Here is a 57,671-nt window from a genome sequence, read left to right as displayed (position 1 = left end):
TTCTGGAACGAGGTTGCGTGGTGCGCGGCTGTTTGTCGGGCGGAGATGGTCCTGCGTATAAAACGTCAGCCGTCGTGTGCTGCTAGTTGCAACTATACATACCGTCGGTCGGTATGTATAGTTACGCGTGTTGCTGCCGCCTTCGTGGCTGCTGCGTGGCCATTCCTGCGGTTCGTTCGGCGCTTGCGGCACAATGGGGGGCATGAGTTCCAAAGGAAAACCGTCGCCACGCTCGGCCGTGAGACCACTGAGCAACGAGCAGGTGCGCAAACTCGATGAACGACATCATCTGGTCGATCCGACGCATGAGCCGCCCATCCCGGGGCATGCGCCCAACACCGCCGAAATCGAGGCGCAGCACCCGAAAGGTACGCGGCGCCTGCTCGCCGGAGTGTCGGTCGTGATGCAGATGCATAGCAAGGTGCGGGCCTGGGGCTTGGAGAACATCCCCGAAACCGGCGTGTTCATCACAGCGGCGTCGCATGTGACGATGTACGACGTGTTCGTGCCGATGATGACGCTGTTTCATATGGGCAGACGGCCGCGGTTCATGGCGAAAGCGGAGCTGGGCGGCTGGCCGGTGATCGGCAAATGGTTCCAGCTGGTTGGCATGCAGCCGGTGCCGCGGCGCAGCGGCAAGGCGCGCGTCATCGAAGAGGAGTCCGTCAGGATTCTCACGTCCGGGCGCCCGCTGACGATCTGGCCGGAGGGCACGCTGACCCGCGACCCGCTCAAATGGCCGATGAGCATGAAGAACGGCGTCGGCATCATCGCGCTTGAGGCCTCGCGCCGATTGGGCCATCAGGTGCCGCTGTTCTGCGCGGTCACTTGGGGCGCGGCGAGCATCAATCACTGGTGGCCGTGGCCGCGCAAGAACGTCGTCATGTGCTACGACGCACAGCTCGACTATTCCGATTTGCTTGGCGACATGGCTCAATGGGGCGAGGAGCCGCCGGCAGCGCTGGCCGATGAGCTGGCCGGGCGGGTGCGCGAGCGCATGGAAACCGTGATGACTGAGATTCGCGGCGAGCAGCCGCCCGCCGAAGGGTACTGGGACTTCCGCACGATGAGCCGCAAGCCGCGCTGAATGGCTGAATGGCTGAGCTGCTGAGCCGTGAATAGACAGTCCTGTGGACTGTCTGTAGGCGAAGCTGAGCGGCCGCCAAGGCCGCGAAGTTAACGAGTTACAAGAGGAAGAACATAGACTTCGCTGGGCATGCTGATGAGGTGTCCGGCTGACATCGTCGACGGTAAGCGAAATGAGGCACCGGACAGAAGCCTAAAGACGGTGCCGTCGTTCCTCGGCCTCTTAGCGTGTCCTCGCCTCGTTTGCGGATGGCGCACCGCGTTATCCACTTAACGGCTCGGCAAAGTCAAGGCGGGCGGTAGCATAACAAGGCATAGATACGTCCATGGGCGCGAAGGAGCGAAGTATGAAGATCACGGTGTTGGGCGCGGGAGCTTGGGGCACGGCCTTCGGCCAGCTGCTCGCGGATGCTGGCAATGACGTGATGATGTGGGCTCGCGAACCCGAGATCGTACAGGGCATCCGCGATCATCGTCATAATGCGGTCCGTCTGCCCAGCGTCGAGCGTCTCCCGGAGAACATGTCCGCGACCGGTGATCAGGCCGAGGCGGTGCGCGGCGCACAGATCGTCGTGGTGGCGATCGCCGCCCAGTTCGCCCGGATAGCGCTCGAATCGTTCAAGGATCTGATTCCCGAGAACGCCATCGTCGTCTCGCTGATGAAGGGTATCGAACGCAATACCGGCAAGCGCATGGATGAGGTGGTGCGTGAGGCGCTTGCGTTGCCAGCCGAGCGTTTCGCCGCCATATCCGGTCCGAACTTGAGCAAGGAAATCGCCGACCGCCAGCCTTCGGCCACCGTCGTGGCCTGCGAGGATATCGACGTGGCGCATACAGTCGCCACATCCTGCACTACGGGATATTTCAAGACTTTCGTCACTACTGATGTCATTGGGCTGGAAATGTGCGGATCGCTCAAGAACGTCGTGGCGCTCGCGGTCGGCATGGCCCGAGGAGCCGGATACGGTGAGAACACCGCGGCCATGATCGAGACGCGCGGACTTGCCGAATTGACGGCGCTTGGCGAGGCCGCCGGGGCAAGCCCGCGAACCTTCGCAGGTCTGGCCGGCGTCGGCGATCTGATCGCCACCTGCGGTTCGCCGCTGAGCCGCAATTACACTTTCGGCTCCAATCTGGGCAAAGGCATGAGCGTCGCGGAGGCGACCGCCGCCAGCAGCGGCGTGGCCGAAGGTGTGCCCACGACCGATGCCGTCGTGGCGCTTGGTCGCAAGCTCGGCGTGCCCACTCCCTTGGCGTACGCGATGAGCAGGGTGCTGGACGAGGGCATCCCATGCTCTCAGATGCTTGGCGAGCTGTTCAGCGCAGATATCGGCGAGGAGTAGGCGCTGTCTCACGAGACGGGAGGCTCTCCGATATATATTCGTGGGGCCGGGCAGACTGTATGCGGGCGCGGCCGACTTCGAGCCTTCGCCGCCCGCGCAGCGGGATTCCTGTTCTCTTTATCTGAATGGCGTAGCTGCAGATGTCGGCTTTAGCCATTGCCGTCAACTTTGGTCGCTGTATTTGCTGTTGCTGTTGCTGTTACTGTTGCCGTAAGTACCGGTCGGTATCCGCTAGTTGGTTTTTCTGTGCAGACGACGCTGTCTGCACGGATGGCATGTTCAAATCGCTAGGCGGATTGGCTGTGTCATACGTATTCTCAAAGTTTTACGCAGATGCAGGGCGATGTCTTTCCCCATTTTCAGTAGCGCATTTTCATCCGCGCATCCTCCAATAGCGGCAATGAAATCAACGGGCAACATTCGTAAATCCGTAACAGCATCGAAATACGAGCTTTACTCTTGAGTTTCACAGTCTCTTTATGATTGGTCCTACCAATTTGAATTGGTGATTGCAGCACATACAAAAGGAAAAATCATGAGAGTAAAAAATGTAAACAGATACATCGCGCAATCTCTCGCTTTGGTCACAAGTGTCATTCTTCTTGCCTCGGGCTGTGGATCATCAGCCAGTTCTTCGGCGAGCACCTCTAATGCACTGAGTGTTGGCTATGCGAGCTGCGCACATTGCATCCCTATGAGCCTGATTCCCGACCAGGCAAAGGGCGTCAAACTGGATATGCACCAATTCCAAAACGGCAATGATTCTCTGATGGCGCTCATGAGCAAGAAGGTGGATGTCGCCCAGGTCACCTACGGCCATCTTGTCACGGCGCTGAATCAAGGGTCTCCGGTAGTTGCTATTTCTGGCCAGATCAATGGCGGCAGCGATATTATTCTTTCCAATGATATGAAGGATAAGGTTAGCCCGGGCAACTGGAAAGAGCTCTCCTCCTATATCAAACAAAAAGCGTCTGATGGCGCAAAACTGAAGATCGGCGCCAATCGCGGGAGTTCGCAGGATCTTCAGATGCGCGCGCAGTTCAGCGCCGAAGGCATCGACGTCAACAAGGAATTGGATTTCGTGAACATCTCGAATCCTGCCGATTTCAAGAACAATCTCGTGAACAAGCAGATTGACCTGGTGTCCGCCGTCGAGCCATTTGCCTCCGGCATCATCCTGTCGAATTCCGGCTATCACTTCGCTTATCCGTATGATCAGCCGATGAGCAATCTCACCAATATCATCCTGACCCGGGATGATGTGATCAAATCAAAGAGCGACGCGCTTCAGCAGTTCGTCGATGCGAATGTCGAGGTCGTCAAGAGTCTGAAAGATGACACGAAGCCATGGGTGGATGCGATTGTCGCCAAGACGAGTCTCGATAAAGCTACCGCACAGCGTGCGGTCAAGAACGCGACGCCTGACTACACCATCAAGTTGAAGAGCGCCGAGCAGGTAGCCAAGACGCTTAAGGATTTGGGATATGTGCAGAAGGACGTCTCCGGAGAAGTCTCCTCGCATGTAGATTACAGCTTCTTGGCCAAGGCGACCAAGCAATCTGAAACCCAGCTTGGTAAGTAGTGATGAGCATGACTGGTTCCAAGAATCCTGCAACGTGGAGTGGGATGGTTCTTTCCAAGCTCGGCCACGGGATTCAGAAGCTCGTTTTCCCGATTCTGGTCATTGGAATATGGGAAGCATCCTCATTCAGCTCAGGATATAGTGCGGTTTTTCCAACCCCCAGCAAGATTCTCCACGCGCTGGGAGACTGGATCTTCGGGTTCGACGGCAGTACGCAGAGCGTCAGCGGCCAGTGGCTTACGGCCGCGACCAGCAGCTTGACGCGTGTGCTTTCCGGTTATGTTCTTGCTATCGTGCTGGGCGTCATCGCAGGCATCGTATGCTCGTGGTGGGAGGTCACCAAGCGTCTTTTGGAACCGACGGTGCAGATGCTGCGTTTCATTCCGCCAGTCTCCTGGATACCATTAAGCATCATATGGTTCGGCATAGGCGATGGTCCTGCGGTGTTCCTCGTGTTCCTGGCATCGTTCTTCCATATTTTCATCAATACGACGCACGGCATTATCAGCACGCCTGAGAATCTGCTTCGTGCCACGGAGATGATGAGTGCAAGCTCGCTACAAAAGCTGATATACGTGGCATTGCCCCATGCGGTGCCCTCCATTTTCACGGGTTTGCGCACAGGGCTTGGCGCCGCCTGGATGACGGTGGTGACGTCCGAAATGATAGCGGTGAAAAGCGGCTTGGGCTATTCCCTGTGGGATTCGTACAATTTCATGCGCTTGGATCTGGTCGTTGCCGCCATGCTGAGCATCGGGGTTATCGGCTACCTGTCCGACTTTATTCTGCGGCTCATCTACCGCCGCGTCATGTTCTGGAAGGAGCCCTGACATGGCCTATCGCTATCTCAATATTGAAAATGTGGGCAAGAGGTATCAGACGCCGAACGGCGCGCTTGATGTGCTTGAGAGTCTTGATCTGCGCATTGAGAATCATGAATTCGTCTGCATCGTTGGCCCGAGCGGGTGCGGGAAAACCACGATTCTCAATCTCATCGCGGGATTCGAATCACCTACTTCCGGTCGGCTGACGCTTCTGGACGAGCCGATTGAAGGGCCAGGCAGCGATCGGGCGGTCGTCTTCCAAGAGGCGAGCCTGATGCCTTGGATGAATGTACAGTCCAATATTGGATTGCCGCTCAAGGTGAAGCATGTTTCCAAAGAGGAGCGTGCCGCGAAGGTCGAACCGCTTATCGACACAGTGGGCTTAAAGGGCTTCGAGCGACATTTCCCTTGGCAGCTTTCCGGGGGCATGCAGCAGCGAGTGGGTATCGCGCGAGCGTTGGCCATGGATCCTCAGATTATTTTGATGGATGAGCCTTTCGGCGCATTGGATGCGCAGACACGTGAATCCATGCAGGAAAGTCTGGTTGACATCTGGTCGAAATCCAAGAAAACCGTGGTGTTCATAACGCATAGCATCGATGAGGCGCTCGTGCTCGGCGATCGCGTCATCGTCATGGGATCGCGAGGAACCGGGGTTAAGGATGACATTCATGTGGATTTGGACCGCCCGCGTGACTCGACCACGGTTCCGTTCAACGAATTGAAGAAGCACATTCGAGAGCTTCTCGTCAACTGATGAGCGCAGAACGCGCAGAAAGAGACATCCTATGAAACGCATTGGCATGCTGACCCCGTCATCAAACACCATTTTGGAGCCTGAAACCTTCGCCATGCTGTCGGCGCTGCCCGATGTCAGCGTCCATTTCGGCAGGTTTTCGGTTACAGAGATCACGCTTTCCGATAAAGGCGTGGGGCAGTTCGATATCGAACCCATGCTGACGGCGGCCAGGCTGCTGGCGGAAGCAAAAGTCGACTGCATTATATGGAATGGTACTTCGGCAGGATGGCTCGGAGAGGACAGCGACGCGCAGCTGTGTGCCAGCATCAGCCAAGAAACAGGCATTCCATGCTCATCTGTCGTGCTGGGGCAGCGCGAGTTGTTCCGTCGGCTCGGAGTGCATGCCATCAATCTGGTGGACCCGTACACCGAGGATGTGAATGTGGCGATCCAGCGCACGTTTGGAGCGATGGGCACGACTGTTGCCGGATGGTCGTCGTTCAATGAGCATGTGAACTGGAATTTTTCGCAGTTCACCCGCTCTCAGATCAAGGCAAAAGTCCAGGAGCTGATGCAGCAGCACCCGGACGCCGATGGCATCTACGCGTTCTGCACCAATATGAAGGCTGCGGATCTAGCCATTTGGGCGGAGGGCCGCTACGGCATACCGTTCATCGATTCCACGGCTCTGGCTGTCTGGGAGGCGCTGCGCGTCATTGAATACCCGAATGCCGACAGGCTTGCCCAGCAGTGGGGAACGATGTTCAATGCATGATGCATCGCGAACCTTGGGCAATGAATACTGGTTGGTGAACGTCGCAGCCGTCATCGAGCATGACGGCAAATTCGAGGTGCGCCACCATACCAGCATCCATGTGGTGGGAAACGCCATCGCTTGGATAGGAGATTCCGAGCGCTCTTCGCTGACGTCGGATGCCAAGGTGCGTGTCATCGACGCGCATGATGCCTATGCGCTGCCCGGGTTCATCAACACCCATGTTCATTCCGCCCTGCTATCGAATCATGGCCGGGGAGACGACTACGCGGGGGCGCCGATTTATCAGCACCGCGTAGCGCAAGGCATCATGTTCTCTCCTGACGAACTTGCGGTTCTCGCCGGTTTCGGAGCGGTGCAGGCTGCGCTGATGGGATCGACCACCATAGTCGACAACTATGAGCATGAGGATGCCTCCGCCGGCTACCTGGAGCATGTTGGTATTCGTTGCTATGTCAGCGAACGCGTGCATGACGCCGATCTCGCCGTGCTGGCATACAGCGGCCGGTACGAATATCAGCACGCTATTCGCGAACAAACGCTGTCCAGACAGCACAATCTCGAAGACCGCTACGCAGCCAACGGCGATGACGATCTGATGCGCGTGATGATCGGACCGCATGGCCCGGATACGTGCTCGCGCGAATTGCTCGCGGAATGTTCGCGGCTTGCCAAGGCTCGACAGCAACTGGTGGCGATCCACCTGTCGCAGGGAGCGCATGAGCGCGATCAGGTTTCGTCCCGCGATGGTATGGATTCGGTGGAATTGCTGGATTCCTGCGGTTTGTTGGGTCCATGGCTGTTGGCTGGCCACTGCCTATCGCTGCCGCGGTCGCGCATCGCTCGGCTAGCGCAGGCGAAGACACACGTGATTCAGATGGTGGGCGCAAATCTCAAATCCGGCTGCCGTCTGCAGAGCGACGAATTCGCCCAAGCCGGTGCTAATGTGTGCGTCGCCACGGACAACATGATGCCCGACATGCTCGATTGCCTGCGGCTGTATGTGCTGGTGAACCGTCTCGACTCACCGCATCCCGATAACTATGACGCGTCTCGGGCGCTTGCATCCGCGACGATCAATCCCGCGCTCGCCATCGGCCGTTCGCATGATCTCGGGCGTCTGGCAAAGGGATACAAGGCCGACATCGTGCTCATCGAGCCCAACCCTGTGGTGTCGGTCCCTGCCAGCGGAGAGCTGCAGCATATCGTCTATAACTACCGGCGTGACGATATTCGCGATGTTATCGTGAACGGCGAATTCGTGGTGAAGGACCACGCGCCGGTCAATGCCGACCTCATGCAGCTGCGGCAGGAGGCCCTTCGGATATTTGCGGTGCATGATCATGACTGAGCAGGCTGCGAAACGTGCGCTTCTTGACGAGCGATTCCACACCAGCGTGACCGTGCTGGGATCTGAGCTGGGCGGACGAGGGGATGGCGAAGGCCCGGTCTTCGGCGTGAAGGATCTTATCGCGGTGCAAGGAGTGCCGCGCTATCTCGGTTTCGACCACCGTGATGGGCGAAAGCAATCTGAATCATCCGAGTCTGCGAACTGCGTTTCGCTGCTACGCAATCACGGCTACAGGCTGTATGCCACGCAGAAGACCCCGCCGTTGGGATTGGGATTGACGGATGTCGATACGGTGTATCCTGCGATGCCAGGTGCATATCCAGGAGGTTCCAGCACCGGCGGCGCGGTCGCGGTCAGCACGGGCATCACTGATGTGGCCTTGGGAACTGACTCTATGGGATCGGTGCGCAAACCGGCTGCACTCAACGATATTTGGGGATTCAAGCCTGTTCATGGCAGTTACCCCTCTGATCATATTTACGACACGTCGCCCGGTTTTACTGATGTTGGAACGCTTGCACGCAATCTGGAGGGGCTGGAGGCACTCGATCGCATACTGAACTTGAGCAGTGCAGGCCACGATTCTGCCGAGAGGGGGGCGGAATTCGATGTTGCTCCCGTCAATGTTGTGCCCATCGACGATGCACTGATGGACCCTGCTGTCAATGCGCAATACCAGCGTGCTCGCGTGATGCTGAGCGAGGATAACGACATTCGTCTCGAATCGTCCGCTATTGATTGGGAGCAGCTAGCCTACCCAGCTGATATCGCCGCCACTGTCGGCAATTATGAGCTGATGCGAGCAGTCCGGCAGGACGAAACCTCGGGACCATGGCTGCGCCGCGAAATCAACGGCTACGTCAGCCGGTACGTGAGCAATCCGACAGTGCTCGGCAGCGACTATCGGCAGGCTCTGCAGAAGAAACGGAACTACGTACAGCACATGGGGCAGCGCTTCCCTGACGTTGTCGTGATCACGCCCGCCCTGCCGCAGCGGCCGCCCAGCCTTCCCTGGAGCAACCGATCGGATATGCTGCGCCGGCTTACGAGATACACATCGCTGGCCAATGTGCTGGGCACGGCTAGCATTTGCATTCCGACGCGCCGCAGCAGATCGTCGTTTCCCTATGATTTCGGGCTGCTGCTCACGTCGCTTACCTCAACAATCACGCACCGTCAGCTCTTTGAAACCGCTCGCATGATACGCGATGCGGTTTCGGCTGCATGACAGATGCATAATAGAAAGGAAATCACCATGAATACCGCTCGAAGAGTGCTGATAACAGGAGGCGCCTCCGGCATCGGCGCTGCAACGGTAGGTCTGCTGCGTTCGCAAGGCTGGCAGGTGGCCGTGCTGGACATACAGCATGCCGACAACAGTGCCTTGTCGTTTATCTGCGATTTGCGCGATCCCGCGCAGGTGGAGCATGCAGTGCATGAGGCCACCGAGACAATGGGCGGACTTGATTGCCTGATCAATGCAGCTGGCGTGGAATCCGTTCACAGTGTGGCTGAGCTCGATGTGGAAGAATGGGATCGCGTGATCAACACCAATCTTCGCGCTCAGTTCCTGACGATCAAGGCAGGCGTCGAGGCTCTGAAAGCGGGGGATTCGGCATCCATCGTGAACGTGTCTTCACAGCTCGCCTCGGTCGGCGCGGATCGTTTCAGCGCGTATACCGCATCCAAAGCCGGCATACTTGGGCTTACGCGGTCTCTAGCTATTGAGCTCGCCAAAGACGGCATCCGCGTCAACGCGGTCTCTCCCGGCGCGGTGGAGACGCCGCTGCTGGCGCGGCAATTCGAAGGAGGTAAGCGCGGACCGCAGGGAACGATCGACGATCTTATCGCCCAGCATCCGATCGGCCGTCTGGGCAAACCGGACGAGATCGCGCAGGTCATAGCGTTTCTGGCATCTCCGGCATCGTCGTTCGTGACCGGGGCCAATTACGTTGTCGACGGCGGCTATACGGCTATCTGATCGAGGGGCAGGCAATCATGTTTGATGTAGTGCTGAACAATGTTCGTCTCACGCCTGTAAAGGATGGTCCGACGACGGATATCGGAATCAAAGACGGCCGGATCGCCGCTGTGGAAACAGGCTTGCAAGGGGCTGTCAGCGTTGATGAGGGAGGGCGCTTCGCAAACGGCGGCTTCATGGAAAGCCACCTGCATTTGGAGAAAGCCTTCCTCTTGGACAGCATGCCCCGCGATGCGCATACATTGGCAGACGCGATTGACATCACCGGCGAGATGAAACGCGGCTTCACCTGCGAAGACATGGCCAAACGCGCTTGCAAAGTGCTTGACCGTGAGATCGCATTCGGAACCACGGCTGTGCGAGCGCACGTCGAGGTCGATGACACGCTGCAGCTCAAAGCCATGCAAACCGTGCTGCGGCTGCGCGAGGAATATCGTGACCGGCTGCGGTTCCAAGTCGCTGTTTTCCCGCAAGAAGGCATCTTCAGACAGAGCAATGTCAAGCAGTTCATGCACGCGTCGCTGGAAATGGGAGCAGACGTCGTAGGAGGCATCCCGTACAACGATCCCGATCCCGCCGAGCACCTCGATTTCGTATTCGCGCTCGCCGAGGAATTTCACAAGCCAGTGGATGTTCACATTGATTTGTCCGACAATCCGGAGCAGCTCGATATTCTTTCGCTGGCCGATCACGCGATTGCACACGGCATGCAGGGGAGCGTCAGCGCCGGGCACATGACTTCGCTTGGTTCCGTGCCTTTGGACAAGGCGGCGCGTATCGCAGACCGCATCGCCGAAGCGGGCATCTCCGTCGTCTGTTTGCCGATGACCGACGTGTATCTCAACGGACGCGATGACCTTCAAGCTCCCCGGCGTGGCATCACGCCCGTCAGGCTTTTGCAGCAGCATGGCGTGAACGTCGTCGTCGCCACGAACAACATACAGAACGCGTTCACTCCTTTCGGCAATGGCGATCCGCTCAACGCGGCGAACATGCTTGCCGAAATGGCGCACTTCGGATCGGCGGAGCAGCAGCATGACGTGATGGACATGCTCACAGTCAACGCCGCCAAGGCGAACCACATGGGAAGCGGTGCAATAGAAAAAGGTCAGAGCGCGAACATCGTGGTGTTCGACACCCGCAATGAGCGCGACGTGCTGTTGGAGCATGCGCCGGTATGGATGTCGTTCTATGAGGGGAAGCGGGTGAACTGAACGCTGGTGGGGCGCGGGCTCATTGATGCGTTGATTGCTCGATGCGCCTGCGTACCTCGACCATGTGCTTGCGCATGGTCTCTTCGGCGAGATCGGGATCATGCAGGCCGATCGCCTCGGCGATGGCGTTGTGCTCCTCGACCGAGAGCCGCTGCCACTCGTCGTTGGAGTGGGTGAGCACGCGCTCTTCGCGAGTCCATTCCGCGGTCATCGTCACGATGGCAGCCATAATCGGGTTGTGCGAGGCTTGGGCAAGCAAGGCATGGAAGGTGATGTCAGTATCCGTGGCGTCTTCCTGATTCGATGCCGTCTCGGTTTTGGCCACGGCCTCTTTGATCTGCAGCAGGTCGGCCGCAGTGGCGCGCAGAGCGGCGAGCCTGGCGATGGTAGGTTCAATGGTATAGCGCAATTCGGCCACATATTCGGGATTGCTTTTTGCCGTCATCGCACGCAGATCCCATTCGTCGCGAGGCGGTTCCAAAACGATGGTTCCGTTGCCTTGCACCCGTCTGATGAGATTCTTGTTCTCCAGCTCCAGCAGGGCATCGCGCAAGGTGGAACGAGATACCTGGTATCGTTTCGCGAACGCCCGTTCCGGCGGCAGCTTGGTGCCCGGCTGCAGCGTGCCGGTGATGATGCGCCGTTCCAAGTCTGCTGCGATTTGCGTCGCTGCCGGTGTCTGTGTCGCCTGGGAGCCGTAGACGGTGGAAGTCATCAGGTGGTGCCTCTTAAAACTAGCTGGTATGACCAATCAATCATACAATCAGTGAATCTTTGGTGCGAGTCGCAGCTGCGAATCACCCCCCCCCCCATTCCCCGCAGCAGAGGCAATTTCGGGAAAACATGTTTCCCAAAGGTAACAGAACGTTTCTTTCGCGCAACATCCCACATCCTATAATTGGTCCTACCAATTAAGCGGATCGTTACCGGTAAGGAGCAAAGCATGACGCGTTCATCGATCTCAGTGTCCCTTTGTCAAATTTCGCCAGCGAATTCAATTCACCGAGCATCACCTATTGGGATCATTATGACTTTGCGCATCGCACCGCGAAGACGTGGGGCCTCGATCCCGCCGACTTTCCCGAGCCATATGTGGGGAGTGCGGGAGAGGAGCTTTCTCTTTCCTCTCATGCCGGCACACATATTGACGCTCCCTGGCATTTTGGGCCCACCACGGCCGGAGAACCTGCAAAAACCGTCGACCAGATTCCTCTTGAATGGTGCTACGGCAACGGAGTCGTGCTTGACTTCAGTACGACGAAGAAAACCGCGGAACCCATCGACGAAAACGATATCAAGGCTGCGCTTGATCGACTGCATTACACGCTGCAGCCCAGCGACATCGTGATGATCCGAACAGGAGCCGAGGATTATTGGGATACGCCGACCTATAACGAGATGGGCACCGGGCTTACGGCATCCGCTGTCGTCTGGCTGGTGGAGCACGGCGTGCACATGATAACAACGGATGCGTATTCGCTTGATATTCCCTTGAAGTACATGGCCGAAAAGCTTAAGGATGGCGACAAGGACGGCTTTTTCCCTGCGCATAGGATTGGGCGCGAAGTCGAGTATGTCCATGCCGAAAAGGTGATCAATCTTCGGCTGCTCCCTGCCACTGGCTTCAAAGTCTCGCTCTTCCCGATCAAAATTCGCAAGGGAAGCGGCTCCTGGTGCCGGGCCGTTGCGATTTTGGATGATTAAGGATAAGGAACGGCACCGTGAACAATCTCTTGTCGATGCCCGCCAGCGAATTGGTTCAACGACTTTGCAGCCATGAATGCAGAGTTACCGAAGTCGTTCAGGAATCATTGGATTCAATCCATCGGTTGGATCCGGCTCTCGGGGCCTTCATCAGCGTCGATAGCGATGGAGCGCTCAGCCGCGCGAAACAGCTTGACGGCCATACAGGGGAATGCGGCCCTCTCCATGGTCTGCCCTTTGCCATCAAAGACGTCACCGACGTCAAAGGTTTGACGACTACGTTCGGCTCCAGGCTTTCGGCGAAAGGGCCTGCGCAGTCAGACGCCTTGTCCGTGGCCCGTCTGAAAGCCGCCGGTGCGGTCATCGTCGGCAAAACGAACACGCCCGAATATGCATTCGGCGCGGTATGCACGAATCTCATCAGGGGGACGACGTGCAATCCGTGGGATACCGCGCTGACCTCTGCGGGATCCAGCGGAGGCTCAGCTGTAGCCGTGACGAGCGGCATGGTATCGCTGGCGCAGGGCACCGATCTGGGAGGAAGCGTCAGAACTCCGGCCGCATTTACCGGCTGCGTCGGCTTTCGCCCGACGCTGGGTCGTATACCAGAACCGCAAAGCCTGCTGGGATGGGAGAGAATCGCCACGCAGGGGGTGCTTGCACGTTCCATTGCGGATGCACGGCTTATGGCAACCGTCATGTCCGGGAATGATGCCCGTGATCCGCTTGCCTTCGGGGATCGCGAACATGAATGCGAATCCTTGCCGAAACGATTCCATGCAGCGGCGAGTCTCACGCTCGGCGGCGAATATGACGTTGACGGTGAAGTGGCCCAGCGTTTTTCCCGGGCGATAGACAAGGCGTCGGAGATTATGGATGTCGACGAGGATCATCCACAGGCAGGCGGAGCTTCACAGGCTTTCTGCACACTCAGCTATGCCCAGACGTGGTACGAGTTTCGTCACCTGCTCGAAGCGCATCCGGAATTGGCCACCGAGCCATTCAAATGGAATGTCGCGCAAGGCGAAGGCGTTTCTCTTGAGTCCTATCTGAGTGCGCAAGAGGAACGCACGCGTTTTTATCGTGAGCTGCAACACTTCTTCGAGCGGTATGACCTGCTTATGGTTCCCAGCGCAAGCGTGATGCCGTTCCGGAATGATAGCGGCGAGGTCGCCACGGTAGGAGGGCGTCCGACACGCAGGATAACCGATTATCTGGAATGCACATATCTCTTTTCTCTTGCCGGCTTTCCTTCGGTGTCGCTTCCTGCTCCGAAAATGCCCGACGAGCTGCCCTTCGGCATCCAGCTCATCGCCAGACCATGTCATGAGGATCTTCTATTCAGCGCTTGTGCGCTGCTCGAAAGCGAAGCGGGCTTCGTCCATCAATGGCCGCCGATGTGCTTGGACTAAGCGCTTGGACTAAGTGGATCTGGTGCTGCCGTTGACGTTGCGAAAGTAGGTGTGGATGGGACGCAGCCTTGACAATGCATGCCTGACACGGGTCCGATGGCGCATTGCAATTGCCTGACTTGCCGCGAAATGGCATTTCAGCGGCGCAGCCAACTTAGCGAGAAACCCCAAACGACAGTGGGCTGAGTATTCTGGCTAGCAGAGGCAAACCCCGCATGGGGAGGTTGGCTGTCGCGGATGCGGCGGCTGTTACGGATTCGTGAGGATTGACATGGTCAGGAAACGCATAGCAGTGCTGTATGGCGGCAAGGCCGATGAGCATTCCATCTCCTGCATTTCGGCCGCCGGAGTGCTGGCTGCGATGGATGACGAGCGCTTCGAGGCGGTTCTGATCGGCATCACGAAACAAGGAGAGTGGCTGACCGGCTGCACGGATCCGCGCGATTTCGATTTCGAGCAGCAGGCGCTTCCCGTCGTAAGCGCCGGGCCGGGCACGAGCCATGTCGTGCTGGATATGGCGTTGGGGGCCGACGGCTTCTTCGCGCGTGATGAGCATAGCGGCGCGGAAGGGCAGAGCGCGCTGACTTCGTTGGGCCATATCGATGCCGTGCTGCCGATATTGCATGGGCCTTACGGCGAGGACGGCACCGTGCAGGGGCTGCTCGAAATGCTGGGGGTGCCGTATGTGGGCTGCGGCGTATTCGCCTCATCGGCGTGCATGGACAAGCACTTCACGAAAATTCTGCTTAAATCCGCCGGCATACCGGTTGCGCCCGGCATCACTCTCGATGCGCGTCCTTATGCGGCCGCTGATACCTTTGCCGCGAACGGCGACGACTTCATCACCAAGGTGCGTGCAGCCGGATTGCACTATCCGTTGTTCGTCAAGCCTTCGCGTGCGGGTTCGAGCTTCGGCGTGACCAAGGTTGAGCGCGAGGGCGATGCCGCTGAACTTGCCGCCGCAGTGCGTGAGGCGTCCCGGCATGATTGGAAGGTGCTGGTCGAGCAGGGCGTCGATGCCCGGGAGATCGAATGCGCGGTGCTTGCCCCGCGCGCCGACCGGGATATTCTGGCCAGCTGGCCTGGCGAAATCGTGTTGGACCGGCGCGAATCCGGCAATGACCAGTTCTACGATTTCGACAGCAAATACATGGATTCAGATGCCTCGCATGTGCAGGTGCCGGCCGATCTGCCCGGCGAGATGCTTGATCGGGTGCGCGAAACGGCGATCAAGGCCTTCAAGGCGGTCGATGGCACCGGCATGAGCCGCGTGGACACCTTCGTGGGCGCGGATGGCAGCATCGTCGTCAACGAGATCAATACGATACCTGGCTTCACGCCGATTTCGATGTATCCCAAGGCTTGGGAGGCGACCGGCATCAGCTATGGCGAACTTATCACGGCGCTGATCGACGGCGTGCTTGAGTCCGCATAGCCTAGGCGCGCCCATAACCTGGGCGGCAACCTCGGCTGCAGATGTTACCGTGATGGTAACCGTTATCGTGACTGTGCCCATATGCATGCGAGCGCAGGTTCGGATTCGAGGCCGGGCGCGAACAGGTCCGAACGCGAATGCAGAACGTGAACACAGAATGCGAAGGCAAGCCGCAATGACGGGGCACGAAACCCAAGGAGAACCGTGATGAACCACAAAGGCCGCCCCGAAACCCGATCCGTTCCCGGCTATGACCCTAGGCTTGGCTCGCCTTGGTGGAAGCATGCCCGCAGCCGGTTTTCCGTCGTGGGATTCGCACTCAGCGTGATGCTGGTCATATGGATTGCGCTGGCCATTGCAGTCTCCTTCGGCGTCGATGCCGCGCTGCCCGCGTTTGGCATCGACGCAAAGAAGGTCCCGATCTGGGTGAATCTGCTGGCCTCCAACGGGCCGTTGTACGTGATTGCGATGCCTGCCGCAGTGCTGATGCTTCGCGCGATCCCGAAGCTGCCGACAAGACGTTTTCCGCTGGGCGGCAGTCGTTTCTTCGCGTTGCTGATCATGTGCGTGCCGATTATGTACGCCGGCAGCATCATCGGCATCGTGCTTTCATCGCTGCTGTCGGGCGGCACCGCAGTCAGCGGCATCGGCGAGCTCGCCTCCTCGCTCGACCCGCTGATGGCATTCGTGTTCATGGTGCTTGTGGCGCCGGTGTTCGAGGAATGGATATTTCGCAAGCAGATCATCGACAGGCTGCGGCGCTACGGCGAGAAAACAGCCATCGTGGTTTCGGCGCTCGCCTTCGGGCTCTTCCACCAGAACCTATTCCAGTTCTTCTACGCATTCGGCATCGGACTGGTGTTCGCATACGTCTACATGCGCACCTCGCGCTTGCGCTATTCGATTGCGATGCACATGATCATCAACTGCAACGGCGGCGTGGTAGCGCCGTGGGTCGCGCGCCAGATCGACCCCAAGGCGCTCGAATCGCTGCAATCCGCGGGCGCTCAGATGCAAAGCCAGTCGGATTCGCTGAAGCTGCTGCAATCCATTGATCAGGGTTCGCTCGCAGGTCTCGCCTGGGTCATGCTGTATGGATCGGCGATGCTGGCGTTGATTGTGGCGGGCATCGTGCTGCTGATCGTGTGGCGCAAACGCTTCGAGTTCTACATCACCCCGGAGGAGCTGCTGCGCGGAACCCGTTTCCGCACCGCGGCGGTCAACCCCGGCATGATTGTCTACGGCGTGCTATGCGTGGCGATGGCGGCCTGGAATCTGTTCTTCCACGGATGAATTTGTGGATGAGGTCGATGATTCCCGCCTCTTGCAATGCGATTGGAGCGCGGCGTCGGCTCATTGCCCGATGGCGGCACGCTGCTCGATGAATTCGGCATCGGCCAGCGCACGCACGGCTTCATCGCGCACGGTGCCGAGCATCACGCCGGGCTTGGCGAAAAGCAGCACCTGCCCCTCGATGCCGTAGGGGGTGAATCCGGTGAAGTTCACTCCTGCCGGAATATCAGGGTTCGTGTCATCCGCAGTCACGCGCTCGACTGCTGCAGTGATGCGCCTGCTGATGTCGGTCAGGTCGCTTCCCGCCTTGGCGGTGAAAGGAATGATCACGCAGCTTTCGGCTGCTGGCGTGAGGCGTTCGAGCAGCGAGGTGTTGAGCACGGAATTGGGAATGACGAGATCATTGCCGCCCCGCTCGCCCACGACGGTCTGACGCCACGTGATGTCCTTGACTGTGCCGGTCACGCCTGAAACGGTGATGACATCGCCGGGGGTGATGACCTTTCCGAGCATCAGCCCGAAGCCGCCGATCACATTGGCGATCGTGTCCTTGAGCCCGAGCGAAATCGCAAGGCCGCCGACGCCGAGCGCTGTGATCAGCGTGGTCGGATTAACGCCGAACACAGGCCGCAGCACGATGGTGGCCGCGAACAGCCAGATCGTCAGCCGAGTCAGATTGATGAAGATCGAAGCGTTGGGCACCTGCGAGCGTTCCAGAAGCTTGCGCAGCAGACGGCTGATGATATTGCTCAGCACCGCTGCCGCCAACGCCACCGACGCGAGCAATATGATTCTGTCGGCGTTCGTTTGCAACCACTCCAAGATCGTGTGCATGCGCCTGTCCTCGCCTCCGGTCGTTATGGTTTCCTGATCTTATGTGCCAAGTCTAGCCGCCGCGTCGGAGCTGGGCTGAGCTATTCGAGTATCCGTTGTCCGGCGGTGCCTCCGCGGTGTTCCATGCGATTTTTGCGCAATGCCTCCGCGCCGCTGCGTTTTCGTCCAACGGCCTTCGCTCAAGCTGCCTTCATGCGGTTTTCGCGCCGCGTTTTACGCAATGCCCTTGGTGACGGCGTTCCGCCACTCGGCGAGCTGACCGAGCAGCTGGCGCTTGCGTTCCTCAGCTGCGAAGGAGTGCTTGATCGAGTTCTCGGCGAAGCCCGCAAGCTCGTCGGCACCGAAGCCGATATCGGCGAGCGCCTGGTAATTGGCGCCGATGTAGCCGCCAAAGTATGCCGGGTCATCGCTGTTCACGGTCACGGCGACGCCCTGATCGAGGAAACGCCGTATCGGCAGCTCGCGCAGATCGTCGACTACCTGCAGACGCCGATTCGACAGCGGGCACACGGTAAGTGCTATGCCTTCGCGTGCCAGCCGGGCAGTGACCTCGGGGCTGTCAATGGCGTGGATGCCGTGGTCGATTCGTTCTGCATGCAGCAGATCGAGGGCCTGCGTCACGTAATCGGCCGGGCCCTCTTCGCCCGCATGGGCCACGCAATGCAGTCCCATCGCCCGGGCGTGCGCGAAGCACTCCTCGAACAAGGATGGCGGGTAGCCTACTTCCGCGGAATCCAAGCCGACGCCGATCAGGTCTCCGGCCCTGTGCTCGGCCAGATCGATCATGCTCCGCGCGGATTCGACGGGCTTGTCGCGCACGATGGACAGGATCAGCCCGCCGGAGATGCCATAGCGCTCTTCGCCGATCGCGAGGCCTTCGAGCAGACCGGCCATCACCATGTCAAAGTCAAGGCCGTTGTCCAGATGCACCTGCGGGTCGAAAAAGATCTCCGCGTGGCGCACGCCGTCCGCGTGGGCACGTTCAAGATAGGCCAGCATGAGGTCGCGGAAATCGTCGGCGGTGCGCAGCACGGCCATCAGCTGGTAGTAGAGGTTCAGGAATGACTGCAGATTCTCGAAACGGTATTGCGCGCGCAATTCGTCCAAACCGTTCCAAGGCAGCTGCACGCCGTTGCGTCGCGCCAAATCGAGCGCCAGTTCCGGCTCCAGCGTGCCCTCGATATGCAGGTGCAGCTCCGCCTTGGGCATGGCGAGCAGAGTGGATTCGGGAGCGGCGTCTTGCCTGCTGGGGCTGGTCGATGCGTTCGTTGGTGTGGATGTGCTCAATGTGATATCCCTTCCGAGTGCGCGGTGGCGCGGCCGTCGGCGATTGTGCGACGGCCACAGGGCGATGCGATCTTCCGACCAGTGTAGGCGCGCTGTGTGAATGTGACGCTGTGTGAATATTGCACTGTGCGAATATGACGCTGTGTGAATATGACACCGGGGTCGCGGCGCTGCGGAATCGTGGTTGTGATTGGTTGGGTAAAGGCGTTTGCGCAAGTACAGGAAGCCGCGCAGAGACGGTGGATATGGTTGCGTACAAGAAGTCTTGTAAACGCAATTGCGTGAGGGGATGCACGGGGGAAACGTCTTATCGCGTCGCATCCTTTCCGCCGGAGTCCCGTGCGCCGCCTCCGCGCTGAGTGCGCCGACGATAGGCCCATGTCGATCTGATCAGCAGATTGACGGCGAATCTGATGTTGCGCCGGTCCTCGTCCGAGAGTCCGGCGAAGGACCCGATCATCTCGGGCAGCGCCTTGGGCAGGGAACCCAGCACGCCGGAAAAGTGGTCGGTGCCGCTTGCGGCGAGAATCGAGAAGAGGGCGTCGACGGAGCGTTGGCGCTGCTCGTACGACAGGCTGCGCAGCCACTCGTTGAGCGAGGTGTTGAAATACTGCGAGCTGGGCGCGATGGCGGGGAGCACTTCGAAAGCGCCGTCCTGCACCTGCCATGAGAACGCCATATGCTGCATGATGCCCTTCTGGTCGGATCGCACCACGACGCAGGGCTCCGGGGTTTCCAGGATCATGCCGACAATGGACGAGTCGGGCACGATCTTCTCGACCTTCGGCACGACGGCCTGGTAGATCGGGCTGGTCACCACCTCGTAGGGAAAGCCCGGACCGTCGAGCGAGAAGACGCGCGTGATGCGCTCCTGGATTTCGGCGGGGGCGTTCATGGCGGCGTACACGGCGAGATTGCCGCCTTTCGAGTGGCCGAGCAAAAGAATAGGCCCGGGCCACACCGCCGCCACCGTCTGCAGATAATCGTTGGCGGATTCCTGCGCGGGCACCGGGTATTGGAAGGCCATGTTGAAGTCTTCCTTCCATCCCACGAAGGAGTCATCGGTGCCTTGGAACGCGATGATCAGCGTGCCGTCGGGCAGCCGCATCGTTTCGGCGGCGAACTGCGTCTGACGCTGCGCGCTGAAGCGCTGGTCATAGGCCGAGACCCGTATCGCACTGAATCGCGAGGAGCCGGCAACCGCGGCGTACAGCTCATTGGTAAGCTGCGGGTCGGCGAATCCGGTGACATCCGCCTGGCTGGAGGTGGCGTGAATGGCATGCTGCCGCACGAGACTGGCATTCGCTTTGGCAAGCGTCGGACCGTCGAATGGAGCCTCGCGCAGCATGCGCAGCGAAGCGATCGGGTGATGTGGATCGAACAGCCGCGCCCGGGCTGAAAACGTGCCGTACTTCGTCGTGATGTCGGACAGGCGTGGCACGTCGTCGGGCATGATGCGGTACGCGAGCGAGGCAAGCACCAAGGCGTCGACCGCGCCGAAGGGGCGCTCGGCGAAGCCGCGCGTCTCCTCGCGCACATAGTCGATGATATTGCCCATGGCAGCCTCCTGCATCATTTGCGATGATAATCGCTGCGCGTAACCGCGCGTAGCGAACCAGCGCAGAGCATAGCCGCTGATTGCGCTTGCGGATGCAGACGATGACGGCGAGACGATGACGGCGGCGTAGACGCGCGGGCCTACGATGAGCATATGGATATTCTCGTTGGCGGATTCGGGCCTCTCAATGGCCAGACATGCAAAGGCGTCGAGCGTTTCGAGCTCGCGCTTGGCGCCCAGAACGCTGCTGCTGTCGAAATCGGAGCTGCGGGCAAAGGCAAGAGCGTGGGAAACGGGCGCGCCGTCCAAGTGCTGCGGCGCGATATGCTGGCCGAGCTGCCCTCGCCCACATGGCTTGAGCGCGACGGCGACATGCTGTACGCGGTGCTGGAGAACACCGGCGAAATCGCCTCACTGCGCATCCAGCATGATGGCGAGGGGCTCCATGTGCGAGCGCTGTCCCGAGTGCCGGTGCAGGGAGACGGGCCGACCCATGCCGCAGTGGCCATCGACGATGAAGGCCGCCGACGTCTTGTCGTTGCGAACTACGGCGACGGAAGCATCGCCGTGCACCCGATCGGCGACGATGGGTGCGCGATGCAGGGAACGCAGTTGCTGCGCGGCGAGGGACATGGGCCGATGCCGGCGCAGGCTGGGCCACACGCCCACTGGGCGCTGCCGTTGCCGGACGGGCGCGTGCTCGCCACTGATCTGGGGGCCGATCGGATCTACGTGCACCAGTGGAATCATGGTGTGCTGCGTCGCATCGGCGCGGTGACGCTTGCACCGGGCACCGGACCGCGCGACATGCATCTCATACCTGCGAATGACGGCGGCTGGCGCGTCGCGGCGGTCGGCGAGTGGGGGAACTCGGTCACGCTGCTGGCGTGCGAGGATGCCTCGGAAGACCCTTCTGAGCGCGAACACGCTGCGGGCGGCGATGACTTCCGCATCGTGCAAACCATTGACCTTGGCGGCGATCCCGGCGATCAGGCCGCGTCGCTGGCCTATGTGCCGTCGTCTTCCGCATGCGCCGCCCGTTCCGCTCGCCCTGCTCGCGCGAAAGAGACCACGCCGGCCTCTGCGGGCTTCGCCTATATCGGCTTGCGCGGGTCGGAGCGCATCATCACGCTGGCCTGGGATGGCGAGCGATTCGCGCGGCTCGCCGAGCCTGCAACGCCCGGCTGGCGCGGTCGCGGCGTGCCGTGCGGCGGCAGGCGGCCCCGGCAGCTCGTCGCCCTGGGTTCGATCCTGTTAGCAGCCGATGAGGCTTCCAACAACATCGCTGCCTTCGATCTTCTCCCCACTGGCGAGCCGCGTGAATGCGCCCGATTCGACGCCGATTCGCCCACGGCGATTCTGCAGGCGTGACGGGCGGCTCCCTCAGTCAGGCTGTTTTCCTGGCTGCTTTCCCGATAGCGGACAGGTTCGTGCGTTCCCGCACGCAAAACGCACAAAGCCAACCAGCACTAGGAAAACAGCCACGTCTGTTGGACGTATTTATGCGTGTCAAACGCTGAAACGCAGGAATACATCCAGCATCGGGCGGCAACTGGCCGATTGGCCTGGGATGCCCGGCTTTATTCGTTTTCGCTGTGCTCGTGGTCTTCGGCCAAAGCCATCGCCTCCTGGCGATGAGGGCAGTCGGGCACGCCTGCGATATGGCGCTCGATGGCGAGCGAGGATGCGGCATTGGCGATGCGCACTGCGTCGGGCATCGACCAGCCTTGGGCGAGCATCGCGCAGAAGGCTCCGGTGTGGCAGGCGCCGGCCGAGCGGGTGTGCGCGGGCTTGACCGGGAACCCCGGCACGTGGGCCACGCCGCCGCCCGGCTCGCGCACCCATGCGCCGCGCGATCCGGCGCGCAGCACCAAAGGCGCGCGCAACGCCTCGCCGAGGGAGCCGCACAGGCCCTCCATCGCCTCGTCGAAAGCGCCTCCGACCGTGAGCTTTCTGGCGTCGCCCTGCGGAACGCCGAGCCGTTCGGCCAAGGTGTGCGCCTCCTGCCGATTGCAGGACCAGATCGGGCGGGCCAGCACCACGTTTTCCAGCAGTTGTTCGCTGACCAGCTCCAAAGCGTTCGTGGGACTGAGCACCAGCGTGTAGGGGCGGTCATCGGGGTCGGGCGCCGTGCGCGCGAAGAACGCCTCGATTCCGGAGGAGGAATGATCCATCAGCGTGTTGCCGCTGATATGCACCACATCGCCGTCCCTCGGCTCGATGGCGTCGAAGGTGTTGGCGTCGCCCTGCGATTCCGCGCCATAGGTGGCGATGAAGGTTTTGCGCTCGCCGTCGTTGAGCACCAGGCGAAACCCGGTGTCCGAATCCAGCCGGTCTTGCCCGATGTGGTCGATCTTGTCGCGTGATAGGGCCTCGCGCACAGCGGTGCCCCACATTCCGCCGCCGATGATGCCCGCATGCCTGGTGGGCGAGCCCATGCGGCTGGCAGCCTGCAGCACGCGGAAGCTGCCGCCGATGGTCGCGTTGACCTGCTGCGAGACGGTGAATCCTCCGGAGGGCGGTATTTCGTTGACATCCATCATGACGTCGACCCAGATCTGGCCGAGCGAAAGCACCGAAGCGGCCAGAGGTCGGCTTGGGCTCCTGAACGCTCGTGATATGAATTCGTGCAGCATTGCAACCTCCTTCAGTGTGACGAGCCATAGCCCATAATTGAATATGGCGTTACGTGCGGTTCTTCTTTTGTAGCTTTCGCGTATGAACGTTACCTGAACGCTTCAGCGCTGAGCGGACGGCGGGGCGGTTGCCGCACAGACGGTAGCGGCGTCGCTGTTGGGTGCTGGCGGGATGCGGGAGTAGTCATGACGGACGGGACAATCGATCCGGCTGCCATCCGGATTTTCGTAGTTGCGCAGTTCGGATTCCTGCGGTTCAGAATAATTCGGATTGCAGTATGAAGTATCCGTCGACCGGTTCCGCTGCTGAATTTGCGTTATGTCGACCCGTATTGTATAGTTGTGTGATTGTGTGTTCAACAGCATGCGTGCATGCGTGTGGTTGTTGATCGCCGAGACTTGCAAGTCAAAGAAATTAGGGAGTCCATTATGGCAGCTCGTTGCGCAGTGTGCGGCAAGGGACCGCAAACCGGTTACACCGTTTCACACTCACATATCCGCAATAAGCGCACCTTCCGTCCGAACCTGCAGCCGGTCCGCACCACGATCGACGGCGAGAACGTCCGCGTTCGCGTCTGCGTCAAGTGCATCAAGGCCGGTAAGGTTCAGCGCGTGGCCGCGTGAGTCGCGAGTAACCGCGATTCGAACCCCGAGGGCGTCATAGCCTTCGGGGTTTTGTGTATTCGGGATTATGTCCCATTGGTGACTCTCATCCCTCGTTAGCGGCACAAAAAGGGCATTATTCCTCCAATTCTGCCCCTTTCGTGACGCTCAGGAGCGGGAATACGTCACACATGGGGCATTGTTAAAGATAAGCGGCCTCCTAACGAGGGGCTGCACGGTGCAGCGCGGCAGCGACGATGCCGGCAGGTCAGTACTCGGTGTCGCGCTGCTCGAGGACAATAAGGAACTATGAGCGTTTCACTGAGTACCCCGATTTCGTCATTGATGACGAACAAGCGGCGGGTCAGTGCGCTCAAATCCTTGGGACTCATAACGGTCGGCGACGCACTGACCTATTACCCGTTCCGCGTGACCGAGCCGGTTGCGCTCAAGGCGTTGCGCGAGGCTCGCGCAGGGCAGCCGATGGCCTTCGCCGCCCAAGTGCGGCAGGTGCGCGTGGTGCCGATGAATGCCCGGCGCGGGTTTCGGCTTGAGGTGCTGGTCGATGACGCGGATTTCGCGCGGACCAGAAACATCAACGGCGCCATCGCCCGGCTCGTGTTCTTCTCCGGCAAACGGCAATACATCGACTGGCTCAGCGCGCGGATGCGCTCCGGCGCGGATGTCGTCGTCGCGGGGGAGCCTACGGAGTTCAACGGGCAGCTGCAGTTCACGCATCCTGAGGTGCTGACGATTGACCCTGATCCGCGCGGCTCTGCGAGATCGGGGGGTGCCGCATCAGACAAGGCGGCGGCGAGGCGCATGTATGACGCCGATACCGAAGAGGAGGCCCTGCGTCGGGTATGCCGGCCTCGACCCGTGTACCATGCCATCTCGCGCATTTCCAGCGAGCACATCCACGAGGCGATTCTAGGATTCCTGGATGCGTTGCAGGGCGGCGTCGTCGCTGCCGCCGATGCCGGGCTGCGGTCCGCAACGACTGGCCCAGCGGATGTCGATTCCGCTCGATTGCGCAGCGATGCCGCGCAGGGCGTTATCGCAGATGGCGCTGTGCGGAACGGCGCTGCGAAAGATGATGACACCACGACAGCCGATGCCTCACGACCTGTCGATGTCGCCGACGCTGACATCGCGGAAACCTCGCCTGGCGCAGCGGCCATGCGTCGGGCCGTTCCCGACGTCATCCCCGAATCGATTCGTGCCGCGCATGGCCTCATGCATCGAGCGCAGGCTTTCCTTGCCATCCATGACCCGCAGTCGACCGGGGAATTCCATCAGGCCATCGCCACGCTGCGCTATGAGGAGGCACTGATCTCGCAGACCGCCGTGCTGCAATCGCGCCAGCACACGCGCCACACGCGCTCCCGTGCGTGCGTGGATGATTCCCTGCGGGACATGTTCATCGCCTCCCTGCCGTTCAAGCTGACCGGCGGCCAGCGCAAGGTCATTGACGACGTCGCCGCCGACATGGCGCAGAGCTATCCCATGCAGCGGCTGCTCCAAGGCGAAGTGGGATCAGGCAAAACCGTGGTGGCCGTCTGCGCGATGCTGCAGGCCGTGGGCGCGGGGTATCAGGCCGTGCTGGTAGCGCCGACGCAGGTGCTCGCCGAGCAGCATTACCAGACCATATCGGCGATGGTCAACGGCGATTCGATGCAGGTGGCGGTGACGCTGCTCACCGGCGGCATGCGGCTGGCAGCCCGCCGCAAAGCCTTGGCGCGGGCTGCAAGCGGTGAGCCGGGCATCATCATCGCCACGCATGCCGCGTTCTCTTCGACATTTCAGGCGCCGAACCTCGCGCTGGTGGTTATCGACGAGCAGCATCGCTTCGGCGTCGAGCAGCGCGAATCGTTGCGCGATCAGTCGGAGCTGACGCCGCATCTGCTGGTGATGACGGCGACGCCCATCCCGCGCACCGCCGCGATGACATGGTTCGGCGATCTGGACATCTCGTGGCTCACTGAATTGCCGGGAGGCCGCAAGCCGATCAGAACGGTTGTCGTGCCGGAAGCCGATGCGCGGACGATGGCGGCCATGTTCGCGCATGTTCGCAGGCGCATCGATGCAGGGGAGCGGGCCTACGTGGTCTGCCCGAGAATCGATATGGACGAGGACGCGGACAGCACGGGTGGCGCGGGCGAAAACGAAGACGGCTTCGAGGCCTTCGATGACGGCTCGGGCGACGAACGGTCGCAGGCTGCTGGGAGCAGTCGTTCGAGTGCTCGCCGCAGCGGTGACGGCAACGCGGACGGCTCGGAGGGCGGCAAACCCAAGCCGCCGCTGCACGCGGTCGCGGAAATCGCGCAGCGTTTGCAATCGTTGCCCCAATTCGCGGGTATCGCATTCGCGACGCTAACCGGCCGTGACGATGACGCGACCAAAACGCAGGTCATGGCCGACTTCTCCTCGGGCAGGACGCCTGTGCTTGTGGCCACCACGGTGATTGAGGTCGGCGTAGACGTTCCGCAAGCCAGCTGCATCGTGATATTCGACGCCGACCGCTACGGGCTGTCCCAATTGCATCAGCTACGTGGCAGGGTCGGGCGCGGCGGCACTGATTCCTGGGCGTTTCTCGTCTCGCGCGCCGAACCGGACAGCATCGCGGCTCAGCGGCTCGAAGTCATCCACCACTCATTGGACGGGGCCGAGATTGCGCAGGCGGATCTCGAACTGCGCGGAGCGGGCGATGTGCTTGGCGACGCCCAGTCCGGGGGCAAATCCGGACTCAAATTGCTGCGCGTGGTCAAGGACGCCGCAATCATCGCCGATGCCCGCGCCGATGCCGACGCGCTGCTTGATGCCGATCCTGATTTGAGCCATGCGGTGCAATTGGCGGGTGCAGTGCTCGACTTCACGCGCGGCGGCGAATCGCAAATCGTCAGCAGCTGACCCGCGGATCATGCAAGTGGTTCGCGACGCCGCTCGCCGACGCCCACGCGTTTATACTGGTGTCGATGAGACTGCGAATTGATTTGGCCTATGACGGCGGCGGATTCCATGGCTGGGCGAAGCAGCCGGGCCTGCGTACGGTGCAGGGCGAGATGGAGACGGCGCTGCACCGCATTCTGGGCGTTCCCGACAATGACGAGCGGGAGCCGCTGCGTCTCGTCGTGGCCGGGCGCACCGACACGGGCGTGCATGCGAGCCATCAGGTGTGCCATCTCGATCTGCGGTCCGAGACGTTGTCCTGCTGCATCGGCCATATGAATGTGCCGGCTATCGAAGCGCTGCTGCGCAGGCTGCGGCATTTTTTGCCGAGTGACATTGCGATCCATGGCGTCAGCGAAGCCCCTGAGGGCTTTGACGCGCGGTTCTCCGCGCTCGAACGGACCTATGTCTTCCGCATCGCCGATGGCGCGTATGAAACGGATCCTCGGCTGCGCGGCTTCGTGCTGACGATGGACGGCGAACTCGACATCGATGCAATGAATCAGGCCGCGGCGATGATGGTCGGGCTGCATGATTTTGGTTCCTTCGCTACGCCGAACCCCGGCGGCACCACCATACGAGAGGTCAAAGCGGCGTGTTGGCGCCGCGTCGCCGTTCGCCCGCTCATCGAGGATTCACCCGTTGAGGATCCGCCCATCGGGCAGAGCCCGTCCGGGCAGAGAGCTGTCGGCCAGTCGCGCATTGAGCAGACGCTCGTTGGGCAGGCCCCTTCTGAAAATTCACCGCAGGAGCGCCATCGCACGCCTGCGGTCGAGTCCGGGCTGGTGTGCTTCACCATCGTCGCGGACGCCTTCGCGCATAATATGGTGCGCTCCCTGGTTGGCGCATGCGTGCAGATCGGCTTGGGCAAGCGCACGCTGGACTGGTTCTCGGGCAAAATGGCGCAGCCGGTGCGCGAGGGATCCACCGGGCCCATCGCGCCGCAGGGCCTTACGCTTGAACATATCGCCTACCCGCTGGACGAGGAGCTGGGGGCGCGGGCCGAGCGCATCCGGGCCAGGCGCGTGCTGCCGTGATCGGTGCGCCATGCCGCTGCGCCCGCATCCGCGTCTATATCCACGCGTGTTCCGTCCGGCTTTGCCAGCTGCATCTTTTCCGTGCGCGTCTGCGCCGCCATGCTCATTCTCCGAGCCGCGCCCTGCCCGCGCCTGCTCGCTTCTCGTGACATATGTTCGTAACATAGCCACGCGCCGATGGTAATGCGTGGTGGTTAGCGTTGCCAAGGAAATCGCAAGGAAGCATGCCGCGTCGCACGTCGTGGCATGGCGCTGTGACATTGCAATAATTCGCGTCAGGAGTTTCGAATGGCAGTAAATTCAGTGCATCAACTGACGGGGGAGCTGGTCGATCGCAGGGAGGGGATCAATCGCGAACTCAGCCGCAACGGGGTACGCTTCGGGGTCTACAAGGACGGCGAATATCGCGATCGGCTCTTCCCCTACGATCCGATCCCGCGCATCATCGAATCCGATGAATTCGACCAGCTAGAGGCCGGCCTCAAACAGCGCGTCAACGCGCTGAATGCGTATCTTCGGGACATCTACGGCGACAAACGCATCATCGCCGACAACGTGATTCCCGGCGAATACGTCTACACCTCCGCAGGCTACTTCCCGCAGGTCAACGGCGTGACGCCTCCCGGCGGGATCTTCGCGCATATCGCCGGCGAGGATCTGGTGCAGGGCGAGGACGGCCGCTGGTGGGTGCTCGAGGACAATCTGCGCATCCCCTCGGGCGCCAGCTACCCGCTGTTCGCCAGGGACGTCGAGCGCCGGACCAATCCCAAGCTCTTCCGCCAGCTGCACGTGCGCGACAACCGCGACTACCCGCGGCTGCTGCGCAAGGCCATGGACTTCGTCTCCACCGATGGCATCGCGGTGGTCTTCACCCCGGGCCGCTACAATTCCGCGTTCTTCGAGCATGCCTATCTGGCCGAGAAAACCGGCGCGGTGCTCGCCTTCCCCGAGGATCTGGAAGTGCTCGACAACCGGCTGTATCTCCTGGATTACGCCGGCCGACGACACCGTGTGGGCGTCATGTACCGCAGGATGTCGGACGAGTTCCTCGACCCCTTCGCCTTCAACCCCGATTCGGTCATCGGCGTGCCGGGACTGCTCTCCGTGTATCGCTCAGGCAATGTGGCCATCGTCAACGCCCCCGGCAACGGCGCGGCCGACGACAAGGCGATCTACTACTTCGTGCCGCGCATGATTCGCTACTATCTCAACGAAGAACCGATTCTGAACAACGCGCCGACCTATATGCCGATGTTCGAGGAGGACCGCCGCGAGGTGATCGACCGGCTCGGCGAGCTGGTGATCAAGGATGTGAGCGAGGCGGGCGGCTACGGCGTGGTCTTCGGTTCGAGCCTCGACAAGGCGCATCGTCAGGAGCTCGCCGAACGCATCGAAAGCGAGCCTCGGCGCTTTATCGCACAGGAGGTCATCCAGTTCAAGGACATCAACGTCATCGACCCGGTCACCGGGGAGGAAACCCCGCGCAAATGCGATCTGCGCGCCTTCGTGGTGACGGGCCAGAACACGCATGTGTGGTATTCAGGCCTGACGCGCTATTCTTCGAAGCCCGGCGAGATGATTGTCAACTCCTCGCAGGGCGGCGGATTCAAAGATACTTGGATTCTGGCCCCCGGCGCGCCGAAGGACAGCGAGCAGCAGGATAGCGTGTCCGCAGAAGACGCGGCCAGCCTGATCGCCGATTCGCAGCAGCCGCACACGCTCTCGCTGGTCACCGCATCGAAGGCAGACAACCTGTACTGGCTCGGACGCTACACGGAGCGCGCATTCACCACGCTCGCGCGCTTCTTCCCCTTCTACGACCGCGTGATGGACACTGATGTGGACGCCTTCCGCCCCTTCGCCCAAGCGCTCGACCTGCCGCAGGATTTCGGCGACTTCGACGACTTCATCCACTCCTTCCTCTACGACGGGCAGGACCCGAACTCGGTGCGCAGCGCCGTGGTGCGCGCCTTCGACAACGCCGTGATCCTGCGCCCGGAACTCAGCTCGCGGCTGCTGCAGCACATCGAGCTCGGCGTGACGAACATCACCGATGCGGCTACGCGCTCCGCCAGCGCCGAAGACATCTACAAGCAGCGAGACATCGAAGACAACATGCTCACCTTCTGGGGCGGCGTGGAGGATTCCGCCATCGATGCGACGCTCAAGGCGTCCATCTTCATCGGCAAGTACATCGAACGCCTCGATCTGTACACGCGCCTTCATCTGGCGCCTGAGGAGCTTACCGCGCCGCTTACGAAGCTGGAGACCTACGCTCATATGCTCGATGGTCTGCCGCTGCCGCAGTGCTTCGCGGCCGGCGTGGGCTGGCTCTCCGAGCAGCTGCCCGCGCGCGGCTACGCTCAGCTGGCCGAGCGGCTCAACGAGTTCCGCAGCGATTTCGAGGGCAGGTCGGTGCTGGGGCATTCCGAAGACGGCATGCTCAGCGCCATGAACATGGACGCTCGTCGTCCGTGAGGCGCGCACGGGTCTGGGCGATTGACGGCTGCGCGTGCGCGGCTTCGCCAATCGCCCAGACCGTCAGCGCCCAGCGCGTAGTCGAGTCTGCTACAGTGGGGGAAGTATTCGCGGCTTAGGCCGAATTCGAGGAGCCGATATCAATGAAGAAATTGGAGTTTGATTACGAGATGAAGCTGTCGTTCAGCTCTCCCGTCACGGACCACCGTTTCCAGTTGCGCTGCGTTCCCGTCTCCGGCCCACGCCAGCAGGTGGTGGATGTCGAGGTCGGCATGGAGCCTGCCGCCGAATTGGAGACCACGATCGATGCCTTCGATGCCGTGGTGAAGACCGGTTATATCCGGCAGGCACATTCTATTTTCAACTATTCGGTCAAAGGCATCGCATTCGTCGATACCGAAAACACCAAGCCGGAGCCCTACAAGCCGCTCTATCGCTTCGACTCCGCGCTGACCGTGCCAGGGCCTTCGCTCGCGGCCATGATCGCGACGTGCAGCGCCAAGCTGGCTGAGCTGGGCGGCGATGCCACAGCCGTCGAACAGGCCCAAGTGGTGATGGGCGAAGTGTTCCGCGCGTTCACCTACACGCCGGGAGCCACCACGATTCGCACTACGGCGGAGCAGGCGCTCACTCAGGGCACGGGCGTGTGCCAGGACTACGCGCACGTCATGCTCGCCGTGTGCAGGCATCTCGGCCTGACCGCGCGCTATATCGCCGGCCTGCTCGGCGGCGAGGGCGCGACTCATGCGTGGACCGAGGTGTACCATGACGGGCGCTGGATCGGGCTGGACCCGACGCATAACCGCATGGTAGACGACAATTACATCACCATCGCCCACGGCCGCGATTACCGCGACTGCATGCTCGACATCGGCATCTTCTCCGGCGACAACGTCAGCCAGAGCCAGTGGGTCAACGCTTCGGTGCACGAACAGTAGGTTTTGCGACGCGACACAGCATTGACTTGCGCGATTCGCTCTTCGTCGTATAATAAACAAGTTGCCTTGTGCAATGTGGATGAGTGTCCGAGCGGTCGAAGGAGCACGCCTCGAAAGCGTGTGAGGGCGAACCCCTCCGCGAGTTCGAATCTCGCCTCATCCGCTAAGCCCTTCGGATTCCACCCCGAGGGGCTTTTACTTTTTCAGCGTGGCGCGGATGCTGCGGTGCCGATGGCCCGTGTTCACGAGAACAGCGCGTCATCGAAGGACGGGTAGCCGTAGTTCAGTGCCTGCTCGACACGCGAAGAGGCCAATCGCGAAAGCGTTCGCAGACCATCAACGTGCGTCGCATCCGAACTCTGACCGCTCGCGCCCGCAATCTCCTCGCGTGCACAGTCGATTTCGACCGCGGCTAGCGTCGGCACGCGCAGACCAGTGCTTTGGTCGATGATCGTATTGTGATTGGCGAGCAGCTGCTTGACGGAGTAGACCTTCTGCCGAGGGTCTTTGATGCGCGTCGCCCCATCGGCATCGGGCGATGCCTCGGACACCGCGGATGCCAGCGAGAACAACCGCGAAGCAGTGGCCTTGTGATCATCGCTGAGCATCAGCGTGGCGTTCGACACGCCGCGCGCGGCAAGGACTTCGACTGCGAAACCAGCCCGATCCTCGGCCAGGACCGCGGCCAGAAGCGCATCGGCGCTGGCCTGCAATCGTGCGATGTCGTCAAGTCCGCCGCGATGCGCTGTCGCGGCGGGGTCGGCGTATGATCCGCCTACGGAAGGCGCCAGAACATGCGCAAGATGCTGCGTCTGCGCCGCGCGTATGGTGCCTTCGGCGAAACGCTGTGGGCATGCCGCGGCCACTTCGGTCCATTGGCTGCCGGAAGCGACGGACGCAAGAAATCGCAGCAGGCGCGGATTGTGACCGGCCATCATGGCTTGCGCGCTGCTGGCCGATCGGTACGCTCGGACGCACGGGTTTGCGGCCCTGCTCTCTTCGACCCGTGCCGTCAGCTGCGGGGCTGCGCATCCCGCCGACGAGAGCAGCAGACACCCTACCAGCGCACCGGCAAGGGCGCGCACGAAGTGTCGTTCGCTGTGCATGAAGTGGGTGGAGCGTGTCTGCATAGACCATTAGGATAGTGAAGGATTATGACCAAGTAGGGCACAAGCGCTCGGCTAAATAACTTCATAGGAGGTCTTGCACCATGCAATTGGACCTGACGGGTATTCACCAACTGGCTGCTGGACAGGGAATAGATGCCGAAACGGTGGACGCCGCGCTTGCCGAAGCGTTGCGCCTCGCCTATCTCAAAACACCGAAATCCGCGAAACACGCTCGCATCGAACTCGATGATCGCGCAGGCACCTTCACGGTGTGGGCGCGTGACGAGACCGAGGTCGAGCCCACCGAGGACAACCCCCACCCGATTCCCGAACTCGGCGAGGAATACGACGACACGCCCAAGGGCTTCGGACGGCTTGCGGCGGCTACGGCCCGCCAAGTCATCAGTCAGCTGTTCCGCAGTGCCGAGGACGAGAAGATCTTCGGAGCCTTCTCCGGCCAGCGCGGCAAGCTGATCACCGGAGTCGTGCAGCAGGACGTCAAGGATCCGGCCAATGTGCATGTCGCCGTGGGCGACGTGGAGGCCATTCTGCCCAAGCGCGAGCAGGTGCCGGGCGAGCGATACCGCCACGGCGAGCGCATTCGCGTCTACGTCGTCAACGTGGCGCGCGGGCTCAAGGGCTCGGAGATCATCGTCTCGCGCTCCCACCCCGAGCTGGTGCGCCGGCTGTTCGAACGCGAGGTTCCTGAGCTGGTCTCCGGAGCCGTGTCGATTATGGCCATTGCGCGTGAGGCGGGCGCTCGCACGAAGATCGCCGTGCATGCGAACACGGAGGGCGTCAATCCCAAGGGTGCGCTGATCGGCCCGGGAGGCGCTCGCGTTCGCGCGGTGATGGAGAATCTGGGACCGGAGAAGATCGACATCGTCGACTGGTCCAAGGATCCCGCGCAGTTCGTCGCTTCGGCGCTTTCTCCTGCGGTGGCGACCGGCGTGCACGTCGTCAGCGAGAAGAACAAGACGGCCATCGCCTACATCCATGACGATCAGCTTTCGCTGGCCATCGGCAAGGAGGGGCAGAACGCCCGCCTCGCCGCCAAACTCACCGGCTGGAAGATCGGCATCGAATCCAGCGAGGCGCATGCGGCCAAGGAGGCTGCCGAGCGGAAAAGCGCGGAGCAGCAGAGCGCCGATCCCGGCAGCACCGAGCAACAGGACGCCGAGCCGCAGGACAACAGCAAGGCTTGACGGGCGCATCGGGGGCGCATTGACGGTTGACGCTGCTGAGCGCAGTCAGCCGGGACGAATGCGCTGCCGCTGCGCCGGCAACACATGGTCGCATTATGCATTGATGGACGCAATCCAGCGTCTCGAGTATGCTGAATGCGGTAATTCGCGAGCGTATGCACACCGCATGCGCTTCGTGGCATGGAGACGAGGTAACGCAATCATGGTCGCACGATGAAACAGGGTAGGCTCGCCGTCATCGAAAGCTGACCGCGCATGTACGCGCGGTCACTGGAATTAGGAGAAAACTGAGTGGCAAAACAGCGCGTATATGAACTAGCCAAGGACCTTGGCGTCGACAGCAAGGCTGTCCTTGAGAAGCTCAAGGACATGGGGGAGTTCGTCAAATCCGCCTCGTCGACGGTCGAGGCACCGGTTGTGCGCCGATTGAAGAATGCCTTCGCAGGAGCTGATGCGCATCAGCAGGCTTCCGCGGGCACCCGTGACAAGGCAAAGCCCAACGCGGGCAAGACCGCTACCGCACCGCATGCAGCAGCGTCGCATACGCATACATCAGCAACGCCGCACGCGCCGGGCTCGCATGGTTCGGCCCAGCATACGTCGGCGACGCCCTCGCCCGCAGCAAGGCAGGGTGATGGTCCCAAGCCAGGTTCATCGCGCTCGAATGCGCCGAAACCGGCCGGTTCTTCGTCCCAGCGCAGGCAGGAGCAGAGCGGTTCCGGACGTCAGGCGCGTCCAGGCGATCGCGATCGCGATCGCAACCGTCAGCGTTCCGCATCCCAGTCGGTGCCCCGTCCGGGTCGTTTGCACGGCAATGGCGATAACGGCAACGGCGGCGGCCATGCGCCGCACCCAGCAGCGCCACGAGGCCAGCAGCCGGGCGCTTCCGATGCGCAGCCGCGCACCCATTCGGCATCCGGGCCTCGTCCTGGCAACAATCCCTTCAGCCGCAAGCAGGGCATGCATACGCCTACGCCAGGCGATATACCGCGTCCTCATCCGATGGCTCGTCCGACGGTCAGCAACGGTCGCGGCAAAGGCCGTCCCGGCCAAGGCGGTCAGGGAGGTCGAGGCGGTTTCCGAGGTCGTCCTGGGCAGGGCGGCCAAGGGGGAGCAGCCAGGCCAGGTCAGTGGGGCCACAACCGCCCCGGCCAGACCGGTGGCGCGACCCAAGGTCGCACCGGCACCGGCACTGGTCGCTTCGGAGGCGGCAGCAACACCGGCGGCGGCTTCCAAGGCGCTTCCGGCACCACGAATAACGGCCCCTCGCGTGGCGGCGGTCGCGGACGCGGCGGCACTGCAGGCGCGTTCGGTCGTCAGGGAGGCAGATCCTCCAAGTCGCGCAAGAACCGTCTTGCGAAGCGTCATGATTTCGAAGAGATCAAAGCGCCGGTCATCGGCGGCGTGCGCATCCCGGCAGGCCATGGGCAGATCATCCGCCTGCGCCAGGGCGCCACGCTCTCCGACCTGGCTGAGAAGATCAACGTCAACCCGGCGGCTTTGGTGACTGTGCTCTTCCACTTGGGAGAAATGGCCACGGCCACGCAGTCCTTGGACGAGTCCACCTTCCAGATTCTGGGCGAGGAGATCGGCTGGAACATCCAGATCGTCTCGGCCGAAGAGGAAGACAAGGAGCTGCTGCAGCAGTTCGACATCAACCTGGACGACGAGGAGCATCAGGACAGCGAGGATCTTCAGCCCCGCCCGCCGGTGGTCACCGTCATGGGCCATGTCGACCACGGCAAGACCCGACTGCTCGACACGATCCGCAAGACCAAGGTCGTCGAGCGCGAGGCCGGCGGCATCACCCAGCGCATCGGCGCTTATCAGGTGACCGTGGATCTCGAGGGCGCCGACCGCAAGATCACCTTCCTCGACACCCCTGGCCACGAGGCCTTCACTGCCATGCGCGCGCGTGGCGCCGAACTGACCGATGTCGCGATTCTGGTCGTGGCCGCGGATGACGGCGTGATGCCGCAGACCGTCGAGGCCATCAACCACGCGCAGGCGGCCGATGTGCCGATCGTCGTGGCGGTCAACAAGATCGATGTGCCCGGAGCCAACCCCGAAAAGGTGCGCGGGCAGCTCACCGAATTCGGCCTCGTGCCCGAGGAATACGGCGGCAGCACCATGTTCGTCGACATCTCGGCGAAGCAGGGAACCAACGTCGACAAGCTCCTCGAAGCCGTGCTGCTCACGGCCGACGCCGAGCTCGATCTGCAGGCGAACCCGGATATGGACGCCCGCGGAGCGACCGTCGAGGCCCGCCTCGACAAGGGCCGCGGCGCTGTGGCGACCGTGCTGGTGCAATCCGGCACGCTGCATGTCGGCGACGCCATCGTGGCAGGCACCTCCTATGGTCGCGTCCGCGCGATGATGGACGAGAACGGCATCCAGATGAAGGAAGCCGCGCCTTCCACGCCGGTTCAGGTGCTGGGACTCACCTCCGTGCCAACCGCAGGAGACCTGTTCCTCGTGGCCTCGGACGACCGCGCCGCACGCCAGATCGCCGAGAAGCGTCAGGCGAGCGAGCGTGCCGCGCAGCTGGCCAAGCGCCGCAAGATCGTCTCTCTCGAAGGCCTCAAAGAGCAGTTCGCCAAATCCGAGGTGGATATGCTCAACATCGTCATCAAGGGCGATTCCTCCGGTTCCGTCGAGGCGCTGGAAGACTCCCTGATGAAGATCGAGGTCTCCGACGAGGTCGGCATCCAGGTCATCCACCGCGGCGTCGGCGCGATCACGCAGAACGACGTCAACCTGGCGACCGTCGACAAGGCCGTCATCATCGGCTTCAACGTGCGTCCGAACCGTCAGGTCGCCGATCTGGCCGAGCACGAAGGCGTGGAGATCAAGTACTACTCGATCATCTACAAGGCCATCGAAGACATCGAGGCCGCGCTCAAGGGCATGCTCAAACCGGAGTATGAGGAGGTTACGACCTCGCATTCCGAGATCCGCGAGATCTTCCGTTCCTCCAAGTTCGGCAACATCGCCGGCGTCCTGGTGCAGGACGGCGAAGTCAAGCGGGGCACGAAGTGCCGCATCCTGCGCGACGGCGTCGCCACGGTCAACGACCTGGAGATCTCCTCGCTGCGTCGCTTCAAGGACGACGTGCAGTCGGTCAAGGAAGGCTACGAGGCCGGCATCAACCTCGGCACCTTTAACGACATCGAAGTGGGCGACATCATCGAAACCTTCGAAATGCAGGAGATCGAGCGGAAGTAGTCCGTTAGCGGTGACTGTGTAGGTTATCCGCTGCGTTTGGAAAGGAGGGGCATTGTCCGACACGCTCCAAAGCCGCTCGGCCGGTCATACGGTCTGACAATGCCCCTCCTTTCCAAACGCAGCTCGTTTTTCATAGAGAGTCCCTTTATGGATTAAATGCCGTTCATTTTACTGTATGCATGAACGGTTGGCGATGGTGTTTGTGGAGGGGAATAAAAGCCCTCTGATCTTTTTGGTTCAATAATCTTGATGCCCTCTATGTAAGGAATTGATATGGCGGGAACTAATCCTCGGGCGGCGCGTATTGCCAAACTCGTTCAGCGCGTTATCGCTGCGTCCATCGAGACCCAGTTGCATGACAAGCGCTTGGAGAATGTGACCATCACCGAGGTGCGGGTCACCAACGACCTGCAGCTTGCCCGGGTCTTCTGGACCCAGCTGGGCGACGATGGCAAGGAGCAAGGGGAGCGCAAGCGCGCCACCCAGGCGTTGCGGCAGGCCAAGGGCCGGCTGCGCGCTGCCGTCGGCGCGAAGGCCGGGCTGCGGCTCACGCCGGAGCTGCAGTTCATCTATGACGAGGTGCCCAGCGAGGCGCACGAGATCGAGGACATCCTCGCTGCGGCCCGCAAGCGCGATGAGGAACTCGCCAAGGCGCGTGCCAACGCACGGTATGCCGGGGAGGAAGACCCCTATCGGCACGGCGACGAACCAGCGGATGACGAATCCGGCGATGAATTCGACGAATCCGATGATGCCGGTGGATTCGGCGGCTTTGACGGTGCCGATGGCTACGGAGCCGGTTTCGCCGGCGCGATCGGCGGTGTTGATTTCGACGACCTAGATAGCGACAGCATTGACGATAGCGCCGATGCAGATAGCTTAGGCGCCAATGGCGACGCGGATGACAATGCCGTGAGCGAGGATGAGGGCTTCGGCGAAGTCGACTCCGATTCCGACGATACGGTCGCTGACGACACCATGGACGAGAATGCTGCGGGCAACGATGCCGATTCTGGTTCGCTGCCGGTGCGCGAAGCGTGAGCCGGGGCATGGCTCCAACGTCTCAGCTCGGTTCCGGCCTCCTCGTCATCGACAAGCCACGGGGCGTGACCAGCCATGACGTGGTGGCTGCGGTGCGTTCGATGCTGCACATCAAGCGGGTCGGACACGCCGGAACGCTTGACCCGATGGCCACCGGCGTGCTGATCGTTGGATTTGGCCACGCCACGCGGCTGCTCAATGTCATCGTGGGGCACGACAAGACCTACGAGGCGACGATTCGGCTGGGCGTGGCGACGACGACCGACGACGCCGAAGGCGAGCCGATTGCGGCTGATCCGCTGCCTGATTGCGAGTCGATCGACCAAGCAACGATTGAGCAGGTCATTCGGGAGCGTTTCATCGGTGTGATCGACCAAGTGCCAAGCATTTACTCCGCCATCAAAATCGACGGCAAACGCGCCTACGACCTTGCTCGGCAAGGCGTGGACGTCGAACTGAAAGCCCGGTCGATTACGGTCAGCGCCTTCGACGTTCTTGACATGCGACGAGTGTCCAGCACGACTGCGAGTCCAGCTCCTGAAACAGCTTTCAGAGCACGGACGGCGGCAGCGGCGGAACCGGAAACCGCAACGGCGGCGCCGGGAACGACAACAGCTCCGCATGGCAATCTGATCGACCTTGACGTGCGGGTCACCTGCTCGGCAGGCACCTATATACGCGCTCTTGGCCGCGACCTCGGGCGCGAACTCGGCGTCGGCGGGCACCTGACTGCTTTGCGCCGCACCCGCATCGGCGATTTCGATGTCACTGCGCCGCATGTTATGCCTGCCCGCGCTGTCGCCAGAACCTACATCGGCCGGGAAGGCCACGAGGTCACGCGCAACAAGGCAGTATTCGACTGTGACGCGGACGGATTGCGTTCATGCGCGATGCCGATGCTTGAGGCGGCGAAGGCCGCTATGCCGAGCATCGCGATAACCGAGGCGCAGGCTCGCGACCTGCGCTTCGGCAGGCGCATCGAGGTGCACGTGCGCATTGATGCGCCGACGGCCGCATACGTGCAGCCCAGTGGCGAGGTGATCGCGATTCTCGAGCCGGCTGGCGACGCCGACGCAGGCATCGCCAAGCCGGTGGCCGTCTTCCCTGCGGATTGATTCGCTGGTATTGTTGACGCCGGTACACGACTTGACGAGGACTTATGAATATCACCACTTTGACACCTGACGCTAACGGCTTGGTCGACTGGCCCACCTTAAGCAAAACCAAGAAAGCCGTGGTCACGGTCGGCGGATTCGACGGCATGCATTTGGGCCATCGCGGGGTAATCGAGCGGGTGGTTCAGCTAGCCAAGGCAACCAAATCCTTCTCCGTGGTCATCATGTTCGACCCGCGCCCGGGCGTCGTGCATCATTACGCCGCCACGCACCACAACAGCGAGCCGGGCCCCGACTTCCGCGATACCGGGGCGCTGACCTCGGCCAGCCAGCGCATACGCGTGATGCGCGAGCTGGGCATCGACCAGGTGCTGGTCGTGCGCTACTCGCTGGCCTTCGCCGCGAAATCATTCCGTTTCTTCCTCGGTCAGCTGGTCGGCAAGCTCGGCATGCGCACGATCGTACTGGGCGCGGACGCCGCTATGGGCGCGAACCGCACCGGTGACGTCAAGGCCATCGAGAACCTTGCCCAGGCCACCGGCGTGTTCGAACTGGATGTCGTGGGCGATCGAGGCCCAGGCTACGTGCGCGTCCCGGCCGACATCGTTCCGCAGGCGCCGCTTGGTCCGGGAGAACCCGCCGACCCGACCGACGGCATGACCAAGGCCGAGCTGCGCGCATGGAGCAAGGACCATCAGGGCCGCAAAGTGCGCGTGTGGAGCTCGTCCAACGTGCGCTACCTGCTCTCGCAAGGGCGCATCAAGGCCGCGAATCAGGTGCTCGGGAGTCTGCACGGCATCGAGGGCACGGTGGTGCATGGCGAAAGCAGCGGCGTCGACCGTATTGGCTTCCCCACGGCGAATCTCGGCCAGTCCGTCGAGGGCTATATACCCGTTGATGGCGTCTACGCCGGGTGGGTGGTCGATTTGGGCAAGCCTGGGCAATCCGATGAGCTCGCAGCTCCGAGCGAAGAAATGCGCCTGTCCGCGCACTCCGCATGGCGCTGGCCCGCAGCCATATCCATCGGCACCAAGCCGACCTTCAGCGAGGCAACCGGAATCAACGAGCGCGTAGTGGAAGCCTATGCCATAACCGACAAGCAGCTCGATCTGTATGGGCATATGCTGCGGGTCGAGTTCGCCGGCTTCCTGCGTCCGCAGATCAAGTTCGACGGCATCGACGAGCTCAAGGCGGCGCTTGCCGGCGATGTGGAGCACACTTTGGCGCTGACGACGCAAGCGTCCTGACTTCATCGTGCCTGAATCCCTGATGCTTCGCCATTGTTTTACCCTATGAACGCACTATTCGTCATTTATTAGGCACATTTCGGTGCAGGACTGCTCGAACAAGCTTCTCCGCACCGTCGTCTTGCATTCAGGAATGGCGGAATTGCAGGCATCGGGCAATGGGCGCAGGGAGCATATACTTTCGCATCTGCCTAATAGACGAAAAAACTGCCTAATAGACGTGTTGAACAGTCTGTACTGAACAGCCATAGCGTGGAAACGACCATTATGCTGATAACAGCCCTGGAGCAACGCTTATTAAGCAGTTTTTTCGTCTATTAAGCACTTGGCAAAGTAGCCAGCACGTTCCTGCACATTCCGCAGACACTGTTTTGGCGGAATGACGCCATTCTTGAGCATTGACGTATGACCGATTCGGCGCATGCGACTGCATGTTTCCCGTGAATCTGCTTAATTGATTCCGCGAAGCAGTTGCGATCCCATATCAGTTGGGCAAACGCCGTGAGCTACGCGCTGCAATAATACATACGCGACCATGTGCGGCAAAGTGCAGAGAGCTCGAATGCTGCAAAATCTGCAATGGGGCAAAAGTATGTTACGATAACAGTGTTATCAGATAACACTGTTATCGTTTGGAGGCTTCATGACGGCACGAGGCAGCGAAACCCGTAAGCGCATTGTCGACCAGGCGGTTCGCGACATACGCGAGCACGGGTATGGGCAGGTATCGTTACGCTCGCTTGCGGCGGAGCTCGGGCTGACGACCGGCTCGGTGTACCGGCATTTCGAGTCCAAAGAAGAGCTGTTGAACGCTGCAGGCTATGAGATGTCGCAGATTATCAACGATGCGGTTGTGCCCTCAGTTGCGGATAAGGGCGAAAGGCCATCCGGCGGTAGCGTTGCCGCGAGCGGCAATACGGCAATCAGCGATATCTCAACGAGTGATGTCGCAAGTGATGGCGACCATGACGACATTGAAGACAGGGGTGCCGCCAGCAATGTCAATGCAGGCAGCGACGCCGCAGATAGCAATGTCGAAATCCTTTTGGGAATCGCGGATAGGCTGCTGCAGTTGATGCGCGACGACCCGTATGGCGTGGAATTTCTTTTCTTCGGGCCGTTGTACGGCATGGCAACAAAGCAGCCCGGCGCAGTCGAAACGCCGCGCTTTCTCGCCACCTTGCTCGGCATATGCGCTCGACTATGCGAACGCTACGATGCATCCGTCGATCCGAAGCAGCTGTTTGTGCAGATATGGGCGTTCATCCAAGGCTATGGCAATCTCATCATGCGAGGCGTCGCGGAGTACGACGCAAGCATGCTTCGCGAAGCGCTGATGCGACTGCTTGGCAAACCATCTCCAGAACCTTCGGCGCCTTCGCCGCCGCCGGATGCACGCAAACACGCAGCCAAATGAGCTGCCGATATCCAAACGTTCCTTCATTCGCAACCAGCAACTACGACAAACCAACAACCGCAACAAAGGAGCTGCTATGAGCAACGTAGTCGTTATCTATTGTCATCCGTATGAGCGAAGTTTCAATCATGCCGTGCTGCGCACCGTCGTCGAGGCGCTGAACGAACAGGGCCACGAGACGCATGTCATCGATCTGCACGACGAAGGTTTCAATCCCGCCTACGACGCCGAGGAGCTGCGGCTGTTCCATGAAGGCGACACGCACGACCCACAGGTGAGCGCCTATCTGAGCATGCTGCGCAGGGCCGATACGGCAGTGTTTATTACGCCGATCTGGTGGAATTCGATTCCCGGCATGCTCAAAGGCTTCATCGACAAGGTGATGAAGGAGGGCGAGGGACTGAGCCACACGATAGGCCGCTTCGGCGTCCAAGGGGAGCTGACCAACATCAAGCACACCTACGTGCTCACCACATCCACCTCACCGACGCTTTTCTTCCGCCTGTTCCTTGGCGACGGCGTCAAACGGATCTTCATCAACCAGACGCTCAAGCAGCTCGGCATGCAGCATCGGCGCTGGATCAACTTCGGCGGCATCACCGCGTCCACGCCCCAGCAGCGCAAACGGCATCTCGCCAAAATCGCGACGATGCAGTTCGAATAAGCATCACGAGAGCAAGGAGCATGTCGCGTGAAGTGGGGTCCTGCTGGGGGAGTAAAGGGCCGAAAAGAGACTATTCCAGTCCCCCCCAGTTCGAGCCGTGTCACGCTAGGCGCAGAGCGGCCTGCGATGAATTCGTTCACCGTCCGTAGGCTTCGAGCAGCCTGAGCCAGATCTCACTGATCGTCGGGTACGAAGGAACGGCATGCCACAATCTGTCGATCGTGACCTCGCCCACAATCGCAATCGTCGCAGACTGCAGCAATTCCGCGACATCCTGGCCAACGAATGTCGCGCCGACAATCACATGGCGTTCTTCGTCGACGACGATTTTCGCGCGTCCGGTGTATCCATCGGCGTGCAGGGAGGAGCCGGCGACTGCGCCGAGATCATAATCGACGGCCCGTATGCGCAGCCCTTTGCTATGCGCTTGATCCTCAGTGAGCCCGACGCTCGCCACTTGCGGATCGGTGAACACCACATGGGGAACGGCTACATGGTCGGCCGTGGCAACATGCCGGCCCCATGGCTCGTTCGAAACCGGTCGGCCCTGGATGCGAGCCGCGATGGCCTCGCCCGCAGCCCGCGCCTGATATTTCCCTTGGTGAGTGAGCAGTGCGCGGCCGTTCACATCGCCGACCGCGTACAGCCAGTCGGTGCCCCGAACCAGCATCGTGTCATCCACCGCAAGCTTCGCGCCGAGATGAACGCTGTCAAGGCCGATGTCGTCGGTATTCGGCCGTCGTCCGGTGGACACCAGAATCTCTTCCGCCGTGATGCGCTCGCCGTCGTCCAATGTTGCGGTGACCAAGCCGCTCTCGTTTCGCTCGACGCGTGCCGGTGTGGTGTCGCAGCGTATGCCAATGCCATCGTCTTCCATCGCTTTCCTGAGATATTCGCCTGCGAACGGCTCTTCGTGCCGCAGGAGGGCACTATGGGCCAGCACTGTGACCTGCGAGCCGAGCGAGGAAAAGGCGAACGCCAGCTCCAGCGCGGCCGGTCCGCCGCCGAGCACGATCAGTCGCGGGGGAATATGCTCGGCGGCGGTCGCCTCGCGGGTGCCCCAAGGAGCCGACTGAGCGAGACCTGGAATATCCGGCACCACCGGAACCGAGCCGGTCGCCAGCGCAACCGCGCCTGCCGTGTACGTACGTTCGCCCACCATGACCCGGTGGGGACCGGTCAACCGGCCGTAGCCTCGAATCAGTTCGATGCCCGCGGATTCAAGCCACGATACCTGGCCGTCATCCTTCCATTCGCTGGTGAACGACGAACGTCTGCGCAGCACGGCAGAAACGTCGATGTCGCCGGTGATCGCTTCGCGTGCGCCGGGCAGCCGCCGTGCTGCGCGGATCGCGTCGGCGCTGCGCAAAAGCGCCTTCGATGGCATGCATGCCCAATACGAGCATTCTCCGCCGACCAGTTCGGATTCGATGACTGCCGCCTTGGCACCTTGCTTCGTCGCATAATCGGCCACATTCTCGCCGACCGGGCCGCTGCCGATGACGATCACATCATAGTCGTATGGGCGCTTATTCGTTGATGTTGGTGATGTCACAGTTGTCTCCTTCGTTGGCAGCAGTGCCGGGTTGTCAATGCGGGCTGTGCGAGGCGTCTTGGCTGAGATATGCCATTGCCGAGGCGCATGTGCAGGAGCACGCGGTTGCCGCGATTCACATCTGGCATCGACCTGGATTCATGGACCAATGCATGTGCCGCATATTGGTGTATATGCTTCCAGAATACCGGCGGGCATGAAGGTCTTATCCCTTAGCGAAGAAGTTGATGATCGGCCGTGATGGGGATAGGGTGGGCGAAACAGGCTTGCCGAAGTCGGCGCACTCTGGATTACATGCATAACTGCAGGCGTATGAAGGCTGAAGGTGGTTCGCGCGCATCGTCACGGTGACGGCATTCAACAATTCACATTCAACAGTTCAGGAGGGGCCGCGTGATCGAATACACGCATGTGAGCAAGCAATTCTCAGACGGCACAGTGGCGGTGAAGGATTTCAATCTGGTTATCCCTTCCCGCAAGATAACCGTGCTGGTAGGCTCTTCGGGATGCGGAAAGACGACGCTGCTGCGCATGATCAACAGCATGGTGGAGCCGACTTCCGGAACTGTGTCGATCGACGGGGAAGACGTAGCGGACCAGCCGGCAGTGACGCTGCGCCGCCACATCGGCTACGTCATGCAGAATGCCGGGCTGCTGCCTCATTTCACTGTTGCGCGCAATATCGCGACAGTGCCTAGGCTGCTGGGAAGCACGCGTCGCGCGGCGCATACTCGCGCGTTGGAGCTGATGAGCGTGGTCGGTCTTGATCCTGCGATAGCCGATCGGTATCCGAGCCAGCTTTCGGGCGGTCAGCAGCAGCGGGTGGGCGTGGCCCGCGCACTGGCGGCCGACCCGAATATTCTGTTGATGGATGAACCGTTTGGCGCGGTGGATCCGATCGTTCGCGCCGAGCTGCAGCGCGAGCTGTCCAGACTGCAGCGAGAGCTGGGCAAAACGGTCGTATTCGTCACCCATGACATCGATGAGGCGTTTCTGCTTGGCGATCAGGTGGTGATTCTTACCGCCGGCGCTCATAGAGAACAAGTGGGGTCCGCCAATGAGATCATCGAGCATCCGGCCAATGATTTCGTAGCCGAGTTCATCGGCGCGGATCATGGCTCCCGGGCCTTGCGCATCCGCGAGACCGAGACCGGCCGGGTGCTGGTCGACGGCAACGGCCGCATGCGCGGCGTGCTGGTCGAGAACGGTTCGTGATATGGCCTGGACGCTGAACAACCTTGCGCTGATCGTGTCGCTGACGGCAGATCACCTGCAGCAGAGCCTGATCGCCATCGTGGCTGGTTTCGCGCTCTCATTGCCGCTGGGATGGGCGGCATGGCGCGTGCGCTGGCTGCGCTCGACGATACTGACCGCAACCGGAGTGCTCTACACGATTCCCTCGCTGGCGCTGCTGCTGATCCTGCCGGTCGCCATCGGGTACCCGGCCACGAGCGAGGTCAATCTGATTGTGGCGCTGACCATATACGCGATCGCGATTATGGTACGCGCGGTGGTCGAAGGGCTTGACTCGGTTGACGCCAGCGCCAGAGAGGCGGCTACTGCAATCGGATACGGTTCCACACGCCGGTTCTGGACTGTGGACCTGCCATTGGCGGGCCCGGTCATTCTCGCCGGCGTGCGCGTCGCCGCCGTGAGCACGATTTCGCTGGCTACGGTTGGCATTCTGGTTGGCGTCACCAATCTCGGCTACCTGTTTACCGACGGGCTGCAGCGAAGAATCATCGCAGAGGTTCTCGCCGGCATCGTCGCGGTCGCTGTCATCGCGGTCGTGATCGACTTGATTTTGCTGTGCGTCGGTCGCCTGGTGATGCCGTGGACGCATGCTTCGCACGCTCGAACCCGCAGACAGATATCGACGACGCGAACCCTGCAAGCCTCGCAAACTTCGCGAACGCCAGCGTCTACGCCAGCGAGATCGGAGGAGCTTCGATGAATCTGGTATCCGACGCGATGGCCTGGCTGTTCGCGCCAGCTCAATGGCAGGGAGCTGGCGCATTGTCGCTGCTGCTGTTCCAGCAGCTGTATCTTACCGCCATACCGATTGCCATTGCAGCGCTCATAGCCATTCCGGCCGGCTGGACGATCGGTCATACGGGCCATGGGCGCGAGATCGCGGTGGCGATTTCCGGCGCGGCGCGGGCCATTCCCTCGTTCGGGCTGCTGATTCTGCTCGTTCTTCTGCTGGGCGTGCTTCACAAACCTGCCGCCGGAGGCATCACCTTTGTGCTTCTTGCGATTCCGTCATTGCTGGCCGGCGCCTATACCGGGTGCGAGGCAGTTGACCGCAGCGTCATCGATGCGGCCCGTGCCGCAGGCATGTCGGAATGGCAGATTCTGCGGAAAGTCGAAATACCGCTTGGCTTGCCGCTGCTCGTAGGAGGACTGCGATCGGCTGTGCTCCAAGTCGTGTCCACGGTCACCATCGCCGCCTACGTCAATCTCGGCGGGCTTGGCCTGCCGATCATCACCGGCATTGCGTTGCAACGCTACGATATGGTGCTAGGCGGCTCGCTGCTCGTCGCCTTGCTCGCCCTGGCGCTTGACGCGCTGCTTGCCGCCATCCAGCGGGCCGTTGTTCCCAAAGGAGCGCGGGCCGCGTCATAATCCGCTAAAAGCTTGAAATTTCAAGCATTATTGAAGTCCCAATATACTTGACTGATCATCGTCCAAAGTAGGAACGCAGGCAATTCAGGAATACCAGTATCGGGAATGCAATCAATTCAGGAAAACAAGTACAGAGAGAAGAAAATCATGCTTCATCAACGTTTTCGCAGTTTGCGTACGGTTTTGGCTGCTGCCATCGTCTCGGCCATGCTCATTCTGGCCGGGTGCGGCTCCGGCAATCCGCTTTCCGGCTCCAGTTCCGGCGCTGCCGCTTCATCCGACACGATCGTCATCGGATCGCAAGCCTACTATTCCAACGAAATCATCGCGGAGATCTACGCCCAAGCGCTCGAGGGAAAGGGCTTCAGCGTCAAACGCCAATTCAACATCGGTCAGCGCGATGCATACATGCCCCAGGTGAAAAGCGGCGCGATCAGCCTGTTCCCCGAATACACCGGCAATCTGCTGCAATACGTCGACAGCAAGGCTGCGGTGAGTTCTTCGGAGGCGGTCTACGCGGCGCTGAAGAAGGCTTTGCCAAGCAGCCTCACCGTGCTTGATCAGGCTTCGGCCACTGATCAGGATTCCTATACGGTCACCAAGGCCTTTGCCGACAAATATCAGCTCAGCTCGATCGCCGATCTGGCGAAGGTGAGCGAAAAGCTTACTCTCGGCGGGCAGCCCGAGCTTGCAGACAGGCCGTACGGTCCGAAAGGACTGAAGAAGACCTATGGCATCTCCGTCGACTTCTCCGCGACCGGGCAGACGACGGTCGAGGACCTGGCGGCGGGGACCATCAACGTCGCCGATGTGTTCACGGCCGACCCGAATATCCAGACCCGCAATCTGGTGGTGCTGAAGGACCCCAAAGCGCTGATTCTCGCCTCGAACGTGGTGCCGCTGGCAAACAAGAGCATTGCCGACAAGGTGGCTCCCACGATCAATGCGGTGAGCGCGAAGCTCACGCCGGCGAGTCTGATCTCCCTCAATGTGCGCAGCACCGTCAAGCAGGAGTCGCCATCCGTCATCGCCAAGGCATGGCTTGCCGACAACAAGCTCAACTGACAAGTCGCGTCGCGGCACGGGTTCGCCTCATCTGCGGGCCGCGATAGTGCAAGGGGTATCGTTCTCGTTCGGTCCCTTGGCGAAGTCTTATCGTGTCGACACGCCCAAGGCTCCCAAAGCATCGCGCAGCGAAGTCACTTCGACCACATGCAGTCCGGCAGGCGCGGCGACGTTGGCGCGTTGGCGCATCGGCGGCACTATCGCCGTAGTAAAGCCCAGTCGTGCCGCCTCGGCCAGGCGATGCGCGAGACGGGGGATCGGGCGCACCTGGCCGGTGAGCGATATTTCGCCGATTGCGCAGGTGGTGCGTGCAATCGGGCGTGACGTGGCGGCGCTCGCCAGCGCGGAAACGATAGCCAGGTCGCAGCCGGGCTCCTTCGCCAGCCCGCCGGCGATGGTCGAAACGTAGACGTCCTTGGCCAGAAGATTCACGTGACCATGTTTATAGAGCACGGCGATGAGCATCGCCAAGCGGTTCGAATCGATGCCGTTAGTGGCGCGACGGGGCGAGGGCAGCGCCGTCGCGGTCACCAGCGCCTGCACTTCGATGGGCAGGCTGCGATGCCCGTCCAAGGTGAAGGTGACGCAGGTGCCTTCGGTCGGCTGATCCGAAGTCGACAGGAACAGCCCCGAAGGGTCGCGCACCTCTTCGATGCCGTCGCCGCTCATATCGAAGCAGCCGACCTCATCGGTCGGTCCGAAGCGGTTCTTCACGGCGCGCAGCATGCGCAGCGCGGTCTGCGCGTCGCCCTCGAACTGGCAGACGACGTCCACAACGTGTTCCAGCGTGCGCGGGCCGGCGATCGAGCCGTCCTTGGTCACATGGCCCACCAGAAACACCGGGATATCCATGGTCTTCGCGCTGTCGATCAAAGCGCTGGCGACTTCGCGCACCTGCGTGGAGCCGCCGGCGATGCCGTCGACTTCCTGCGAGACGATGGTCTGCGCCGAATCGACGATGACCAATGCCGGCTTCTCCTGCTCGATCAGGCCGAGCGCGGCGGACAGATCGGTGGTGGAGGCCAGCAGCAGGTTCTCCTCGACAGCCTCGATGCGCGAAGCCCGCATCCTGACCTGGGCCTGCGATTCCTCGCCGGATATGTACAGCACTGATCTAGGCGATTGGCCGTGCGCCACGTAACGCGCGACATGCCCCGCGGTCTCCAGCAGCAGCGTCGATTTGCCGATGCCCGGCTCGCCGGCAACCAGCACGACCGAACCGGGGACGATGCCGCCGCCGAGCACCCGGTCGAACTCGCCGAAACCGGTTGGTATGCGCTGCACATTGCGGGTGTCGACCTTGGTGATAGGCATAGCGCCAAGATCGCCGGAATGATTCGCCAACGTTCGCGAAGTGCGTCCCGGCGCCGCTGTGCGTGTGGAGGCAGCAGGCCGGGCCTCATGGAATTCCTCGATGGTGCCCCATTGGCCGCACTGAGGGCAGCGGCCGTACCATTTCGGTCCGCTCCAGCCGCATTCTGTGCATACATACTGCGTCGTGCTTTTCGCCATGATCCTTCACGCTAGCGAAGTTTCCAGACATCGTCAGGCGTCTTACGCTCTCCCCGCTTGCGGCAATCGGCGTGCCTAGCCGCGTCAATCCGCTGTGCGATAATCGGAGCCATGTCGAAAAGCGAATCCTCCTCTTCTCATGGCCGTCTTATCGCCGTTGTCGTCGTGGCCGCACTGGTCATCATCCTCGCGCTGCTCTCGGCTTTCATCTGGCCCGGCTGGGCGCTGAACAAGGCCGGAAGCCCTTCCGCAAATCAGAAGAGCACCGAGGCGCCGACGACGCCGAGCATCAAGGCGAAACCGCTGCCCGACGGTGCGAGCGAACTGCTCAAGGCCATGCCTGACAGCGTGCTGAATTTTGCGCGGACCGAAGCCGCGCCCAGCGCGAGCTGGACCGGTTCCTCGCCGATCGAGGAATACACGCTGACCTATTCGACAGGCAATGAGGCGCAGGATGTCAGGGTCATTGTGGCGCAGTGGTCAGGTGCGGACGGTGCCAAGGGCCAATATGACGCGTTGGCTGCGGCTATGACGGGCCAGGAACTCGGCGCGGGCAGCGTGAAGGTTTCCGGCAATGCCACCGGCAGCTACTCGGTCAAAACCGATCCTGCGAATGCGAAGAACGCCGTGGCTCTCTGGCAGAACGATACCGTGGTATTCCAAGCCACCGGCGCGAAGGATTCGGTCGAGCGACTCTACCAGAAATTCCCGCTGTAACCGAGTTGCAGCCGAGCTACGGTCGTTCGGCGGCTGCATGAACCATGCGCTTGTGCGGATTGCGCACCACACCGGGTGCCAAAGTCGCGCAAGCAGTGTAGTATTGGGCAAGTTGCACACTTATAGTCAAGGATTGGAGGCTTCAGATGGGTTCTGTCATCAAGAAGCGCCGCAAGCGGATGAGCAAGAAGAAGCACCGCAAAATGCTGCGTAAGACTCGTCACCAGCGCAAGTAATACGCTGCGCACGCTTGCGATAGCGCAACCCCTCAAGCCGCATGGCTCACTCTTGTAAGCTGCGATCAGCAGCCGAGTGACCACAACAGTCTCATGGGGATAGGGCCCGAATCCGATTCGCTCGGATTCGGGCCCTTTCGCTTTCACCGGAATTATCGTTGTTTCTGGCGCATCCACCGCTGCTGTGCCATCATAGGGGTATGGCACAGATAAATTTGGGGGGAGACCCCGTACAGACCATTGGCACGCTTCCTGAGACCGGCTCGGCTCTGCCGGCCTTCACCCTTGTCGACACGGAGCTCGGCGAGGTCGATTCCGCGTCCTTCGCGGGCAAGAAAATCGTCCTGAACATCTTCCCGTCAATCGATACCGACGTCTGCTCCGCCTCCGTGCGGCGCTTCAACACCATCGCCGACGAGCTCGACGACACCGTGGTGGTGTGCATCTCAAAGGATCTGCCTTTCGCGCAGGCCCGCTTCTGCGGTGCCGAAGGCATCAAGAACGTGGTCGTCGCCTCCGCCTTCCGCTCGTCGTTCGGCGAGGACTACGGCGTGACCATGACCGACGGCGCACTTGAAGGCCTGTTGTCCCGCTCCATCGTGGTCGCCGACCGCGATGGCAAGGTGGCCTACACCCAGCAGGTGCCCGAGATTCACGACGAGCCCGACTACGATGCCGCGCGCGCTGCGGTGACCGCGCTGGACTGATGATTTGATGCTGAACTTGGCTCGCTGATTGCAGCGGGCAGGTGATGCAGAAATCACAGAGATCGCGCAGCGATAGCAAAGGCGATTGCCTTCCATGAATTAGGAAGGCAATCGCCTTTTTCATTCGCCCGGCTTGGGCATACATAAAGCGACAGCCTGACCGCTCCCATCGTGGCCCGCCGCCCTGCTGCCCATATGGCTCATATAAGGTTTATTGGTTACCAAGCTCCAAGGCGGTCCGGCGGGCCGAGCGGCTGCTATCGCAGATTCGTGCGCCTACTTATTGGCGTTGGTCAGCACGCGGGGGCCGTTGGGGTCGCCGACGATGACCTGATCGACCATGTTGAGGAACAGCCCGTGCTCGACCACGCCGACCGTCGTGATGAGGTCTTCGGCCAAATCCTCCGGATGTTCGATGCGCTCGAGATGCAGGTCGACCACGTAGTTGTTTTCGTCGGTGCGCACTGGCTCGCCCTCTGAATCCAAGCGCAGCACCGGCTTGTAGCCCTTGGCTTCGAAGCGCCTGACGACCTGCCCAGCGCCGAAGGGGATGACCTCGACCGGCAGCGGGAACTTGCCGATGGTGTCCACAACCTTGGATTCGTCGACGATCCACACGATCTTGTTGGAGTTCGTCGCCACGATCTTTTCCCACAGCAGCGCAGCGCCGCCGCCCTTGATGCCGTTGAAGTTCTTGTCGACCTCATCGGCGCCGTCGATGGTGACGTCGATATGGTCCACGTCATCGATGTTGACGATGCGGATGCCGTAGCCCTCCGCCTGCTCCTGCGTGCGGCGAGAGGTGGTGACCCCGGTAAATTCGAGCCCCTCCTCCTTGACGCGCCGGCCAAGCTCGTCCACGAGGAATCGCACGGTCGAGCCGGTTCCCAGTCCTGCGATCATGCCGTTTTCGATCAGTTTGGCTGCTTCGATGCCGGCTGCCTTCTTGAGCGCATCCTGCTGTGCCTTGTCCATAATGCTCCTTCGGTGGAAACGTAACTTCGTGAAGTCTGGTCAGAAGTCGGTTCCATCCTATCTGCTGCGCCGTTAAATGCATAGTTCGGCGGGATCGTGTGCCTGTGCATGCACTCGTCGGCGTGATCGTGGGCGCTCGTTTTGCGACAGTATGCGCGACGCGCTCGAAAGCCTATACACAAGTCGGTGGATAGTCTTTTTCGACCGCAGAATTCCGCCATTCGCATGTGCTATTAACCGACTTGGGCGTATTCACCCGGGTGTGTCGCGCTGCACCAGATAGGTTGAGATTCGGCGATAATCGGTCGAACCGCGCCTGGATGAGAGGCCGTCACATATCAACCGCGAAAGGCGCGTCGCGTAGCACGATGGTGCCGTCGCCTTCGACATATCCTTCGACGGTTACGGTGCCTCGGATGAAGCGCGGGCGGCCGTCGTAGGTCGCGCTGCTCGAAGGCGGAGGAGTGAAGCGCAGCGTGCCGGACAGCGTCAAGCCTGTGGACTGGTCGGGGTGATCGGGCTTGCCGTGGTTCGAAGCGTTGTCTGCGGCGGCTATTTGCGATGTGGCCGTGTCGGGGTTCATTGAATGCGGCGTTTGCGCGTTATCGTCGGACGATTGACTGCTGACATCGGGCATACGCTCATCATCGCCAGAGACCCGTTTGCCATCGTCGGTTTCAGCTGAACCCTCGTCGGATGTGCCGGCTCCGAGCCAATCATCATCTGCAGCGTCAGTGCTGTGAGCATGGTTGTAATCAGCATCTGCGGATGTGTCCGATGCGTCGGTCTGCGATTTCACGGTCTCTGCTGAGCTGTTATGTGCCTTCTGAACGCGTGCCGGCAAGTCCGGCACCCCTTCGGGTTCGGCAAGCAGCTCTTCCAGTGACGGTTTACGACGCGAAGAGGCAACGTCGGAGGCATAGGCGGCGGCATCCTCGTACCGGTCACCGTCTTCATTGTCCCCAGAGTTTCCATCATCGTTCGCAGATGATGCCACGCCGCGTCCCAGGTGATATTCCTCAGCGGTGATCTTGCCATCCAGCAGCATCTGCGCATCGGCGGGAATGTCAACGCCTTTGGCATAGTCGGAGGCCAGCAGCGACTGCCAGCCCTCCAACGGCAGGTAACCGTCCTTGACCCCGCTGCGGGCATCGCCGGAGTACGTGTGCGCCAGATCGTCCACTTTCTCGTTGCCTGCGTTGCCGGCATGGCCCTTGACCCACTTGAAGCGCACGGAACCGGAGCGCTTGGAAAGTTCGGCATCGATGGCCTTGATGAGCGGCGCGTTCTTCACCGGTTTCTTCTGCGAATTCTTCCAGCCGTTCTTTTTCCAGCCGTGCACCCATTTGGTCGAGCAGTTGATGGCATACTGCGAGTCGGTTTCGATCACAAGGTCTTCGGAACCAGGATGAGCACGCAGCGCTTCCAAAACCGCGCACAGCTCCCCAATCTGGTTGGTGCCGTTCGTCGCGCCGCCCGCGTCGCAGTCGCCATCGTGCCGGTGCTCGCTGCCCTGCGTCGGATTCGTATTATGGTCTGCCCATGCCCAGCCCATAGGGCCGTTGGGATTACCTAAGGCGCTTCCGTCTGTCGATACGGTGATTGTCATTTCGCACTCCAATGTCCGGCAATTCCAACGGCCCCTTCGCGACCTTGGCGGTCGCTCACTTCGCTTACAGACAGTCCACTGGACTGTCTGCTTGACGGCTCAGCTAATGCGCTGCCGTCTGTCGATACGGTGATTGTCATGCAAACCACAGTACGAGTGAAGGGGGAGAACGGCGGAATCTATGGCAGTCGGCTATTCGGCATTCACTGCAGTCAGCGGTCGTATGAAGAGCTGTTAATACTAAGACTTCATATATCTTCTTAAAAATAACGAAAATTTCTGAATTAAATTCATGAATTTAAGATATTTTACGAAAATAAATAAAATATAGAGTTGAATTTCCGAAATTTAAATAATATAATATATCTTATCTCAAGATTAAATGAAAATATTACGTCAAATAAAAGAAGATAGAACAACATATTACGCGAAATGAGGTTATCGTGCTTGAACTTGAGCTGAGAAATCTCGTGGAAGAGGTCCAGAAGAGACATGCGGAGTCACAGACGATCGAGCTGAAGGCGGCGCATGAAGGTTGCCCAACGCGGCTGTATGACACCTTGTCAAGCTTCTCGAATCAGGATGACGGCGGGATTCTCCTGTTCGGCATCGATGAAAGCCGGAGCTTCGAAGTTGTTGGGGTCTATGATGTGCAGGATTTGATGAAGCATGTGGGAGAGCAGTGCAGCCAGATGCATCCAAAGGTGCGTGCCGTGTTCACTGATTGCAGCATAGCTGGCAAGCATGTGGTCAGCGCTGAAATACCGGCGCAGGATGTCGCGGATCGGCCGTGCTTCTACGAGGGGAGAGGGCGGTACAAAGGCTCGTATGTGCGCGTGGGGGATGCCGACGAACCGATGACCGAATACGAGATATATAGCTACGAGGCGTTCCGCAGGAAGTACGAGGACGAGCTTCGCGTCGTCGAACGTGCCGAAATAGAGGATCTGGATCGAGACAGCCTGCTGCGCTATGAGCTGGCCTTGAAAGAGGGGCGGCCTCATTTGGCTGGTCTGAGCGAGGCGAAAATTCTCGATTTGATGAGTGTCGTGCGCGAGGGGAAGCCCACGCTTGCTGGCGTCATACTGTTCTCTTTGTATCCGCAGGCATTCTTTCCGCAGCTTGGCATCATCTCGACGCGCATTCCCGGCGTACGGGCCGGAGATGTCGGCACACACGCGGAGCGTTTCATCGATAATACCCGCTTGGAAGGAACGCTTGGCGACCAGGTGAGTGAGGCCGTGGCCTTCGTCCGCAAGAACATACGCGTCGCCACGAAGATATCGGAGAGCACGGGCGAAAGAACTGATATGCCGCAGTACCCGATCGAGGCGGTCAGAGAGTTGATTCTCAACGCGCTCATCCACCGTGACTACAGCATTCATACGCAGGGCATGCCTATCCAGCTGCAGATTTTCGACGACCGGCTGACCGTCACCAATCCTGGCGGATTGTACGGCCGTTTGTCCGTTGACCAATTGGGCAAGCTTCAGCCAGATACGCGCAATCCTGTTATCGCGAATGCAATGGAAATACTAGGACTGACGGAAAATCGCTATTCGGGGATACCGACGGTGCGGCGGCTAGCTGCCGAGTATGGGTTGCCTGAGCCGATTTTCGAGAATGCGCGGGGTGAGTTCCGAGCCACACTTCGTCTGAAAACAGGTGAGAAGACCACTGCGGTGGACCCATCCGATATGACAATCACCATGAAACGAAAGCGAGTACCGAAGAACGAACGGCGAATCGCCCTCCTTGAGTTTTGCCGCATTTCGCGTACTCGTCAGGAAATTGTCGACTTCCTAGGGCTGAGCAACAGTCCAACATACGCGATGCGCGCCTATGTGCGCCCGTTGATAGCGGACGGAAGGCTTCGCCTTGCAATTCCTGACAAGCCGCAAAGCAAAAACCAGACTTATCAGACGGTGTGATGCCAATATGAGACGCTCCGATGGGTTGTTGATGCCTGTATGCTATCTTGGCGCATAGGGTAAAAACACGGTCCGGTGATGGTAGTCCGGACGCGGAATTCCGCCAGTAACCAGTCTTCGGCTGTCCATCCCTTCTCGAAAGAGGAGGTTGTGTCATGCCGCAATCAAGGGCGAGCGACACCGTGTATTTCAATGGCTCATGGTGGGTCTGCGTGTTCGAGCGCGAGGAATGTGGCTGTCTTCGGACGTGCCAGGTGGTGTTCGGAGCAGAGCCAAGCGACGCGGAATTCCTGCAGTATATCCATGAGCATGGCGGGAATTTGCACTTCGGACCGCCGGTATCAGTGGTATATGGGCAGGAACCTAACCATAGCAATCCCAAGCGGTTGAAGCGGCTCGCTGCCAAAGAAGCGCGACGTACCGGCGTCTCCACCAAGTCGCAATCCGCATTGTCGCTGCTGCAAGAGCAGCAGAAGCAGGACAGGAAGTCCGCGGTTCGGAACGCGCGCGATGAGAAGAAAGCAGTGCAGCGCAGACTCCGCATTGCCAAGCGTGTGAAGAAGCATCGTGGACGATAATGCGGGTGCTGATTGCGCAGCAAGATGATTGCCTGATGCTGCTTTTCGGCCGCTGCTCTCTGCCATGCAAGGCCTGCCGTGCATAGCGAATACGTATGAGACAATTTGCGTCACGTTTCATACGTCAGCGTCGTGCGTTTACCATGTGTATACGTTCGTGCACAATGGCAAAAGTATACGAACATATACATATGTCGAGAGCGGGGCTTTCGTCGTGCGAATCAGAACCATGTACGAGCAGGTCTGGTCTTTCGGTCAGGGCGAGAGAAAATCGGCTTGGCGTTCCCGATAAGCCGCGAATCAGAAACCAAACGTACCAGACGGTATAACGTTGCTTTTTGTCCGTTAACACGACCCTGACGTATGAAATGTAACGGAATTGACCTTCAAAACGTCGTCTTTTGCACGTTAGGTTCGTCGTACCGTACGAAAGACGTCGTTTATGCGTCACAATTCCCGCACGATAGCGAGGGGTATGCGGGCGTTGTGATGTTTGATGGCGGAGAAACGTCACAACTCCCGCATGATTGTAGGGCTTGTGCGGGAATTGCGTCGTTTGAACGGGATGATACGTTACAACGCCCGCACTGGGGTCGTATTAGTGCGGGAATTGTAACGTATGGGGAGAGAAAAACGGCAGGGCGTGCGGGGCGGGGGATGAGCGAGCGGAGGGAACAGAGCGAGCGGAAGGATTGGAAGGAACACAAGGAGCAAGGGCGCGAATTACAAAAAGAGGCGGTGTGACTGTCGAGAATGACAGTCACACCGCCTCTTTTTGCCGAATGCCGGAGTAGGTCCTTATCCGGCAGTTAGCAGCCAGGCAGCTAGCAGTTACGCAAGCGCCTTGTCCACGACCACGGTGGCCTCTTCGAGGATCTTATCGAGCGCTTCGGGGGATTCGAAGGACTCGGCGTAGACCTTGTAGATGTTCTCGGTGCCGGAGGGGCGGGCGGCGAACCAGTTGTCCTTGGTCGTCACCTTGAGGCCGCCGATGGGGGCGTTGTTGCCAGACGCCACAGTCAGTTTGGCGGTGATATCCTCGCCGGCCAGCGTGGTGGCGGTCACGTCGTCACCGTTGAGTCCAGCGAACTTCTGCTTCTGCTTAAGCGTGGTCGGCGTGTCGACGCGCTTGTACCAGCTTTCGCCGAAGCGCTCGACCTGCGCCTGATGCAACTGCGCCGGGTTCTTGCCGGTGCGCGCGGTGATTTCGGCCGCCAACAGGTCCGGAATAAGCCCGTCCTTGTCGGTCGTCCACACACGGCCGTCCTTGCGCAGGAAGCTCATGCCAGAGCTCTCCTCGCCGCCGAAGGCGACTTCGCCGGAGAACAGCGGATCCACGAACCACTTGAAGCCGACCGGCACCTCGACCAGCTTTGCGCCTATCGACTCGGCGACGCGGTCGATGAGGCTCGAGGAGACCAGCGTCTTGCCGATGCCGGCGCCCTTGGGCCAATTCGGGCGATTGCCGCTGAACAGGTACTCGACGCAGACGGCGATGTAGTGGTTCGGGTTCATGACGCCCCAGTTCGGGCACACGATGCCGTGGCGGTCCGCATCCGGGTCGGTGCCGCCGACCAGATCGTACTTGTCCCACGCGCCGGCGTTCAGCTTGTCCACCAGGCCCTTCATGGCATAGGGGGAGCTGGGGTCGATGCGGATCTTGCCATCGTGATCGATGGTCATGAAGCGCCAGGTCGGATCGACCTCAGGGCGAATCACGCCGATGTTCAGATCGTATTGTTCGTTGATGAGCGGCCAGTAGTTCACCGAAGCGCCACCCAACGGGTCGATGCCTAGGCGCACGCCGGAGGAGCGAATCACGTCGAAGTCGATGACATCGCCCAAGTCGGAGACGTAGTGATCGCGGTAATCGAAGCGCTCGACCAGATCGGAGACGATGGCCTGCTCGTACGGCACGCGCTTGACCGACCGGTAATCGCCCAGCAGCTCGTTGGCGCGGTTGGCGATCCGCTCGGTCACGTCGGCCGGAGCGGGACCGCCGGTGACGGGGTCGTACTTGAAGCCGCCGTCGGTGGGCGGGTTGTGCGACGGGGTGACGACGATGCCATCGGCTAGGCC

The 57,671-nt window shown here is 60.7% G+C and carries 46 protein-coding genes, 1 tRNA gene and 2 pseudogenes (1 of these 49 only partly in view); 38 read left to right on the top strand and 11 right to left on the bottom strand.

What is annotated here, in order from left to right:
• Positions 1–202: 202 nt before the first annotated feature.
• The 10 genes from BISU_RS08680 (at position 203) to BISU_RS08635 (ending at position 10,895) form a co-directional block, all read left to right on the top strand.
• Positions 203–1,087, top strand: a complete 885-nt coding sequence (locus BISU_RS08680) for a lysophospholipid acyltransferase family protein (protein WP_024464194.1) — start codon at positions 203–205, stop codon at positions 1,085–1,087.
• Positions 1,088–1,433: 346 nt separating this feature from the next.
• On the top strand, positions 1,434–2,429 hold the full coding sequence (locus BISU_RS08675) for an NAD(P)H-dependent glycerol-3-phosphate dehydrogenase (protein WP_024464195.1): 996 nt from the start codon (positions 1,434–1,436) through the stop codon (positions 2,427–2,429).
• A 694-nt stretch (positions 2,430–3,123) separates the two neighbouring features.
• Positions 3,124–4,011, top strand: coding sequence for an ABC transporter substrate-binding protein (locus BISU_RS08670; protein WP_051246250.1), 888 nt, complete (start codon positions 3,124–3,126; stop codon positions 4,009–4,011).
• An 8-nt stretch (positions 4,012–4,019) separates the two neighbouring features.
• Entirely contained in the window at positions 4,020–4,841 is an 822-nt protein-coding gene (locus BISU_RS08665; protein WP_033503211.1) for an ABC transporter permease, read from the top strand.
• A 1-nt stretch (position 4,842) separates the two neighbouring features.
• On the top strand, positions 4,843–5,592 hold the full coding sequence (locus BISU_RS08660) for an ABC transporter ATP-binding protein (protein WP_024464198.1): 750 nt from the start codon (positions 4,843–4,845) through the stop codon (positions 5,590–5,592).
• A gap of 31 nt (positions 5,593–5,623) precedes the next feature.
• A complete protein-coding gene (locus BISU_RS08655) occupies positions 5,624–6,349 on the top strand; it encodes a maleate cis-trans isomerase family protein (RefSeq protein WP_024464199.1) in 726 nt (241 codons plus the stop codon).
• Positions 6,342–7,700: an amidohydrolase family protein gene (locus BISU_RS08650; protein ID WP_024464200.1), complete on the top strand. Its 1,359-nt coding sequence runs from the start codon at positions 6,342–6,344 to the stop codon at positions 7,698–7,700. Before BISU_RS08655 ends, BISU_RS08650 begins: the two co-directional genes overlap by 8 nt.
• 46 nt (positions 7,701–7,746) lie before the next feature.
• The gene (locus BISU_RS08645; RefSeq protein WP_161787755.1) at positions 7,747–8,928 is read left to right on the top strand and encodes an amidase family protein; all 1,182 of its coding nucleotides are present in this window, start codon (positions 7,747–7,749) and stop codon (positions 8,926–8,928) included.
• Between the two features lie 27 nt (positions 8,929–8,955).
• Positions 8,956–9,681, top strand: a complete 726-nt coding sequence (locus BISU_RS08640; protein ID WP_024464202.1) for an SDR family NAD(P)-dependent oxidoreductase — start codon at positions 8,956–8,958, stop codon at positions 9,679–9,681.
• Between the two features lie 17 nt (positions 9,682–9,698).
• Positions 9,699–10,895 (top strand): amidohydrolase family protein, encoded by a 1,197-nt coding sequence (locus tag BISU_RS08635; RefSeq protein WP_024464203.1) that lies wholly within the window; start codon positions 9,699–9,701, stop codon positions 10,893–10,895.
• A 19-nt stretch (positions 10,896–10,914) separates the two neighbouring features.
• Here BISU_RS08635 and BISU_RS08630 read toward each other — a convergent pair whose 3' ends face one another.
• Complete coding sequence (locus tag BISU_RS08630) at positions 10,915–11,610, bottom strand: FadR/GntR family transcriptional regulator (protein ID WP_024464204.1); 696 nt, start codon at positions 11,608–11,610, stop codon at positions 10,915–10,917.
• 239 nt (positions 11,611–11,849) lie between these two features.
• Between BISU_RS08630 and BISU_RS08625 the strand changes: the two genes are divergently transcribed.
• From BISU_RS08625 to BISU_RS08610, 4 genes are all read left to right on the top strand, one after another.
• Positions 11,850–12,599, top strand: a complete 750-nt coding sequence (locus tag BISU_RS08625) for a cyclase family protein (RefSeq protein WP_033503191.1) — start codon at positions 11,850–11,852, stop codon at positions 12,597–12,599.
• Between the two features lie 35 nt (positions 12,600–12,634).
• Positions 12,635–14,011: an amidase gene (locus tag BISU_RS08620; protein ID WP_226839188.1), complete on the top strand. Its 1,377-nt coding sequence runs from the start codon at positions 12,635–12,637 to the stop codon at positions 14,009–14,011.
• Positions 14,012–14,282: 271 nt separating this feature from the next.
• Complete coding sequence (locus tag BISU_RS08615) at positions 14,283–15,446, top strand: D-alanine--D-alanine ligase family protein (RefSeq protein WP_024464207.1); 1,164 nt, start codon at positions 14,283–14,285, stop codon at positions 15,444–15,446.
• 207 nt (positions 15,447–15,653) lie between these two features.
• A complete protein-coding gene (locus BISU_RS08610; RefSeq protein ID WP_033503190.1) occupies positions 15,654–16,739 on the top strand; it encodes a CPBP family intramembrane glutamic endopeptidase in 1,086 nt (361 codons plus the stop codon).
• A gap of 60 nt (positions 16,740–16,799) precedes the next feature.
• Here the strand turns inward: BISU_RS08610 and BISU_RS08605 are convergent, their stop codons facing one another.
• The 3 genes from BISU_RS08605 to BISU_RS08595 all read right to left on the bottom strand — a co-directional run bounded on the left by BISU_RS08605 (position 16,800) and on the right by BISU_RS08595 (position 20,571).
• The gene (locus BISU_RS08605; protein WP_024464208.1) at positions 16,800–17,573 is read right to left on the bottom strand and encodes a mechanosensitive ion channel family protein; all 774 of its coding nucleotides are present in this window, start codon (positions 17,571–17,573) and stop codon (positions 16,800–16,802) included.
• Positions 17,574–17,786: 213 nt separating this feature from the next.
• Positions 17,787–18,860 carry an adenosine deaminase gene (locus BISU_RS08600; RefSeq protein ID WP_226839094.1) on the bottom strand — a complete coding sequence of 358 codons (1,074 nt, stop codon included), beginning with the start codon at positions 18,858–18,860 and terminating at the stop codon, positions 17,787–17,789.
• A gap of 307 nt (positions 18,861–19,167) precedes the next feature.
• Positions 19,168–20,571 carry a DUF2974 domain-containing protein gene (locus BISU_RS08595; RefSeq protein ID WP_226839093.1) on the bottom strand — a complete coding sequence of 468 codons (1,404 nt, stop codon included), beginning with the start codon at positions 20,569–20,571 and terminating at the stop codon, positions 19,168–19,170.
• Here BISU_RS08595 and BISU_RS08590 point away from each other — a divergent pair, their 5' ends adjacent.
• Positions 20,572–21,789 carry a lactonase family protein gene (locus BISU_RS08590; protein WP_024464211.1) on the top strand — a complete coding sequence of 406 codons (1,218 nt, stop codon included), beginning with the start codon at positions 20,572–20,574 and terminating at the stop codon, positions 21,787–21,789. It begins immediately after the preceding gene.
• Between the two features lie 209 nt (positions 21,790–21,998).
• Here BISU_RS08590 and BISU_RS08585 read toward each other — a convergent pair whose 3' ends face one another.
• Positions 21,999–23,054: a PfkB family carbohydrate kinase gene (locus tag BISU_RS08585; RefSeq protein WP_051246252.1), complete on the bottom strand. Its 1,056-nt coding sequence runs from the start codon at positions 23,052–23,054 to the stop codon at positions 21,999–22,001.
• 429 nt (positions 23,055–23,483) lie between these two features.
• Here BISU_RS08585 and rpmB point away from each other — a divergent pair, with 429 nt between their 5' ends.
• From rpmB to BISU_RS08555, 6 genes are all read left to right on the top strand, one after another.
• Positions 23,484–23,678, top strand: coding sequence for a 50S ribosomal protein L28 (rpmB, locus tag BISU_RS08580; RefSeq protein ID WP_024464213.1), 195 nt, complete (start codon positions 23,484–23,486; stop codon positions 23,676–23,678).
• A 288-nt stretch (positions 23,679–23,966) separates the two neighbouring features.
• The gene (locus BISU_RS08575; RefSeq protein ID WP_024464214.1) at positions 23,967–26,567 is read left to right on the top strand and encodes an ATP-dependent DNA helicase RecG; all 2,601 of its coding nucleotides are present in this window, start codon (positions 23,967–23,969) and stop codon (positions 26,565–26,567) included.
• 65 nt (positions 26,568–26,632) lie between these two features.
• Complete coding sequence (locus BISU_RS08570; protein WP_033503188.1) at positions 26,633–27,643, top strand: tRNA pseudouridine synthase A; 1,011 nt, start codon at positions 26,633–26,635, stop codon at positions 27,641–27,643.
• Positions 27,644–27,931: 288 nt separating this feature from the next.
• Positions 27,932–30,121 (top strand): circularly permuted type 2 ATP-grasp protein, encoded by a 2,190-nt coding sequence (locus BISU_RS08565; protein ID WP_024464216.1) that lies wholly within the window; start codon positions 27,932–27,934, stop codon positions 30,119–30,121.
• 143 nt (positions 30,122–30,264) lie between these two features.
• A complete protein-coding gene (locus tag BISU_RS08560) occupies positions 30,265–31,059 on the top strand; it encodes a transglutaminase domain-containing protein (protein WP_024464217.1) in 795 nt (264 codons plus the stop codon).
• Positions 31,060–31,136: 77 nt separating this feature from the next.
• Positions 31,137–31,222: transfer RNA gene (locus BISU_RS08555), tRNA-Ser, on the top strand.
• 79 nt (positions 31,223–31,301) lie between these two features.
• Here the strand turns inward: BISU_RS08555 and BISU_RS08550 are convergent.
• Positions 31,302–32,189: a hypothetical protein gene (locus BISU_RS08550; RefSeq protein WP_152599238.1), complete on the bottom strand. Its 888-nt coding sequence runs from the start codon at positions 32,187–32,189 to the stop codon at positions 31,302–31,304.
• 80 nt (positions 32,190–32,269) lie between these two features.
• On the opposite strand from BISU_RS08550, the gene nusA reads away from it, so the two are divergent.
• The 8 genes and pseudogenes from nusA (at position 32,270) to BISU_RS08515 (ending at position 42,082) form a co-directional block, all read left to right on the top strand.
• The gene (nusA, locus tag BISU_RS08545; RefSeq protein WP_024464219.1) at positions 32,270–33,373 is read left to right on the top strand and encodes a transcription termination factor NusA; all 1,104 of its coding nucleotides are present in this window, start codon (positions 32,270–32,272) and stop codon (positions 33,371–33,373) included.
• Between the two features lie 291 nt (positions 33,374–33,664).
• Positions 33,665–33,751 (top strand): annotated as a pseudogene (locus BISU_RS13570) (translation initiation factor IF-2 N-terminal domain-containing protein); the annotation flags it as partial.
• Complete coding sequence (gene infB / locus BISU_RS08540) at positions 33,743–36,598, top strand: translation initiation factor IF-2 (RefSeq protein WP_404801792.1); 2,856 nt, start codon at positions 33,743–33,745, stop codon at positions 36,596–36,598. The pseudogene BISU_RS13570 and the gene infB, both read left to right, overlap by 9 nt.
• A gap of 273 nt (positions 36,599–36,871) precedes the next feature.
• A pseudogene (rbfA, locus tag BISU_RS13210) lies at positions 36,872–37,351 on the top strand (30S ribosome-binding factor RbfA); the annotation flags it as partial.
• Positions 37,352–37,647: 296 nt separating this feature from the next.
• Positions 37,648–38,754: a tRNA pseudouridine(55) synthase TruB gene (truB, locus tag BISU_RS08530; protein WP_024464222.1), complete on the top strand. Its 1,107-nt coding sequence runs from the start codon at positions 37,648–37,650 to the stop codon at positions 38,752–38,754.
• A gap of 44 nt (positions 38,755–38,798) precedes the next feature.
• Entirely contained in the window at positions 38,799–40,001 is a 1,203-nt protein-coding gene (locus BISU_RS08525; RefSeq protein WP_024464223.1) for a riboflavin kinase, read from the top strand.
• A gap of 643 nt (positions 40,002–40,644) precedes the next feature.
• Complete coding sequence (locus tag BISU_RS08520) at positions 40,645–41,418, top strand: TetR/AcrR family transcriptional regulator (RefSeq protein ID WP_024464224.1); 774 nt, start codon at positions 40,645–40,647, stop codon at positions 41,416–41,418.
• 76 nt (positions 41,419–41,494) lie between these two features.
• Positions 41,495–42,082, top strand: a complete 588-nt coding sequence (locus tag BISU_RS08515; protein WP_024464225.1) for an NAD(P)H-dependent oxidoreductase — start codon at positions 41,495–41,497, stop codon at positions 42,080–42,082.
• 136 nt (positions 42,083–42,218) lie between these two features.
• Here the strand turns inward: BISU_RS08515 and BISU_RS08510 are convergent, their stop codons facing one another.
• The gene (locus BISU_RS08510; protein ID WP_024464226.1) at positions 42,219–43,637 is read right to left on the bottom strand and encodes a dihydrolipoyl dehydrogenase family protein; all 1,419 of its coding nucleotides are present in this window, start codon (positions 43,635–43,637) and stop codon (positions 42,219–42,221) included.
• A 393-nt stretch (positions 43,638–44,030) separates the two neighbouring features.
• Here BISU_RS08510 and BISU_RS08505 point away from each other — a divergent pair, with 393 nt between their 5' ends.
• The 4 genes from BISU_RS08505 (at position 44,031) to BISU_RS08490 (ending at position 47,327) form a co-directional block, all read left to right on the top strand.
• Positions 44,031–44,852, top strand: a complete 822-nt coding sequence (locus BISU_RS08505) for an ABC transporter ATP-binding protein (RefSeq protein ID WP_024464227.1) — start codon at positions 44,031–44,033, stop codon at positions 44,850–44,852.
• Position 44,853: 1 nt separating this feature from the next.
• Entirely contained in the window at positions 44,854–45,591 is a 738-nt protein-coding gene (locus BISU_RS08500) for an ABC transporter permease (RefSeq protein WP_024464228.1), read from the top strand.
• On the top strand, positions 45,588–46,262 hold the full coding sequence (locus BISU_RS08495; RefSeq protein WP_024464229.1) for an ABC transporter permease: 675 nt from the start codon (positions 45,588–45,590) through the stop codon (positions 46,260–46,262). The genes BISU_RS08500 and BISU_RS08495 overlap by 4 nt, the downstream gene beginning before the upstream one ends.
• Positions 46,263–46,409: 147 nt before the next feature.
• Entirely contained in the window at positions 46,410–47,327 is a 918-nt protein-coding gene (locus BISU_RS08490; protein WP_024464230.1) for an ABC transporter substrate-binding protein, read from the top strand.
• Positions 47,328–47,414: 87 nt separating this feature from the next.
• On the opposite strand, the gene radA is transcribed toward BISU_RS08490, so the two are convergent.
• Positions 47,415–48,839 (bottom strand): DNA repair protein RadA, encoded by a 1,425-nt coding sequence (gene radA, locus BISU_RS08485; RefSeq protein ID WP_024464231.1) that lies wholly within the window; start codon positions 48,837–48,839, stop codon positions 47,415–47,417.
• A 111-nt stretch (positions 48,840–48,950) separates the two neighbouring features.
• On the opposite strand from radA, the gene BISU_RS08480 reads away from it, so the two are divergent.
• From BISU_RS08480 to tpx, 3 genes are all read left to right on the top strand, one after another.
• Positions 48,951–49,556: a hypothetical protein gene (locus BISU_RS08480; protein ID WP_024464232.1), complete on the top strand. Its 606-nt coding sequence runs from the start codon at positions 48,951–48,953 to the stop codon at positions 49,554–49,556.
• 146 nt (positions 49,557–49,702) lie between these two features.
• The gene (locus BISU_RS12140) at positions 49,703–49,792 is read left to right on the top strand and encodes a 30S ribosomal protein bS22 (RefSeq protein WP_003817716.1); all 90 of its coding nucleotides are present in this window, start codon (positions 49,703–49,705) and stop codon (positions 49,790–49,792) included.
• 200 nt (positions 49,793–49,992) lie between these two features.
• On the top strand, positions 49,993–50,499 hold the full coding sequence (gene tpx / locus BISU_RS08475) for a thiol peroxidase (RefSeq protein WP_024464233.1): 507 nt from the start codon (positions 49,993–49,995) through the stop codon (positions 50,497–50,499).
• Positions 50,500–50,775: 276 nt separating this feature from the next.
• Here the strand turns inward: tpx and rpiA are convergent, their stop codons facing one another.
• A complete protein-coding gene (gene rpiA, locus BISU_RS08470) occupies positions 50,776–51,474 on the bottom strand; it encodes a ribose-5-phosphate isomerase RpiA (protein ID WP_024464234.1) in 699 nt (232 codons plus the stop codon).
• Positions 51,475–51,805: 331 nt separating this feature from the next.
• Positions 51,806–53,083 (bottom strand): ribonuclease H family protein, encoded by a 1,278-nt coding sequence (locus tag BISU_RS08465; protein WP_024464235.1) that lies wholly within the window; start codon positions 53,081–53,083, stop codon positions 51,806–51,808.
• 443 nt (positions 53,084–53,526) lie between these two features.
• On the opposite strand from BISU_RS08465, the gene BISU_RS08460 reads away from it, so the two are divergent.
• Both BISU_RS08460 and BISU_RS08455 read left to right on the top strand, forming a co-directional pair.
• Entirely contained in the window at positions 53,527–55,014 is a 1,488-nt protein-coding gene (locus tag BISU_RS08460) for an ATP-binding protein (RefSeq protein ID WP_024464236.1), read from the top strand.
• A 155-nt stretch (positions 55,015–55,169) separates the two neighbouring features.
• The gene (locus BISU_RS08455) at positions 55,170–55,592 is read left to right on the top strand and encodes a YjdF family protein (RefSeq protein ID WP_024464237.1); all 423 of its coding nucleotides are present in this window, start codon (positions 55,170–55,172) and stop codon (positions 55,590–55,592) included.
• Between the two features lie 831 nt (positions 55,593–56,423).
• On the opposite strand, the gene pgm is transcribed toward BISU_RS08455, so the two are convergent.
• A protein-coding gene (pgm, locus tag BISU_RS08450) for a phosphoglucomutase (alpha-D-glucose-1,6-bisphosphate-dependent) (RefSeq protein ID WP_024464238.1) crosses the window boundary here: on the bottom strand, positions 56,424–57,671 show its 3' portion. 426 nt of this gene lie beyond the right edge of the window; the window shows 1,248 of its 1,674 coding nt (coding positions 427–1,674); the start codon falls outside the window, past its right edge; it ends in the stop codon at positions 56,424–56,426.

Source organism: Bifidobacterium subtile (assembly GCF_000741775.1).
GTDB lineage: Bacteria > Actinomycetota > Actinomycetes > Actinomycetales > Bifidobacteriaceae > Bifidobacterium > Bifidobacterium subtile.
This window is presented reverse-complemented; position numbering and strand designations above follow the sequence as displayed.

Bases quoted from the DNA above. Each gene is read 5' to 3' on its own strand.
- BISU_RS08465 (WP_024464235.1), bottom strand. From the start codon at position 53,083: ATGACAATCACCGTATCGACAGACGGAAGCGCCTTAGGTAATCCCAAC.
- BISU_RS08620 (WP_226839188.1), top strand. From the start codon at position 12,635: ATGCCCGCCAGCGAATTGGTTCAACGACTTTGCAGCCATGAATGCAGA.
- rpmB (WP_024464213.1), top strand. From the start codon at position 23,484: ATGGCAGCTCGTTGCGCAGTGTGCGGCAAGGGACCGCAAACCGGTTAC.
- BISU_RS08665 (WP_033503211.1), top strand. From the start codon at position 4,020: ATGACTGGTTCCAAGAATCCTGCAACGTGGAGTGGGATGGTTCTTTCC.
- BISU_RS08520 (WP_024464224.1), top strand. From the start codon at position 40,645: ATGACGGCACGAGGCAGCGAAACCCGTAAGCGCATTGTCGACCAGGCG.
- rpiA (WP_024464234.1), bottom strand. From the start codon at position 51,474: ATGGACAAGGCACAGCAGGATGCGCTCAAGAAGGCAGCCGGCATCGAA.
- BISU_RS08675 (WP_024464195.1), top strand. From the start codon at position 1,434: ATGAAGATCACGGTGTTGGGCGCGGGAGCTTGGGGCACGGCCTTCGGC.
- BISU_RS08455 (WP_024464237.1), top strand. From the start codon at position 55,170: ATGCCGCAATCAAGGGCGAGCGACACCGTGTATTTCAATGGCTCATGG.
- BISU_RS08525 (WP_024464223.1), top strand. From the start codon at position 38,799: ATGAATATCACCACTTTGACACCTGACGCTAACGGCTTGGTCGACTGG.
- radA (WP_024464231.1), bottom strand. From the start codon at position 48,839: ATGGCGAAAAGCACGACGCAGTATGTATGCACAGAATGCGGCTGGAGC.
- BISU_RS08680 (WP_024464194.1), top strand. From the start codon at position 203: ATGAGTTCCAAAGGAAAACCGTCGCCACGCTCGGCCGTGAGACCACTG.
- truB (WP_024464222.1), top strand. From the start codon at position 37,648: ATGGCTCCAACGTCTCAGCTCGGTTCCGGCCTCCTCGTCATCGACAAG.
- BISU_RS08500 (WP_024464228.1), top strand. From the start codon at position 44,854: ATGGCCTGGACGCTGAACAACCTTGCGCTGATCGTGTCGCTGACGGCA.
- BISU_RS08515 (WP_024464225.1), top strand. From the start codon at position 41,495: ATGAGCAACGTAGTCGTTATCTATTGTCATCCGTATGAGCGAAGTTTC.
- BISU_RS08480 (WP_024464232.1), top strand. From the start codon at position 48,951: ATGTCGAAAAGCGAATCCTCCTCTTCTCATGGCCGTCTTATCGCCGTT.
- nusA (WP_024464219.1), top strand. From the start codon at position 32,270: ATGCAATTGGACCTGACGGGTATTCACCAACTGGCTGCTGGACAGGGA.
- BISU_RS08590 (WP_024464211.1), top strand. From the start codon at position 20,572: ATGGATATTCTCGTTGGCGGATTCGGGCCTCTCAATGGCCAGACATGC.
- BISU_RS08570 (WP_033503188.1), top strand. From the start codon at position 26,633: ATGAGACTGCGAATTGATTTGGCCTATGACGGCGGCGGATTCCATGGC.
- BISU_RS08585 (WP_051246252.1), bottom strand. From the start codon at position 23,054: ATGCTGCACGAATTCATATCACGAGCGTTCAGGAGCCCAAGCCGACCT.
- BISU_RS08565 (WP_024464216.1), top strand. From the start codon at position 27,932: ATGGCAGTAAATTCAGTGCATCAACTGACGGGGGAGCTGGTCGATCGC.
- BISU_RS08575 (WP_024464214.1), top strand. From the start codon at position 23,967: ATGAGCGTTTCACTGAGTACCCCGATTTCGTCATTGATGACGAACAAG.
- BISU_RS12140 (WP_003817716.1), top strand. From the start codon at position 49,703: ATGGGTTCTGTCATCAAGAAGCGCCGCAAGCGGATGAGCAAGAAGAAG.
- infB (WP_404801792.1), top strand. From the start codon at position 33,743: ATGGGGGAGTTCGTCAAATCCGCCTCGTCGACGGTCGAGGCACCGGTT.
- tpx (WP_024464233.1), top strand. From the start codon at position 49,993: ATGGCACAGATAAATTTGGGGGGAGACCCCGTACAGACCATTGGCACG.
- BISU_RS08670 (WP_051246250.1), top strand. From the start codon at position 3,124: ATGAGCCTGATTCCCGACCAGGCAAAGGGCGTCAAACTGGATATGCAC.
- BISU_RS08595 (WP_226839093.1), bottom strand. From the start codon at position 20,571: ATGCTCATCGTAGGCCCGCGCGTCTACGCCGCCGTCATCGTCTCGCCG.
- BISU_RS08655 (WP_024464199.1), top strand. From the start codon at position 5,624: ATGAAACGCATTGGCATGCTGACCCCGTCATCAAACACCATTTTGGAG.
- BISU_RS08650 (WP_024464200.1), top strand. From the start codon at position 6,342: ATGCATGATGCATCGCGAACCTTGGGCAATGAATACTGGTTGGTGAAC.
- BISU_RS08660 (WP_024464198.1), top strand. From the start codon at position 4,843: ATGGCCTATCGCTATCTCAATATTGAAAATGTGGGCAAGAGGTATCAG.
- BISU_RS08615 (WP_024464207.1), top strand. From the start codon at position 14,283: ATGGTCAGGAAACGCATAGCAGTGCTGTATGGCGGCAAGGCCGATGAG.
- BISU_RS08490 (WP_024464230.1), top strand. From the start codon at position 46,410: ATGCTTCATCAACGTTTTCGCAGTTTGCGTACGGTTTTGGCTGCTGCC.
- BISU_RS08640 (WP_024464202.1), top strand. From the start codon at position 8,956: ATGAATACCGCTCGAAGAGTGCTGATAACAGGAGGCGCCTCCGGCATC.
- BISU_RS08630 (WP_024464204.1), bottom strand. From the start codon at position 11,610: ATGACTTCCACCGTCTACGGCTCCCAGGCGACACAGACACCGGCAGCG.
- BISU_RS08635 (WP_024464203.1), top strand. From the start codon at position 9,699: ATGTTTGATGTAGTGCTGAACAATGTTCGTCTCACGCCTGTAAAGGAT.
- BISU_RS08550 (WP_152599238.1), bottom strand. From the start codon at position 32,189: ATGCAGACACGCTCCACCCACTTCATGCACAGCGAACGACACTTCGTG.
- BISU_RS08495 (WP_024464229.1), top strand. From the start codon at position 45,588: ATGAATCTGGTATCCGACGCGATGGCCTGGCTGTTCGCGCCAGCTCAA.
- BISU_RS08560 (WP_024464217.1), top strand. From the start codon at position 30,265: ATGAAGAAATTGGAGTTTGATTACGAGATGAAGCTGTCGTTCAGCTCT.
- BISU_RS08605 (WP_024464208.1), bottom strand. From the start codon at position 17,573: ATGCACACGATCTTGGAGTGGTTGCAAACGAACGCCGACAGAATCATA.
- BISU_RS08610 (WP_033503190.1), top strand. From the start codon at position 15,654: ATGAACCACAAAGGCCGCCCCGAAACCCGATCCGTTCCCGGCTATGAC.